The 57,671-nt window shown below is 57.2% G+C and carries 53 protein-coding genes (2 of these 53 cut by a window edge); 22 read left to right on the top strand and 31 right to left on the bottom strand.

All coding sequences use genetic code 11. The features are described 5' to 3' along the window. From GFN93_RS06190 to GFN93_RS06155, 8 genes are all read left to right on the top strand, one after another. On the top strand, positions 1-682 hold the 3' portion of the coding sequence (locus tag GFN93_RS06190) for an efflux RND transporter periplasmic adaptor subunit (RefSeq protein WP_153499822.1). The gene continues 443 nt to the left of window position 1, outside the view; 682 of the gene's 1,125 nt are visible here — the last part of the coding sequence; its start codon lies beyond the left edge, outside the window; it ends in the stop codon at positions 680-682. An 11-nt stretch (positions 683-693) separates the two neighbouring features. Next, on the top strand, positions 694-3,729 hold the full coding sequence (locus tag GFN93_RS06185; protein ID WP_153499820.1) for an efflux RND transporter permease subunit: 3,036 nt from the start codon (positions 694-696) through the stop codon (positions 3,727-3,729). A 410-nt stretch (positions 3,730-4,139) separates the two neighbouring features. Then, a complete protein-coding gene (locus tag GFN93_RS06180; protein WP_035233488.1) occupies positions 4,140-4,472 on the top strand; it encodes a hypothetical protein in 333 nt (110 codons plus the stop codon). 73 nt (positions 4,473-4,545) lie between these two features. Next, a complete protein-coding gene (gene radC, locus GFN93_RS06175; RefSeq protein WP_035233489.1) occupies positions 4,546-5,040 on the top strand; it encodes a RadC family protein in 495 nt (164 codons plus the stop codon). A 41-nt stretch (positions 5,041-5,081) separates the two neighbouring features. After that, on the top strand, positions 5,082-6,050 hold the full coding sequence (locus GFN93_RS06170; RefSeq protein ID WP_063519344.1) for a DUF932 domain-containing protein: 969 nt from the start codon (positions 5,082-5,084) through the stop codon (positions 6,048-6,050). Positions 6,051-6,110: 60 nt separating this feature from the next. After that, positions 6,111-6,536, top strand: coding sequence for a hypothetical protein (locus GFN93_RS06165; RefSeq protein WP_063519345.1), 426 nt, complete (start codon positions 6,111-6,113; stop codon positions 6,534-6,536). Between the two features lie 91 nt (positions 6,537-6,627). Further along, on the top strand, positions 6,628-7,635 hold the full coding sequence (locus GFN93_RS06160; RefSeq protein ID WP_153499818.1) for a YqaJ viral recombinase family nuclease: 1,008 nt from the start codon (positions 6,628-6,630) through the stop codon (positions 7,633-7,635). A 74-nt stretch (positions 7,636-7,709) separates the two neighbouring features. Then, positions 7,710-8,579 carry a recombination directionality factor gene (locus GFN93_RS06155; protein ID WP_153499816.1) on the top strand — a complete coding sequence of 290 codons (870 nt, stop codon included), beginning with the start codon at positions 7,710-7,712 and terminating at the stop codon, positions 8,577-8,579. A 24-nt stretch (positions 8,580-8,603) separates the two neighbouring features. On the opposite strand, the gene GFN93_RS06150 is transcribed toward GFN93_RS06155, so the two are convergent. Continuing rightward, positions 8,604-8,837 carry a helix-turn-helix domain-containing protein gene (locus tag GFN93_RS06150; protein ID WP_328594317.1) on the bottom strand — a complete coding sequence of 78 codons (234 nt, stop codon included), beginning with the start codon at positions 8,835-8,837 and terminating at the stop codon, positions 8,604-8,606. 285 nt (positions 8,838-9,122) lie between these two features. On the opposite strand from GFN93_RS06150, the gene GFN93_RS06145 reads away from it, so the two are divergent. Both GFN93_RS06145 and GFN93_RS06140 read left to right on the top strand, forming a co-directional pair. Continuing rightward, a complete protein-coding gene (locus GFN93_RS06145) occupies positions 9,123-10,220 on the top strand; it encodes a hypothetical protein (protein ID WP_153499813.1) in 1,098 nt (365 codons plus the stop codon). A gap of 30 nt (positions 10,221-10,250) precedes the next feature. Beyond that, positions 10,251-11,063 (top strand): DUF6694 family lipoprotein, encoded by an 813-nt coding sequence (locus GFN93_RS06140; RefSeq protein WP_153499811.1) that lies wholly within the window; start codon positions 10,251-10,253, stop codon positions 11,061-11,063. Between the two features lie 204 nt (positions 11,064-11,267). Here GFN93_RS06140 and GFN93_RS06135 read toward each other — a convergent pair whose 3' ends face one another. From GFN93_RS06135 to dsr1, 3 genes are all read right to left on the bottom strand, one after another. Then, a complete protein-coding gene (locus tag GFN93_RS06135) occupies positions 11,268-11,687 on the bottom strand; it encodes a hypothetical protein (protein WP_153499809.1) in 420 nt (139 codons plus the stop codon). A 90-nt stretch (positions 11,688-11,777) separates the two neighbouring features. Continuing rightward, positions 11,778-12,224 carry a hypothetical protein gene (locus GFN93_RS06130; RefSeq protein WP_153499807.1) on the bottom strand — a complete coding sequence of 149 codons (447 nt, stop codon included), beginning with the start codon at positions 12,222-12,224 and terminating at the stop codon, positions 11,778-11,780. A 125-nt stretch (positions 12,225-12,349) separates the two neighbouring features. Further along, entirely contained in the window at positions 12,350-16,183 is a 3,834-nt protein-coding gene (gene dsr1 / locus GFN93_RS06125; RefSeq protein ID WP_153499805.1) for an anti-phage defense-associated sirtuin Dsr1, read from the bottom strand. A 243-nt stretch (positions 16,184-16,426) separates the two neighbouring features. Between dsr1 and GFN93_RS17620 the strand changes: the two genes are divergently transcribed. Beyond that, positions 16,427-16,618: a DinB/UmuC family translesion DNA polymerase gene (locus GFN93_RS17620; protein WP_153501856.1), complete on the top strand. Its 192-nt coding sequence runs from the start codon at positions 16,427-16,429 to the stop codon at positions 16,616-16,618. 51 nt (positions 16,619-16,669) lie between these two features. Further along, positions 16,670-16,795, top strand: coding sequence for a DUF4113 domain-containing protein (locus GFN93_RS17615; protein ID WP_161319238.1), 126 nt, complete (start codon positions 16,670-16,672; stop codon positions 16,793-16,795). A 57-nt stretch (positions 16,796-16,852) separates the two neighbouring features. Here GFN93_RS17615 and GFN93_RS06110 read toward each other — a convergent pair whose 3' ends face one another. The 4 genes from GFN93_RS06110 to GFN93_RS06095 form a co-directional block, all read right to left on the bottom strand. Then, positions 16,853-17,989: an inovirus-type Gp2 protein gene (locus tag GFN93_RS06110; protein ID WP_161319237.1), complete on the bottom strand. Its 1,137-nt coding sequence runs from the start codon at positions 17,987-17,989 to the stop codon at positions 16,853-16,855. A gap of 363 nt (positions 17,990-18,352) precedes the next feature. After that, positions 18,353-19,465: an ATP-binding protein gene (locus GFN93_RS06105; protein WP_153499801.1), complete on the bottom strand. Its 1,113-nt coding sequence runs from the start codon at positions 19,463-19,465 to the stop codon at positions 18,353-18,355. Then, entirely contained in the window at positions 19,459-20,574 is a 1,116-nt protein-coding gene (locus GFN93_RS06100) for a hypothetical protein (RefSeq protein WP_153499799.1), read from the bottom strand. Before GFN93_RS06100 ends, GFN93_RS06105 begins: the two co-directional genes overlap by 7 nt. Continuing rightward, positions 20,564-20,836 (bottom strand): helix-turn-helix transcriptional regulator, encoded by a 273-nt coding sequence (locus GFN93_RS06095; RefSeq protein ID WP_194285753.1) that lies wholly within the window; start codon positions 20,834-20,836, stop codon positions 20,564-20,566. Before GFN93_RS06095 ends, GFN93_RS06100 begins: the two co-directional genes overlap by 11 nt. Before the next feature lie 983 nt (positions 20,837-21,819). On the opposite strand from GFN93_RS06095, the gene GFN93_RS06090 reads away from it, so the two are divergent. Beyond that, entirely contained in the window at positions 21,820-22,059 is a 240-nt protein-coding gene (locus tag GFN93_RS06090; protein ID WP_235901694.1) for a hypothetical protein, read from the top strand. 9 nt (positions 22,060-22,068) lie between these two features. On the opposite strand, the gene GFN93_RS06085 is transcribed toward GFN93_RS06090, so the two are convergent. The 15 genes from GFN93_RS06085 to GFN93_RS06015 all read right to left on the bottom strand — a co-directional run bounded on the left by GFN93_RS06085 (position 22,069) and on the right by GFN93_RS06015 (position 40,003). Continuing rightward, entirely contained in the window at positions 22,069-22,752 is a 684-nt protein-coding gene (locus tag GFN93_RS06085) for a hypothetical protein (RefSeq protein WP_153499796.1), read from the bottom strand. Between the two features lie 58 nt (positions 22,753-22,810). Further along, a complete protein-coding gene (locus tag GFN93_RS06080; protein WP_153499794.1) occupies positions 22,811-24,388 on the bottom strand; it encodes an alkaline phosphatase in 1,578 nt (525 codons plus the stop codon). Between the two features lie 11 nt (positions 24,389-24,399). Continuing rightward, on the bottom strand, positions 24,400-25,962 hold the full coding sequence (locus GFN93_RS06075; RefSeq protein ID WP_194285752.1) for an alkaline phosphatase: 1,563 nt from the start codon (positions 25,960-25,962) through the stop codon (positions 24,400-24,402). Positions 25,963-26,143: 181 nt separating this feature from the next. After that, positions 26,144-27,436, bottom strand: coding sequence for an adenylosuccinate synthase (locus GFN93_RS06070; RefSeq protein ID WP_153499793.1), 1,293 nt, complete (start codon positions 27,434-27,436; stop codon positions 26,144-26,146). Positions 27,437-27,581: 145 nt separating this feature from the next. Beyond that, positions 27,582-28,754: an ATP phosphoribosyltransferase regulatory subunit gene (locus GFN93_RS06065; RefSeq protein ID WP_153499791.1), complete on the bottom strand. Its 1,173-nt coding sequence runs from the start codon at positions 28,752-28,754 to the stop codon at positions 27,582-27,584. Positions 28,755-28,824: 70 nt separating this feature from the next. Further along, positions 28,825-29,010 (bottom strand): DUF2065 domain-containing protein, encoded by a 186-nt coding sequence (locus tag GFN93_RS06060; protein ID WP_153499790.1) that lies wholly within the window; start codon positions 29,008-29,010, stop codon positions 28,825-28,827. 269 nt (positions 29,011-29,279) lie between these two features. Beyond that, entirely contained in the window at positions 29,280-30,338 is a 1,059-nt protein-coding gene (hflC, locus tag GFN93_RS06055; RefSeq protein WP_153499788.1) for a protease modulator HflC, read from the bottom strand. Continuing rightward, positions 30,338-31,504, bottom strand: a complete 1,167-nt coding sequence (hflK, locus tag GFN93_RS06050) for an FtsH protease activity modulator HflK (protein WP_153499787.1) — start codon at positions 31,502-31,504, stop codon at positions 30,338-30,340. Before hflK ends, hflC begins: the two co-directional genes overlap by 1 nt. 46 nt (positions 31,505-31,550) lie before the next feature. Continuing rightward, positions 31,551-32,930 carry a ribosome rescue GTPase HflX gene (gene hflX / locus GFN93_RS06045; protein WP_153499785.1) on the bottom strand — a complete coding sequence of 460 codons (1,380 nt, stop codon included), beginning with the start codon at positions 32,928-32,930 and terminating at the stop codon, positions 31,551-31,553. Positions 32,931-33,189: 259 nt separating this feature from the next. Further along, positions 33,190-33,471: an RNA chaperone Hfq gene (gene hfq, locus GFN93_RS06040; protein ID WP_153499783.1), complete on the bottom strand. Its 282-nt coding sequence runs from the start codon at positions 33,469-33,471 to the stop codon at positions 33,190-33,192. Between the two features lie 243 nt (positions 33,472-33,714). Then, the gene (gene miaA / locus GFN93_RS06035) at positions 33,715-34,737 is read right to left on the bottom strand and encodes a tRNA (adenosine(37)-N6)-dimethylallyltransferase MiaA (protein ID WP_153499782.1); all 1,023 of its coding nucleotides are present in this window, start codon (positions 34,735-34,737) and stop codon (positions 33,715-33,717) included. Beyond that, complete coding sequence (gene mutL, locus GFN93_RS06030; RefSeq protein WP_153499780.1) at positions 34,738-36,570, bottom strand: DNA mismatch repair endonuclease MutL; 1,833 nt, start codon at positions 36,568-36,570, stop codon at positions 34,738-34,740. An 87-nt stretch (positions 36,571-36,657) separates the two neighbouring features. Continuing rightward, positions 36,658-38,001, bottom strand: a complete 1,344-nt coding sequence (locus GFN93_RS06025; protein WP_407921799.1) for an N-acetylmuramoyl-L-alanine amidase — start codon at positions 37,999-38,001, stop codon at positions 36,658-36,660. A gap of 31 nt (positions 38,002-38,032) precedes the next feature. Continuing rightward, positions 38,033-38,497, bottom strand: coding sequence for a tRNA (adenosine(37)-N6)-threonylcarbamoyltransferase complex ATPase subunit type 1 TsaE (gene tsaE / locus GFN93_RS06020; protein ID WP_153499777.1), 465 nt, complete (start codon positions 38,495-38,497; stop codon positions 38,033-38,035). Beyond that, complete coding sequence (locus GFN93_RS06015; RefSeq protein ID WP_153499775.1) at positions 38,498-40,003, bottom strand: NAD(P)H-hydrate dehydratase; 1,506 nt, start codon at positions 40,001-40,003, stop codon at positions 38,498-38,500. 98 nt (positions 40,004-40,101) lie between these two features. Between GFN93_RS06015 and queG the strand changes: the two genes are divergently transcribed. After that, positions 40,102-41,148: a tRNA epoxyqueuosine(34) reductase QueG gene (gene queG / locus GFN93_RS06010; RefSeq protein WP_153499773.1), complete on the top strand. Its 1,047-nt coding sequence runs from the start codon at positions 40,102-40,104 to the stop codon at positions 41,146-41,148. 89 nt (positions 41,149-41,237) lie between these two features. Here queG and orn read toward each other — a convergent pair whose 3' ends face one another. Beyond that, positions 41,238-41,783, bottom strand: a complete 546-nt coding sequence (gene orn, locus GFN93_RS06005; protein WP_153499771.1) for an oligoribonuclease — start codon at positions 41,781-41,783, stop codon at positions 41,238-41,240. An 83-nt stretch (positions 41,784-41,866) separates the two neighbouring features. Here orn and rsgA point away from each other — a divergent pair, with 83 nt between their 5' ends. The 4 genes from rsgA (at position 41,867) to GFN93_RS05985 (ending at position 46,036) form a co-directional block, all read left to right on the top strand. Further along, entirely contained in the window at positions 41,867-42,898 is a 1,032-nt protein-coding gene (gene rsgA / locus GFN93_RS06000; protein WP_153501852.1) for a small ribosomal subunit biogenesis GTPase RsgA, read from the top strand. A gap of 112 nt (positions 42,899-43,010) precedes the next feature. Beyond that, positions 43,011-43,829, top strand: coding sequence for a sulfurtransferase (locus GFN93_RS05995; protein WP_153499769.1), 819 nt, complete (start codon positions 43,011-43,013; stop codon positions 43,827-43,829). Positions 43,830-43,873: 44 nt separating this feature from the next. Further along, entirely contained in the window at positions 43,874-44,734 is an 861-nt protein-coding gene (gene asd / locus GFN93_RS05990; protein WP_235901693.1) for an archaetidylserine decarboxylase, read from the top strand. A 129-nt stretch (positions 44,735-44,863) separates the two neighbouring features. Next, positions 44,864-46,036, top strand: coding sequence for an alpha/beta fold hydrolase (locus GFN93_RS05985; protein WP_235901691.1), 1,173 nt, complete (start codon positions 44,864-44,866; stop codon positions 46,034-46,036). Positions 46,037-46,275: 239 nt separating this feature from the next. Here the strand turns inward: GFN93_RS05985 and GFN93_RS05980 are convergent, their stop codons facing one another. From GFN93_RS05980 to bioB, 7 genes are all read right to left on the bottom strand, one after another. Next, a complete protein-coding gene (locus GFN93_RS05980) occupies positions 46,276-48,357 on the bottom strand; it encodes a metallophosphoesterase (protein ID WP_153499766.1) in 2,082 nt (693 codons plus the stop codon). Then, positions 48,354-50,093, bottom strand: coding sequence for an alkaline phosphatase D family protein (locus GFN93_RS05975; RefSeq protein ID WP_153499764.1), 1,740 nt, complete (start codon positions 50,091-50,093; stop codon positions 48,354-48,356). Before GFN93_RS05975 ends, GFN93_RS05980 begins: the two co-directional genes overlap by 4 nt. Before the next feature lie 190 nt (positions 50,094-50,283). Further along, positions 50,284-50,943 carry a dethiobiotin synthase gene (gene bioD, locus GFN93_RS05970; RefSeq protein WP_153499762.1) on the bottom strand — a complete coding sequence of 220 codons (660 nt, stop codon included), beginning with the start codon at positions 50,941-50,943 and terminating at the stop codon, positions 50,284-50,286. 237 nt (positions 50,944-51,180) lie between these two features. Continuing rightward, positions 51,181-52,002, bottom strand: a complete 822-nt coding sequence (gene bioC / locus GFN93_RS05965; protein ID WP_235901689.1) for a malonyl-ACP O-methyltransferase BioC — start codon at positions 52,000-52,002, stop codon at positions 51,181-51,183. Further along, the gene (gene bioH / locus GFN93_RS05960; RefSeq protein WP_153499758.1) at positions 51,968-52,780 is read right to left on the bottom strand and encodes a pimeloyl-ACP methyl ester esterase BioH; all 813 of its coding nucleotides are present in this window, start codon (positions 52,778-52,780) and stop codon (positions 51,968-51,970) included. The genes bioC and bioH overlap by 35 nt, the downstream gene beginning before the upstream one ends. Before the next feature lie 102 nt (positions 52,781-52,882). Then, entirely contained in the window at positions 52,883-54,049 is a 1,167-nt protein-coding gene (bioF, locus tag GFN93_RS05955; RefSeq protein ID WP_153499756.1) for an 8-amino-7-oxononanoate synthase, read from the bottom strand. A gap of 5 nt (positions 54,050-54,054) precedes the next feature. Next, positions 54,055-55,203, bottom strand: coding sequence for a biotin synthase BioB (gene bioB / locus GFN93_RS05950; RefSeq protein ID WP_153499754.1), 1,149 nt, complete (start codon positions 55,201-55,203; stop codon positions 54,055-54,057). Positions 55,204-55,244: 41 nt separating this feature from the next. Here bioB and GFN93_RS05945 point away from each other — a divergent pair, with 41 nt between their 5' ends. From GFN93_RS05945 to GFN93_RS05930, 4 genes are all read left to right on the top strand, one after another. Then, entirely contained in the window at positions 55,245-55,964 is a 720-nt protein-coding gene (locus GFN93_RS05945; protein WP_153499752.1) for a ComF family protein, read from the top strand. A 103-nt stretch (positions 55,965-56,067) separates the two neighbouring features. Continuing rightward, on the top strand, positions 56,068-56,598 hold the full coding sequence (locus GFN93_RS05940; RefSeq protein WP_153499750.1) for a hypothetical protein: 531 nt from the start codon (positions 56,068-56,070) through the stop codon (positions 56,596-56,598). Between the two features lie 26 nt (positions 56,599-56,624). After that, positions 56,625-57,299, top strand: coding sequence for a 2-phosphosulfolactate phosphatase (locus GFN93_RS05935; protein ID WP_153499748.1), 675 nt, complete (start codon positions 56,625-56,627; stop codon positions 57,297-57,299). Between the two features lie 245 nt (positions 57,300-57,544). Next, positions 57,545-57,671 carry the 5' portion of a BLUF domain-containing protein gene (locus tag GFN93_RS05930; RefSeq protein ID WP_153499746.1) on the top strand. It continues 308 nt past the right edge of the window, so only the first 127 of its 435 coding nucleotides appear in the window; the start codon lies at positions 57,545-57,547; its stop codon lies beyond the right edge, outside the window.

Genomic DNA, 57,671 nt, shown 5'->3' with positions numbered 1-57,671 from the left:
GCCGCAAGCAAACTTCGATCAGGCCGAAACCGCACACAAACTGCGCAAAGTTGCTCTTGTTACAGCACAACGAAACCTTGCCTACACACGCATCCTCGCGCCGTTCGATGCACTGGTAACACGACGACTGGTCGATCCGTTCACCAACGTACCCGCTGGCGCACAAATCGTGCGAGTACAAAACGTGGAGGAATTCCGTGTGCACATCAACGTCCCGGAAAACTTGATGGCGACTCTTGAATCACCGGGACGACTGATGGCCGAGGCAATTTTCGGTAACGACTCGGAGCATCCGTTGCCGCTCAAATATCACGAACATGAAACCGAGCCGAATTCCGTAGCACAATCCTATCGCGTCACCTTCAGCTTGGCGCGCCAGCACGGAAAGACAATTCTACCGGGCATGACCGTCACGGTGCGTGTAAGTGAAGCCAGCAACCGCCCGGATGCCATGATTGACATTCCCCAGTCCGCACTTGACAGCGATGCCGAAGGCAATTTTCGTGTGTGGGTTTACCAACCGAAAAAATCTGTAGTGACTGCACAGCCGGTCAAGGTACATGGCGTCACCAAGCAGGGCCACGCTCTGGTCGCCGGTCTCTCAGGTAACGAACAGGTTGTTAGTGCTGGCGTGCAGCTATTGCACGATAACATGCCCGTCACCCCATTCAACGGATTCTGAGAGGGCGCCTCATGGATATCGCACGCGCCTCCATCAAGCGCCCTGTCAACAGTTGGCTGATTATACTTGCATGCCTGCTCGGCGGCTTGTGGGGAATGAACAATATTGGCCGCCTCGAAGACCCTGCCTTCACCATCAAGATGGCGCTGGTGGTCACGCCCTACCCTGGCGCCACCGCAGTAGAAGTAGAAAAGGAAATCACCGAGCCGCTGGAATCCGCCATCCAGCAATTACCACAGCTGAAACGACTGACCTCGCGCTCGCGCCCCGGTGAGTCTATTATCAAGGTCGAGATAAAGAACCAGTATGACGGCGACACAATGCCGCAAGTTTGGGATGAACTGCGACGCAAGGTCGGTGACGCACAAAGCTTCCTGCCAATTGGGGCTTTAAATTCCACTGTCCATGATGACTATGGCGATGTGTTCGGAATTTTCTTTGCGGTCGTCGCACCAGACCTAACTGATTCCGAGGTACGCGAGCTCTCGCGCTTCCTACGCCGCGAGTTATTGAATGTGCCAAATGTGTCGAAAGTCACCACCGCAGGCGAGCCGTCAGAAGTCATTTATGTGGATATCTCCCAAGAAAGCCTGGTCAGCCTCGGCATTCCGCTGGAAGTAGTGCTCAACGCTCTACAATCGGAAAACCGCATGCAATCCGGCGGTTCTTTTAAAATCGATGGACGCCGCATTCGCATTAGCGGCGAACCCGGTTTTGATTCAGTCGCAGCCATTGAGGCGTTACGCATCGGTCGACCCGGTTCCACGGAGCAATTCAGCCTGAGCGATGTGGCGTCCGTATACCGCGCTACCGACGATATCCCCAGGGAACTTATCAATTATGATGGCGAAAGGGCGTTCACCCTCGCTATCGCCGGCCTGCAAAATGCCAACATTGTCGAGGTAGGGCACGCGGTCAACGAGCACCTTGATAAAATTCGCCACCATATTCCGTTAGGTGTGCATATTAAGCCGATTTACCAGCAGCACCTTGTGGTTGACAAAGCGATTGATGACTTCCTTGCCAGTCTTGCATTGTCAGTGGCTATTGTAATCTGTGTCCTTTGTCTGGCCATGGGCTGGCGCGTCGGAGTTGCCGTCGGCAGCACCCTTTTACTTACCGTGCTTGGCACAGTGTTTTTTATGGCAATTTTTGCCATCGAAATGGAGCGCATTTCTCTCGGCGCCTTGATTATCGCCATGGGGATGCTAGTTGATAATGCCATCGTCATTGCCGAAGGTATGCTAATCGGTATCCAGCGCGGCAAAAGTGCCGAGAATGCCGCAAGCGAAGCCTGTCGTCGCACCCAAATCCCGCTGCTTGGCGCCACTGTTATCGGCATCATGGCATTTTCCGGGATCGGCCTGTCGCAAGACGTGACCGGCGAATTCCTGTTCTCGCTGTTCGCAGTTATTTCCATTTCACTGTTGTTAAGTTGGCTGCTGGCGATCACTGTTACGCCACTTATGGGCCACTATTTGTTTGATGGCCACCAGTATGAAGAAGGCGAAGATCCCTACGCGCATGCAAGCTACGGCAAGTACCGCATGATCCTTCTGCTTGCACTAAAAAACCGAGGCATCACCGTTACCGCACTAGTTATGATTACCGTAATTTCGATAGTCGGCTTCGGTTTTGTTCGACATGCTTTCTTCCCGCCATCGAACATGCCAATGTTCTACCTTAATGTGTGGCTACGTCAGGGTGCCGATATACAAGAAACCGCGCGGCAGATAAGCGAAATAGAAAGTCTGATTCTCGCTCACGATGAAGTAGAAGCAGTCACCACCTTTGTTGGCCAGGGCGCCAGCCGCTTCATGCTGACTTATGAACCGGAGCTACCAAATCCATCCTATGGTCAGCTGATCGTGCGCGTAACTAATCGTCAGTTGATTAACGGCCTGATTGATGAATTAAGAGTAGTTCTAGCAAACCAATATCCGTCCCTCGAGGTGTACCCACAAACGATGATGTTCGGCCCTGGTGGCGGGGCCAAGATTGAGGCACGCTTTAAGGGCAACGATCCTGCTGTGCTTCGTCAACTTGGTGAGCAAGCACAACAAATTTTCCAAGAGAGTAATGTTGTGCAAGATATCAGAATCGATTGGCGTACGCGGGAGGTTGTCGTGGTACCGCATTTCGATGAAGAACGAGCACGTATCGCCGGCGTTGGCCGTGCAGAAGTGAAAACGTCATCACTATTTGCCACTACCGGTATCCAAGCCGGCACCTACCGCGAATATGACTCGCAAATACCAATTGTGGTACGTCCTCCCAGCGAGGAACGTGGCAGCGTCAGCAAACTCGGCAACCGTGTTATGTGGAGCAGCGCCGAACAGACCTACGTTCCTGTTAGCCAGGTGCTAAGCGGACTAGAAATTGCCACCGAAGAATCCCTTATTCATCGGCGCAACCGTATACGCGCGCTCAAAGTTCAGGCCGAACCGATTGGCGACCTGACTGCCGACCAAGCATTGCGACAATTACATAACGCGGTGGAAACGCTACCGCTGCCAAAAGGTTATGCTCTGGAATGGGGCGGCGAATATGAGAAAGCCAGCGAAGCGCAAGCGTCCCTGGCGAAACAGGTACCGCTGGGGATCCTTGTGATGCTGGTAATTTCAGTATTATTGTTCGGAAAGGTCCGTCAGCCGCTGATAATCTGGCTGATCGTACCAATGTCGATCTGTGGCGTGAGCATCGGCCTGTTACTAACTGGTCAGCCATTCACTTTCATGGCAATGCTCGGCTTCCTCAGCCTTTCCGGAATGCTGATGAAAAATGCCATCGTGTTAATTGACGAAGTCGACGCACAGGTCAAGGACGGTAAGCTAATGAGAGATGCACTAGTCGATGGCAGCGTCAGCCGCCTGCGCCCCGTGATCCTCGCGGCCTTCACCACCATTCTCGGCATGATACCTCTGATGTGGGACGCCTTCTTTTCGAGCATGGCGATTACTATCATGGGGGGGCTTGCCTTCGCCACTCTGCTTACCATGGTGGCAATACCTGTGCTTTATTCACTTTTCTTCCGCGTGCGGTTCTAGGCGGGCTCTTGAAAACTCCGCACACTAACATAGCTTAGCATGAGCCCTCGCACTCTTCTTGGATTATATGATCCAGCCGATAGTGCATGCATCTATCCAAACAACATTTATCACAACTTCTCTTGCGACATAGAGCGCACTTCCATTTGGGCGAACATTACCCCCAACTGAATAGCGAATTTTGCTATTCATATTCTCGTCTTTCACGATCGCAATTCAACACATGTGATTTACAAAAGTCTACGGACTACAGGCAGCACAAAGAGACATAAAACTCTGACAACCTATCAAAGCGCCTCTATCTCCTTGGCTTTCACATAAACAGCTCTAATCTAATTATTTTCAAACACATATCACCTCCATGAAGCCGGGAAGGAATGTCCTTCCTGACCCCATCTCATGGAGGTTTCATGATCATTCAATGTCCGTCCTGCCGCTCCATCCGAATCGTCGCCCTGCAAAATGGCCGCAAGGTTGGCGGGACTGTTGGCACGGCTGCCGGCGCTGCCAGTGGGTTTGCCATGGCGACCAGTGGTGCTCGGGTTGGCGCTACTGTCGGCTTGGCGTTTGGCCCTGCCGGGTCCGCCATCGGCGGTATCGCAGGTGCCGTGCTCGGCGGTCTAGCTGGTGGCGTTGCCGGAGGTGAAGCCGGTGCCGCGCTGGGAGCCAAGCTCGACGAGACCTATCTCGACAACCTGGAATGCCTGGACTGCGGACACAGCTTCCGCCTCGATTCTGAGTAACCCCCTCTTCCCTTTGCCCACCACTCCGAAGCCCGCCTTGTGCGGGCTTCTTTATGCCCCTTTGGAGGCCTGAATGGATATTCCCACTTTCGTAAAGAACGAGCAGGGCCTGTACCACGTACAGGGCTGCGTTAAACCCGAGGAGATCGTCAGTACGGCGGCCACCATCCTGCTGGATGAGCTTACCGACCGGGAGGCCCTGACCGCGCCTACCGATGTCGCCCAGTTCCTGCAACTGGCTCTGGCACAGGAGAAAAACGAAGTCTTCTCGGCCATCTTCCTCAACAACAAGCACAAGGTGCTCAGTTTCGAGACCTTGTTCAACGGCACCATTGATAGCTCCGCTGTTTACCCCCGCGTGGTAGTGCAACGCGCTCTGGACTGCAATGCCGCAGCCATCATCTTCGCCCATAACCACCCTTCCGGTTGCAGTGAGCCCTCCACTGCCGACCGGCAAATCACCAAACGCCTCAAGGACGCCCTCGCACTGATCGATGTGCGGGTGTTGGACCACTTTGTGGTGTCCCGTTCCAGCTACGTGAGCCTCGCCGAGCGCGGCTGGCTCTAACCCTGCCCTTTGGGCATTCCCTCTTTAACAGGAGATTCACCATGGCACATCTTGTCGAAAACATGGCCTATGTAGGCCGTACCCCCTGGCACGGGCTGGGCAACCAGCTGGCCAGCCAACAGCCGCTGGAAGTCTGGATGCGCGAAGCGGGCATGGATTGGGAGATCCGTGAGACCCCGGTGCGCTTTATCAGCAGCGAAGCCGGCGCGCTCGGCCAGATCTCATCGTTCCCGGATCAGAAGGTGCTGTTCCGTTCTGACAATCAAGAGCCCCTGTCGGTAGTGAGCAACCGCTTTAAGGTGGTTCAGCCCCGTGAGGTGCTGGAGTTCTACCGGGATCTCACCGAGCAATCCGGCTTCGAGCTGGAGACCGCTGGCGTATTGAAAGGGGGCCGCAAGCTTTGGGCGCTTGCGCGTACCGGGCAGTCCGGCACGTTGGCTGGGAATGACCAAACCAACGGCTATGTGCTGCTGGCCACGGCTTGTGACGGCACCCTGGCTACCACGGCGCAGTTCACCAGTATCCGGGTCGTCTGCAATAACACCCTTGCGGTGGCACTGAATGGCAATACCCATGCGGTGAAGGTACGCCACAACACCACCTTTGATCCGCAGTCGGTGAAGAAGCAGCTAGGCATCTCTGTCTCTGCCTGGGATGACTTCATGTATCGCCTGAAGGCCCTCAGCGAGCGCCGCATTACCCGCAAGACCGCCAAGAAGGTCATGCAGACCATCTTCACCGACACCGGCTATCAGCCACCGGGCATGCCGGTGAAGGCCAACGAACAGGCCATGAAGAAAGCCATGGCTCTGTATGAGGGTGCCGGTCGCGGGTCGGATCTGACGTCCGCCAAGAACACAGCCTACGGCCTGCTCAATGCGGTCACCGAGTTCGTGGACCATGAGCGACGAGCCCGCAGCACCGACAACCGGCTGGACTCGGCCTGGTTCGGCAAGGGTGCCCAGATCAAGCAACGTGCTCTGGAGCAAACTTCCCTGCTGGTCGCCTGATACCGGTCGGATCTTTTCTTCCCCTCTCTATTCCCGCATTAAAAAAACCTGGAGAACACCATGGATCTGAAATGGCTCTACCGCCTGTTGGCGGTATGGGACTGCCGCCCTATGCCTGCTGAATTGGCAGCGGTGTGGGGCGCGTTCCTGCATGAAGGCTTGATGTGCCACCCCGGCGATCCGGGGCGCAGTCGCCGCATCCTGGAGACCTGGGACAGTGGCTGCATCGAGCTGATCATCGCCTCCTGTGAATACCTGGACCCACTGTGGCAAACCGTCTCCCACATCTGGTTCGAACCCCGTGGACGCCCCGGCATCTTCGAGTACGAAGTGGTCAGCGAGCTGGGCGAATGGCTGGGTGAGCAACTGCTTACTACCGGCCACCTCCCCAGCGACAAGCAAGCCGAACGCTATATCGAAGCGCTGGTGAATGACTTCTTCGAGATAGGTGATGAGCCACCCTCGTCGTCAGGCCGCGCCGCATGATGCCATTTAGGCATCACTCACTCTCCATCCCCTTCCCTTACTTCTAGCCCCGGCCATTGTGCCGGGGCTTTTCTTTGTCAGGAGAACACTCATGGCACAACCGAAAAGCACAACTCCTACCCAGCGCCCGGCACTGCGCCTTGTCTCTACCAAGCAGATGAGCCGGGAGGACTGGCTGAAGATCCGCAAGCAGGGCATTGGCGCCAGTGATGCGGCTGCCGCCGTCGGCATCAGCCCGTACCAGTCACCGCTGGAGCTGTGGATGATCAAGACCGGGCGCGATGGTCTGTTACCCGCGCCTGATCCCGATGACATCCAATCGCCGCTCTACTGGGGCACCCTGCTGGAGCCCAAGGTGGCCGAGGCTTACGCCAAGATCACCGGCAACAAGGTTCGGCGGGTGAATTCCGTTCTGCAGCACCCGGATGAAGACAAGCCCTGGATGCTCGCCAATCTGGATTACGCCGTGGTGGGTAACGATGACGTACAGATCCTCGAGTGCAAGACCACCGGCCAGTACGGCGCCAAGCTCTGGGCCGATGGGGTTCCCGAGTACATCCAATGCCAAGTGCAGCATCAGCTAGCGGTCACCGGAAAGCAGGCTGCCGATGTGGCCGTGTTGATCTGCGGACAGGAGTTGCAGATTCATCGCATCGAACGGGATGAGGCGTTGATCGCTCACCTGTACGAGCTGGAGCGGGAGTTCTGGCAGCTGGTGGAGGCGGATACGCCACCGGACCCGGATGGCTCCGACTCTGCCGGGAACGCCCTTCAAGCCCTCTACCCCCAAGACAAAGGGGAAACCGTGGATCTCACGGATAACCCGGCCATGGCAGGCGACTTCAATGAATTGCTGGATCTGCGGGACACCTTGGGCCGATTGAACGACCGGGAATCCACCCTCAAGCAACGCATCCAGCAGACCATGGGGTTGGCCAGCAAGGCCACCTTCACCGAGGGCTCTGTGACCTGGAAGCGCAGCAAGGACTCCACCAGCCTGGACACGAAAGCCCTGCTTCAGGATCAGCCTGACCTGCTCAAGCAGTACCCCAAGCACAAGGCCGGGAGCCGTCGCTTCCTGGTTCGCCCCAACGCCTAACTCTCATGACTCACGGCATAACAGCCGGGCCAGGCCCGGCTGCGTCTATGCCTGTTATCTATCAGGAGAATCCCATGATCAAAGGACTCGCCATTACCCCACCCGTGATCGGTCGCATCAGCATCGGTCGCGTGGTGGAGAAGAACGGCAAGCGTCTGCCCGAGAAAGACGATCAGTTCACCATCACCACCCAGATCCAGACCAAGGAAGGCTGGCTGCCCCACCCGCTGGATGAGGCCCTGCGCCAGGACACCAAGGGCAACAAACTCCGCAGCATCCCGATCACCGTGCCCTTCAATGACCCTGATCTGAACTTGCGAGCGGAGTACACCTTCTTTGACCGCAAGAGCGGCAGGCCGCTGTGTGCAGGCAATGGGGAGACATGCCGGCGGCATACCGAGAATGGACTGGAATCACTGCCCTGCCCCTCACCGGATCTGTGCGACTACGGCAGCCACGGGCTGTGCAAGCCCTATGGCCGTCTCTATGTCCGCATCGGGAATGACGATGAGCTGGGCTGTTTCGTGTTCCGGACCACCGGCTACAACAGCATCCGCACCCTGGCAGCCCGGCTACGCTACTTCCATGCCATCAGTGGCGGCAACCTGGCTACCCTGCCACTGGAGCTCAAGCTGCGCGGCAAGAGCACCGCCCAGAGCCACCGGGCACCGATCTACTACGTGGACCTAACCTTACGGGCAGAGAAATCCATGATGGAGGCCGTCACCCATGCCAAGGAAGAGGGGAAGGCTCGCAAGGATGCGGGGATCAATCAAACCGAGCTGGACAGAGTCGCTCAGGCTGGGCTGATGAATGCTTGGTTCGAGTATGGGGAGGATGAGGGTCTTCAAGTAGTCGAGGAATTCAGCTCAGACAAAAGAGATCCCCCCTCTTCTAAAACTGTAGACCCTACCAACCTTAGAGCCAAATTAGCCAATCAATAACATGGGATGTAGGCATCGTGCATTCTATCGAGCAGCTTGGTAAATCCGCTCAGCAGCGAGCCACAAGTCCGACGGCATGCAGTTTAGGGCTTTGGCAAGTTTCCAGACAGAAGCTGTGGAAGCATTTGATTCACCGCGCTCTACGCCAGACACGAAGGAACGAGCCAATGTAGAGGCATCGGCCAATTCTTCCTGACTCAAATCTAACTCTGTACGGCGAAGTTTTACCGCCCGTCCAAACGCCACCTGAATATCCACTCGCATGCACCTCCGATATACATCGGAGAGAGTGGCCATTCGGGGGTTGACCATCCACGCACCATACAAGACACTTTGACCTTTATACAGGTTATATTGATTCAATCAGCATCATTATGACCAATACAAGCCAGATAACCTCAAATCGGAAACCCACCTGGGAAGACCGATATTGAGAGTCCCGGCTGATCTGACGACATAAAAACAAGACTAAAGAGAGCACCCTGCCTCACCAAAGGCCAACAGGGCCGATTTTCCAATATTCACACCAACAAGGAGATACCGATGGGCACTTTATGCCTTCGCGTAGTTGCAGGCCTTTATACGGCCATATCACTATCCGGCTGCCTTCAGGGCAACGACATTGAAATCGTCAAAGAGGGGCGCTTTGACGATTATCCCGAGTTCAAGATAGGCGAAACCTTCGATCACCGCTCTCTCTGTGAAAGCACTTCCTGGGACCTCGTCAAGGATGACCGAGGGAGGGACTTGGTGGAGTACCGCTGCGAGATCAATGGCATCCATGCCTACTACACGGAAAAGCTAGCCCAGCAGGCAGACCAGTGCGAGGCCGCCTTGACAACTACGTACCTGGACTCGCATTTACGACGCTTTACCGCCCAAAGAGAGAAAGAGCTGGAGAAAGCCGAAAGGCTGAAGATCTTGCTGGAAGACGATAGCTATGATGCGTCCGTTCGCGCCGAACACGAACCTCAGATGGCTAAGATCAAGGCCACTTTGGATGTGGTCCGCACCAAAACCATCGACCAAATGATTCCTCTGATCGATAGGCTGTACTTCCCTGTCCGAGGCAGTGATGTACTGAACTACATCTCTGATATCGAGACGATTGCCGAGAACCGTAACGACACCTCAAAAACTGCCCAGCAGTATAACTACTACGCCCGCAAGAACTTCGACGAAGTCAAACCAGCAGTCATTGCCTCACTCGAAAAATCCTACAGTTATCACGAAAAGGAGATGAACGGCAGCATCAGGGCGCACCGCGCCAACTTTGAAGGCTCAATCCAAGCCGCTGAAGAAGAAGCTGCACGGCTTACCACACTGATAGAGGGCATAGCTCGAGATGAGGAAAAAGCCGACGAAACTGCGCAAGCAAATCTCGCCAAGATCAACCAGATTTTGAGCACCTTCAACGTCGCATCCGCCTATGAGTTCCTGCAATGGTCAGTCGCTGAAGACAACACATTTGTGCTGATAGGAGGAGGTCTCGCGCTACGCAAACCACAGGATGAAACCCACCAACGTGCTCCCTATCTGGATGCGCGCCTCAGGCAGGCCATTGGAGATGCGTACTCCAATAGCAGCGGCCTCTTCAATTACATCACTCAACGGACCCAAACCGGGCTTGATTGCCAATAGCCTGCACCCTTCAACCAAAAGGAAACGATCATGAAAGGACACCTTCTGATACTCATTGCTCTCACCGCCCTGCTAACCGGTTGTGGAGAGAAATTCGACGCCTCCACGGACAACCTGATCCGGGCATCCTACAACGGCATCCTCAAATCACTGGGTGGCGAAGAGAAAGAAGAGTTCGTGCGCCAGTACCAGCTCTATACCGCCCCCTATGAGCTCCCGATTGACCCGAATGATCCCGGTATAGATATTGCCCAGAACGATATCGAGTCGCTTCACGGACTGTCCTACGGCCAGGTGATCGACCGCGTGGCTAAGCATGAGGAGTTCCTCGAGACACTCCAGCGCGACAAGGATATCCAGACACTCACGGAACTACACAAGGTCTTCCTGGATAGCCGGGCTAACATCAAGCAATCCATGAAAGAGCTGCCTGTCACCCTTGCACCTTTGGGAGGCGACTATATGGGCGTCGTGGCCGTTAAAGTGGAGCTGGACAACAATGCTAGCTTCGCCATTGAGCAATTCGTTCTCAACGTCAGCATTACCCAACGCAGCACAGGAGAAGAGCTCTTTTCTGACACCAAGACCGCCGACCTGAGCACTGATCCACTTCAACCAGGCTATACCTATGCTACGTCCTTCGGGGACCAGCAAATCCAGGAGGCCTTCCTGAACAAGAACCTGTCTGTCCAAGGGTACATCTACGATGTAACGACTTCAGATGGTCGTCGCGTACTCAGCATCATGCAGGATGCCGACTATATCCAGTATGCCTCGTTGCAAAAGACATACCCGGAGGAGTTCATGGAGATTAAGGAAGAGCTGGGCGAGCCGGTTATCTAGTTTGAATTGTTCAAGGTGACGCCAATATCAATAATTCAAGCAAGTAATTCATCACAAGCATGCTAGGCCCATTCGGGCCTAACGTGCTTAGCCAGCCATTTAAAGTATCCTGACAATTTTATATTTAATAATCCGCAACCAGAGACCATAGCAGGAGACATTAAATAAAGTCGGCCACAGCTTAGTCACTGTCGGCTTATATAGCTACCCTACTGCAAGAAGGGAGCCCGCACCTATTGCTATTAATGTAAAGCCAACCAAACATGCCGAGACAGCAGTTATTCCAAAGCACCAAGCGACCACACGCAACCACCTAGGTGAATTAGCAACTCCCTCCTCGCCCTTAGTGGTTTTTCCTTCAAGTTCTGTTAGCGTAAGTGCTCCTGAAATTACCAAAAAAAATTTTAACAGGACAGCACTGGCCAAACTTAATGCGAGCAAAACCCAAGCAGAACGAATCACACTGGCCGCCCATGGGTCTAACAAAGGGGGATTAGAAGTGAGGAAAGCCCCAATTGTAATACTCATAATACCACCCGAAATAAGGATGACGGAGTGATTCATCGACTCTACGCGCGACATCCAATGGGCGGTGTATTCATTAAATATTTCCGAATTATTCATAGTTTCCTGATAGTCTTACAACTTAATGCTAGGAGCGACGAAAACTAGCTCGAATAACGTGCATGATTATGACCTGTTTGCCTCTGATTGCTATGTGCTAGCCAACCTCAATTCATTAATCGCCTCGTTCAAATTCCCCAAAATCTTATTGTATGTTTCTTCAGTAAGATTTGCTGTTCCATTAATCGATGCGTCAAGCCTTGACCTTATGGTTCTCATATTCACCATATAGTGGTGAAAAAAATTAACAGTCTCTTTTACTGAGTCAACACTTCCGAAGCAATCAATGTTGCTCGTCACAAGATCGTACAAAAAATCGCCAACAGCCACTTCAGAGTATTGTGTTTCGCTGAATTTGGCGTTCCCGTTATGTATCTCGACGTGCCCCTGAAGGTCTTCTTGTATTTTCTTTAGGTGCTCGCAGCAAAGAGCCGCAATACGCTTCCGTTTTATCGTCGTCTTCCAAAACGTGACTATCTCTCGAATTAACAGGGCCAGTGCTGCACCAATAAAGCCGACGAATAATTTTTCAGCCATAACATACACAACCATTTGTCAGATAACGCCCGTATTTGCGGCTGATCTGGAACGTAGCGAAAAACTAGTTCGTCGTCATGCCGTTTATTAGACCCAGATGGTTTAGCGTCTTTATGAGGTCGCCATCACATCCGGTGCCTCCGGTAGTACTCTTGTAGTCGCCGGTAATGGATATCCTGTCCAAACTGTGGCGCAGTTTCCACAATCTCGTCCAAGCACTGGCCCAATTCCCGGGGAGCCCACTGTTGATCGGAAATAACGGCATTTAGTAGAAGTAACGCCTCAGCAGGGAAGTGTCTGCACAAACCGGATTCGTGTAGCAAGTGTATGACATAGTCTGGGTGCTCAAGCGGTTGCAGCCAATCCTGCACTGCGACCAAGGCCGCTGGGAATTCACCTCTGGCGGCAATCACCACACGAGCCAAAGACTCGGCTATGCGCGGCGTGGCCAGGTCCCGGGACTTTGGCCATATCTGTTGCCAGAACGGCTGAGCACGGTTTTTCCAGTAGTCCTCAGCTTGATCGGCTGCGCCTGCTAATGCCTGGGAGAGCGCCTGCGCGGACACCTCCAGGCCCTCTTTGGGGAGAACACTAATCGCAGACCGGAACTCCTCCACGGTGTATGCCTCTGTCGGCCCTAATGCCGCATAAGTCAAAAAAGTCGCGAACTGCTGGCGATGCTCGCCCATATCAGCATAGTGGTTTACGCTATCTAGGAATTGCGACTTGAAGGCGGTTAGCAACGGCTGGTGCAAGCGCGGCGACCAGAGAAAACCCTCCCACGCGGCCTTTGCTTCGACGGGCTTGCTCCAACTAAACAACGGCAACAGGTGCTGCTCAGTCCAGAGGCGGTCCACTCGGAAAAATGCAACCAGACGCGAACACAGCAGCACCCGGCCGTGGCGAAAGCGATCCAATTGTTCATCACACAGAGCAGTAAAGATTGGCTTGAGCTCCTCAGGAAGCAGGTCGTTGTCCTTCGGGGTCTGCCTGAACCACAAGTTGATTAGAGCCTGGGTGACATGTCCGATGGGATGATTGATGGCAGAGCTGACAGGGTCATAGATCTCGACGCCACTACGGATGATGCGGGAACCTGAGTCAGTTTCCAACGGCAGTGCCAGCACGCGACGGCAAAGGTCCAGCAAGATATCCTCATGGCGGTTGATGGATTTAGATCCGACCTTCATCCACCAAGTCACTGCATGGTCAATCTCTTGCAGCATAGCGTCTGGCATGGCCTGCACTACCGGAGCAGCATATTGCCAAGAGCGCAACACCATACTGTCTTCCGCCCACGTCTGCAGCGCTTCACGCCATCGACCTGCGGGCCACACGTCATTTCGTGCCAAGTCGCATAGCGCAAAAAGACAGTGAAAAAAACGCGTACGACAAACGTCACTCCACGTATCTTCATATAAAGGGCGCCGCTCGGGAGGCGGCTTTGTGAGCCATTCTACTAATTCCCGCCTCTTGCGAGGCGCAATGTCGACGTCCCGGCTATTCTCATAATCCGGATCGCCAGTGCCACTCATCCAGTGTGAGAACTCGTCACTTTCGTTGATTGCCAATTGCCATTGCGGATAGGCATTGGCGATCTCCTCTAGGCGTGCCGCTGCAGATGCACCTAAAGGTAAACCAGAACTTTTCAGCTTGGCCAGATGAAGCCAAACAGAGCGACTCTCCAACTCCTTCCAGCAATCTACGTCCAAGTCAGCCCGATACATCTCGCGGGGCGGCCCCGCCAAGATGGCAACCTCCAAGCGCGCCTGAACGGCCCCGGTCAAATGTCGTCCCTGCAGAACGAAGAGCCTGTATACCTCACGCCCCAAATCTGTGGTCCACAACCACCACGCGTCGTCGGCCAAGAGCCAATCCACCCACTGCTCAGGCGGAATGCAATCGTCGTGGCTCGCGGCAAAAAGGGCAAGGCGCTTGAAGGTTGGGTACGGTAAGTCAAACCAAGCTTGAGCGACTCGAGTGGAGCGCGCGAAGTCGGTTGCGTGAACTGCCAGCCATGCATCGCGCAGTAACTCGATCAGGGTCACCCAGTCTCGGAAACCCCGGTTCTGCCAGTGGGGCGTGATTGACGGTAGGTCCCAGTGTGAACGATCGCTACGGTCATCGGCCTCGCCCAATTCACGTAAAATGTCCAGAGCATCGCGCAACAGTTGATGGAAATCATCGATCAAATGCGGCAGCGCAGATTTCCATGGCTCATCGGCAAGGCTCCGCAGGGTCGTATGCACATGATGAGCAGCCAACTCGAGCTCCCAATCCACCAACTGCCTGATTCGCATGGGCACGTCAGTGCTATTAGAATCATCGCCGCTCCAGCGAAACGGCTTCTTTAGTCTCACCTTGGGCGCGAGTAAATCGCGCAACTCAAGGCGGAGTGTTGCTGTCATTCCTTCACGTTTAAGACGGCCCTGCCAGCGATACAGGTCCGACGCATGCCCAAGAGATTTCACTCGGCCACCAAGCAGCAGCCGCCACAAGGTACGCATTTGCAGACCGGGGATGGCCCTAGGGGAATGCAAGCGAATTTCATCGAGCTCGGAAGTCTTGCTATCCCGCTCCAGCGCGGCAAAGCGATCCAGTTCGTGCTCAATCAACCACTGCAAACGGTCGTGCAACTGCCCTCCGCGTTCAGCAATCCAGATAATTAATCTGGGGTCATCCAGATGGCGCACCAGCCAGCGGGCGAGGTGAAACATACAATCATCCCATTGGCTGCTAACGAAACCTCCAGAGACGAGCAGCATTGTAGGTGCGCGGTCATAGGGCGCAGGCCGTCGAACGAGACTGAAGCGCAGCTTGGTGTCCTCCTCATCCCGGGGCGGTACGCCGAAGCGTGCCAGATCACTGTGCCCAAAGCGCTCATGCACGAAGGGCTCCAACAGCCAGTCCAGTGAAGGGGCGGGATTGATATCTGCAAATCTCTTGGCCGGCAAACCTGTTTTGTCCGATAAAGCCCACACCATTCGTCCGACGAAATCGTCCTGCTGCGTGCTGTCTTGTGGCTGGGCCATCGAATGTTTAACGACGATGGCCTCTTTGCCCTGTACCCCGTCTCGGTAGGTGTCTGCCCAAGCGTGGAGGGTTTGGTGCAGTGCAGAATGGTCATGGCTGCCAGCCGGTACTGTGTAGAGGATAGGAGCAACACCCTTGGCCTCCCACTCAATGGTCTTACGGTGCTCTTGCCCCGGCTCGCAATCACCCAGGGCCCAGGCCTGCAGTGTCACCTCACCTAGCATCCGATCAGCTGCCAGTGCATCCATCATGTAGCGGAGCACTGGGTCGTTGATGCTGTAACCTACGAAGCAGACAACGTAGTTGCGGAACAACTCGCTCACGAAGCGGGCCGCCCAGCGTTCCGTTAAGTATGCCAAACCAAAATCACCACTGGTGACGACTAGACGGTTCAGTGCAGTGTCGTCCATCTTTTCGGGCAGCAGGCCATGCAGATAGACCAGCCCATTCCAGCGGCTATTCTTCGGAATTGGGAGCATCGGGGCGGAATAGGTCTGGAACGCTTGGCCCATACGTTTGGCCGCTACATGAAAGATGCGATCAAAGTTGGTGGTGACCAACCGCAGGGCACCCTCGCGGCTGCGAGCCAAGCGCAACAGCGCAGCTTGCGTATCGGTAGCACCCTTGCGGCGGAGTTTCGGTTTCAGCGCCTCTGCCAGCTTACTTCGCACAGCTAGGCGCTGCCCCGGGAGGCGACGCTCCAGTAGATCAAGTGTTGCGTCGAACTGGCCATGCTCGAAGGCATCTTCCTCAATTTCTGAAAATACCGCCCCATTCAGTCGATAGATTTCCTCCACCAAACCCTTGAATCCTGGCAGGCCAGCGGGATAAGAAATGCCCGCACCACAAAAAAATACCACACGCCCATCCTCATGAGCCTGCAAGAGCTCATCCGGAATATCGGGGCCACTGGTTATGAACTGCATTCCATCTATTTCCTATCCAATATCCATATGCACGCGCGACTTTGAGTGAAGGCCCAGCCGCTACGCAAAAACCGTCGCCGTGCCTGCGATTGTTGGCTTCAGTAACTCTGACTTTCAGGCAAAGACCTTTCTGAGTAAGAACGGCTTTCTGCTCTACCCCCCAATATACGGTGTATTGCATAGGTTATGGACATCTTTGGCCGAATCCTAAGCATCAACTTGCGAAAGGCAGTCTTTGATTAACTGTACACCTCGCCATTTGAGCCGAACTTTCACTCAGCCAGCGACCGGGTCCAGCTTCCCTACCCTACCGACGATACACGGGAGATTGTGAAATTGGCCAGAGCGACAGCCGCTCGACTCTATCAACCGGGCCATGCCTTCCTAAAAGCCGGAGTCGGGCTCGTGAACATCTGCGACCGCATTCATCATTAGTTCGACATACTGCACCCAAGCCAGACTGAGAAGGCTGTCCGACTCATTACCGTGATAGACAGTATCAACCGTGCTCAGGGTAAAGGTAGCGTATTCCTCGCCTCCCAAGAGATCTCAGCTCCGTGGTACATGAGGCAACAGTTCAGGTCACCGGAGTCCACAACGCAATGGGCATAGTTACTCGTAGCTCACTGTCACACGCCACCCTTCTCTTGATTGCACTCACACTGTAGGTCAACGACCTTCTCTGGCCGCTGTTCGGTCTCTCCATTGCTTCAGTGCCTTGTAGCGGGGCCCTCGCACAATGCGCAATTGATTGACGCTCTTTTGTCCGGTTAGCCGAAGGGACTGTTCTTTTTTTGCGAAGTAACGGATGAGAGCTCTCATATTGGCTTCCTGAATTGCATCGCCCTTACGAAATTCTCCAATCGCCAAATGTCGCTCAGGGACCTGCAATCGTTTCGACAGCGTCGTTCTAACCTCACCTACATTCACATTAAATCCAGCCCCTTCACCTTTAGTAACCACGTCACACCAATAGCTCTTCAAGTAGGTGCCAAGCAAAACATCCATGCGGACCTTACTACCGTCATATATAAAGTATCCATGCCAGTGATAGCCCTTTTTTGCCCCGTATTCAATCTTGAACACCGCCAACACCAGAGCAGAAAACTGGCGCTTGTTATGCCGCATGTTTCTGATGAAGCGGTCTAGATCGTTTGATATGCACTCTGGGGTTTTATTCCTACGCACAGACTGTTTGTAGCTGCCATCAACACGCACCAAGCGAGCTTTTCGACAAATGCTCAACGCCTCATTCACTGCCCCGGTGATGCTGTCTACTCTGCGCTGCTCCCTGACCACCTGCTGTCTACGAAACTGAAGGATCTCAGTTGCCGATAGCCGCCGTTTCAGTTCATGAAGATACTCGAGATAGTGATCATGTACCGTTTTACCGCCAACGCAATCATGCAACCGACGCCCCGTCAAGACGCGAACCGCCTCTTCCCTATTGAGGTCCAGGACAACCTGAACATCCGGGTCCACCTTGTACCCCCAGAAATCATCCTCAGTGAGATTGATGCAGGATTCGATGGCTGGTGTCTTCTTATTGGGGATTCTGCGGATAAGCCCCTGGCTAGTCTCCTGCCGTCGGCTTATGACCAGTCGCCGCTGGGGCACGATTTCATCTAAAAGCGTCGTGACGTCCGCAAGCGCACGTGCAGCCTCTGACTGATCAGTGATGTAGACATTTTGGGGGTTATCTCTCGGATTGAAGACATCCAGTCCACAGTCCAGCATTTCATGGAACTGCTCCAGCCGTTCCTCTTGAGCTTCTACTGACGGCATCATGCCGTGCCCCTGTTTCATCGTCATTGCTCCAGTATTAACCTTATTCTTTGATGGCTTTTTATGAGCAACGAACCAACCAGAATGGAAATCTGAATATTAATAAAACCAAAGAATAAACATGTTCCCGTTTATGATTTACAAGAAAACCACTCCTGAACCCCGAGGTTATTGATTTTCGCCGCTCATATAATGGGCAAAACATGTACGTTATTAAGCAAGCCCTACTAATACTGATACTGCCATCAGTATTAGTAGGAGTTTTATTAACATGAGAAATTTCGCAGCCCTGACTATACGCTGACCACGACATCACCCTGCCCCCAATGGCTCCTGAGGATTGACCGAGGGCGCTACCCGCTTTTAAGCAAGGAACCCCACCTATTACAGATGGTAGAAGTTTGCTTTGTATACATTATGGCCAGACTGATAGAACCCGGACCAACGGCCTGTTCCGCAGTTTAGCGCGCCCTTACAGAGGCCCAACTTCTGCTCCACCTTCCTGGCATCCTTGGCACTTCTGGTAGGCAGCGCAAAGTGGGTGTCAACGTTGGCGACCACTTCCTCACTCAGTTCATCAAGCGTTTGAGCGGCCAGCAGCAGGCCAACACCGAACTTCCGGCTCTCTTTCGCAATGGTCTTTATGATGCAGTCATCCGCTTTCTGGCGTATCACCGATCCAGCCTCATCAAGGACGAGATACACCCGGAATGGCGATCCGGCATCAAACGGTGATTCTTTCACTGGCCCCATAGCCGCAATTTCAGCATAGATCATATTCACCAAGGTTCGAGCCACCCAGCCCCTCATTGAAGCGGGGATTCCCTGCATATGAAGACGCGCACCATTCTGTAAAAGATCATCAACCCTCAAGGGCGATTCATGCTCGAAAATAGCGCATGCAGCCAATACATCAACACGGTTTATCAAGCCATCAAAAATCTGCCTTTCCCTGCTGCTTTCGGCCTCGTCTTTCTTCTCAAGAAGAAGATCTCTCAAATCAGAAGGCCGAATACTCTTTGCAGCCGCAGCGGGGGAATCGGAAGCGCTTTCCGTAATCCCCAGGCGCCGCCACAACTCCATGATCGCTGATCGCAGAACGTTGATTTGACCATCTCCAAGCTTTCGCCTCCCCGTCGCTTCAATGGCTCTGACCGCGTTTTCCAGGCACCCTCTCAGACCAAAGACCTCCAATGCCAAGGGCGTTGGCTCCAGAAATCTGATCGAACATTCACCGGAAGCTCCATCTCCAAGATGCAGCGTCCTGATCCCTGATATAGCCAAGTCATCATGAAAATCGAAAATCACTACCGGCACCTTCGAACAGAACAGGTATGATGCGATAAATTTGGCTACGGTCGACTTCCCCATGCCAGATGATCCGGTGATCTCGGCATGCCCGTTGGCACATAGTCCTGGAAAAAATCCCAACCCACGACCGGACAAAGCATCAATGCCGATATTAATAGGCGGAACCTGAATGGGCCGAATCACCATTTCTCACCCCCACTCTCGACAACGTATGGCACAATCTTAGCCAAGCTCCGAATTTGCTCCCCTTTAAATATCCTGATCTGCCGATGCTTTTTCCCGTTACCGTTTGCACGTAGTTTCTGACTGAAGTCAGAGAAGCGCGTAACAGCGGCTTCCAGGAGCTGCTGCCGGGCATGATCGCCCTGAACATCAACAGGAGAAGCAACCTCTGCTAGGTTCAGCCCTGACCACTTCGATAAAATGGTCGCAAATGGCTTGTCGGTTGCGCACAGGAAGCCACCTTCCCCATCCGTCACATTATCTCGCCAGTAGCGGCCAAGGTTACCCGCCTGCTCCCTGGTTCCAGGTTTAAGCAACAGCATCCCACTGATATGGAATCCCTTGTTGTCGCTCAACTCCATAGAAAAGATAGCCACCAGAAAGCAGCGGGATGCAGAGTGATGCCGAATCCCATTTGCAAACTTTTTATAAGCAGCGTCGGTATCGGCTAATGTCTTCCGCATCCTGCACTCCGGCTTCCATGACAGATCGATCAAGGCAATTTCGACCTCATCGTACAGGCAATAACACAGCCTGATCGCCTTGATCATGGAGTGCCGCCGCCGCCTGGCATTGCCCACTTCGTTATAGCATCGCTTGCGATGAGCCTTGCTGGTGATAATCCTTCGGAAACGGGCAACGCATTCAATTAGGATGTCGGCGACTTCTTTTTTAAGGGCATGCCAGCCCTGAAGAGTATCTACCAGTGCAGAAATTCTGGGATCCCGCAGAAGTTCCAACCATGCGTCCATGTCTGGCGGGAGGTCATACCGCTCTGCCATCAAGGGATTGATCTTTAAACACTTGATCACAAAATCGTAATCCCGGCCACGTCTGATGCGCTTACCCCCATTCGCGGATTGACGCTCTACCGCGATTTTAATTTCACGCCCGTCATGAATCATCTCTGTCAGCCCATTGATGAGACGGTAAGCGCGCAAAATTTCGCTCGGCCCATCTAGGCAAACAGCGCTCTCCTCCGGGCTGTCCCACATGTCTACTGAGGTAAGCAGCTTTTCTGCAGAACGAGCTGTCTGTCTCTGAAACGGTGGGGAGGCATGATTAATCAGCATGATCACCTCCCATAATACCGGCCAAATAATCTGCCACGTCTTGCGCCCGCCAGCGGGTGCAGTTTCCGCCCAGTCTTATCGGCCGAGGAAATTCGGGAATGAAGTGCTTCCCCTTGCAATCAACCCACGCCCACAGCGTGCTCACTCCGATCCCTAATTCCTCAGCCAACTCTTTGGCTGACAGCATAGTTAGCCCAGTTAGCGGCTTTGGTGCTTCACCTGCGCAAACAGATGGCTGCGCAGCAATCAATCGAGTATCCATATACCCTCCTCCAGTGCCACGCAAAGAAACACCATTCCCCAGGCAAAGTAATGCCATAGGGATTGTGTCTACGCTCAGCGCAGCAACAAAACACAGGTCGACCTACAAGGTCGCCAAACCAAAATTGTTTCGTGTTTGATCGGACGTTCACGGCTCGCGTGAAACCGATACTAGGGGGGGCGACTTATTGCTGATGGATACCACGGCCATTCAGACTGCGCTGTTGAAGTGACATTAAATGTCTGTAGTGTTCTACCTACACTGAAGGAACTTGGTGAAGGGGGTCTTGGCTGTCCGTGGCGATGCCAAGCCAAGAAAAATTAATACATTGCCAACCAATACGTCAAGCCCCAAGAACAAATCCAAAAAAACTTTTCTGAATTCCATGTACGTTTTATGCAGAACCAGCGGTTTTTGTGAGAATTATTTTTTTTGCCAAGGGTTCGTGGACGTGTAGCCACAGTAAAATGTCTGCTCATCTCCCTTCACAAGAAGGCCAGCGGGCGACTAAACGGAAAGCCGATATCACGTGATTGCTAGAACGGTCATACATGTAGTCATCTGATCGGCTAGGTGATACCTTCCTGCTCCCCCGCCGCCTCAAAGAGCCTGACTCCCAACATACCCCCTGAGTCGCATATTCTACGCTCTCCCCCTCACCTCTCGGATCGAGCAGGTGGCACAAGGAGGCAAGAATGGTATGATCCACACCCTTCGCTGGACCTAAGCTGAGTTGAGAACAGCGGAACAAGATTTTTAGGTGAATGACAACACCTCCGTTCGTCAGAATTTTTTTTAAATTTGTTTGTTGGTACATGTGTTGGTATGAACAAAAACCGAACTGGCGTTTTCACATGGAAATCAACCAGTTGCACCCCATATTTGAGTCCTCTCCTCGCACCAATTTCGAAAGGGCTCCCAGACGGGGGCCCTTTTTCGTTTCAGGCCTACCGTCACCCGTCATTCGACACTGAGAGGTAGCTATGACCATGACTCCCCTTCGCCATCTGCTCGTTGCCAGCCTGCTGTGCACCGGCCTGTTCCTGTCGCCTGTCTCCGCCTTTGCTGCTGAAGACAGCGCGGCCAGCGAGATCCACCCGGCCATTGCCCAGGCGGATGCCCAACGGGAAAAAGAGGCACGCCGCAAACGTTACCTCCTGCTGTTCCCCGCTGCGGTCATTGCCATCACTGCCGGCCTGGTAATCATCACCCGCCGTCGCTGACAGCGACAATTAATGGGCGTGGTGATCCGCGCCCGGCAGGGGCGAACCATCGGCGTGATAGAAACCGCTGGCTCCATGCTCCACAAAACCCAGCGAGATCATCCGGCGCAGAAAGGGATCGGATTCATTGTCGCCCACATCGGCAAAGTCCGTGCTCTGCCATTGAGACCACAGTCCGAAGGTATCCGCCCGGGCAACCCGCTGTAGTGACACCAACTGCCAGACCGCGCCAGCGTCCGCCATACGCGCAGGCAATTGCACCTCGTCGAGCCACAACACCTTGCCCCCATCGCTCCCTTGGTACTCCTGGGCCGGACACCCCTGCACCATGCTCGACGAACCACCGACCATACGATAATCCCGGCTTTGCGGATCAGGCCACCCCATCACACCGCGCCACTGCGCCTCCTTGCCCAACGCCCGCAAATCACCGGCCGGATACCAGATAGTGCGCTGATACTGGGGAAACACCCGCAACAGCGACGCAGCCTGATCCCGGTGGGTCCAGACACTGATCACCTCTCCACGCCGCCAGGCCACCTGATCAGCACCACGATAAAAGTCCACGCTGTAACGCTGCGAACCGGCGTGGATGTCATAGCGCGCATGCACCACATCACCTTCACCTTTAATACAATCCGCAGACGCCACCGATGTCAGCGCGCCCAATAACAAACACATCCACAGTTTCATTTCTTTCCCCATAAAAACAGGGAGGCCACAGGCCTCCCTCTTCTCACTAGTCCAACTTTTACTCATGCAGCAGTCCGGCAGACCGCGCCATCACATGAAAAATCAGGCTTTGTTCGTTGGTTCCAGTGAGCAGGTGCGCACCGGGACCACGCGCCCAGACACCCACATCTTCACCCGCATGGGTTTCCGAACCCATGGGGATCAGTGCCTCCTGGTGGTAACCCGCCGATTCGGTATCCACGGCAGAGATATCCTTGCGACCCGCATCCACCGGCACGCCATAGCGCGCATCGGCATCGTGCACATCGCCAAGATCCGCAAAGCCCGCACCATTGGTGTAACCCAGAGTGGTGTACGGCAGGTTATCACCGGCCAGGCTTGGCGTTGCTTCCGGCTCACCGCTACCATCATTGGTGATCACCTTGCCCAGAATCGGATTGCCGCGAGTGGGATAACCGGCAATGGTGAACACATGACTGTGGTCTGCAGTCACTATAATCAGCGTGTCTTCCGCACTGGTCTTGTCCATGGCCGCCTGCACCGCATTAGCCAGTTCCACCGCATCAGTCAGCGCGTTGTAAGCGCTACCGGCATGGTGACCATGATCAACACGGCCGGATTCCACCATCAGGAAGAAGCCATCTTCATCGCGGGACAGCATGTCGATACTCTTTGCGGTCATCTCGCTTAGCGACGGCTCATCTTTGCTATTGGCTTTGCGGTCAGCGTCGTAGCTCATATGGCTGCTGCTGAACAGCCCCAGTACCGGGCCGGCCGTGGCCGCATTCAGGGCAGCAAACTCAGCCCCGGTCTGCACATAGCTACCGCCCGCATGTGCCGCCAGCCATTCCGCCGTCAGATCACGGCCATCGGTTCGCTTGCCGCCATCGGTATTCGGCAGGAAGTGGCGACGACCACCACCCAGCACCACGTCGATGCCATCACCCACATCAAAAGACACCAGCTGATCAGCGATATCCTTGCAGCCATTCTCCTTCGCTTCCGCTGTCAGGTTGTCATCGGATTCCCAGTTCCGCTCCGGGCTCTTGGCATAAGTAGCCGCCGGCGTTGCATGGGTAATCCTCGCGGTAGAGATGATCCCGGTAGCCTTACCCTGGTTTTCCGCAAGCTCGAGCGCCGTCACCAACTCAGCACCCTGACTGGAAGCACAGTCAGCACGGTTCGTGCTTTCTGCGATCCCGATGACGCCCGCCTTGGTTTTTACACCGCTCATCATGGCCGTCATGGTGCCTGCCGAGTCCGGGGTCTGCTGGTTGGTATTGTAGGTTTTCACCAGACCGCTGAATGGCATGGTTTCAAAACTCAGACGGTGCTCCTCACCATCCTTGCCTTCCATCTGACCGGCAAGAATGCGCGCCGCCGTTACCGTAGAAATCCCCATGCCGTCACCCACAAACAGGATGACATTCTTTGCTGCACCCACTTCATTATTCACTGTGACCTTGCTGGCCGCGTTCACGGTCTGCGCGCCTTCCCGGAACCAGGACGACGACAGTTGTTGAGGGTTGAAACGCAACACCTCCTCTTGCGCCGATTTGTCGTTTTTATTGCTTCCACCACAGGCCGCAAGCAGGGCTGCAGACGCGACCGCAATCGCCAATGTATTCAGTTTCATTTTCTTTCTCCTTACTTCCCGGGTGAGACGACGGCAGCGCGGGCCATGATATGGAACAGGGCGTTCTGTTCGATGGTGCCTTGCACCAACCAGGCCCCAGCCCCCACCGCATGCAGGGAAATATCCTCTCCGGCATGAGTCTCAGATCCCATCGGCACCAACGCCTCCTGGTGATACCCCGGTGCTTCAACATCGATACCGGAAATATCCTTGCGCCCGGCATCTGCCGCACTCGCGTAACGGGCATCCGCATCGGTTTCATCACCGAGGTCCGCAAAGCCAAGACCATTGGTATAGCCAAGAGTGGTATACGGCATGCCGTCGCCAGCTTGAGCTGCCCCCTCTTCCGGGGCACCACTACCATCATTGGTAACCACCCGACCCAGAATCGGATTCCCCTTGGTAGGGTAACCAGCAATGGTGAACACATGACTGTGGTCCGCAGTCACCAGGATCAGGGTTTCGTCCAGGTTCACCGCATCCACCGCCGCCTGAACTGCGTCGGAAAACGCCACGGCATCATGCAAGGCGTTGTAAGCGTTACCGGCGTGGTGCGCGTGATCGATGCGGCCCGACTCCACCATCAGGAAGAAGCCCTTGTCATTTTTCTCCAGCACCTGAATGGCGGACTCGGTCATCTCGGCAATGGTGGGCTCGTCGCTGCCAGAGGCTGCGCGGTCAGCGTCATAACTCATGTGTGAGGAAGTGAACAAACCCATCAGCTTGTCCGTCGAGGTCAAATCCTGTGCTGCCAGCTCCGTACCGTTCTGCAGATAGGCCACCTGCACATCAGCGCCTTCGTAACGCTGCTGCCACTCTACCGTCAGGTCGCGGCCATCCTGGCGCTTACCGCCTTCTTCACTGGGCAGGAAATGACGACGACCACCACCAAGGATCACATCAATGCCATCGCCATAGCCGTAAGAAACCAGCTGATCGGCGATATCCTTGCAACCGTTCTCCCTGGCCTCTTCGGTCAGACCATCATCTGACTCCCAGTTACGCTCCGGCACCCGCGCATAGGTTGCCGCCGGGGTCGCATGGGTCACTCGAGCGGTACTGATGATGCCGGTGGAGCGGCCAGTAATTTCCATCAGGTCCAGAAAGGTATTCAGCTCATTACCCTTGGAGGAAGCGCAATCGGCACGCAGGCCTTTGCTGCTGATATTGATCATGCCGGCCTTGTTCTTCACGCCACTCATCATGGCCGTCATGGTGCCGGCGGAGTCCGGGGTCTGCTGGTTGGTGTTATAGGTTTTCACCAAAGCACTGTAGGGGAACGCTTCAAAGGACAGCAGATTTTCCTCACCGTCTTCGCCAGCCATCTGCCCCTGCAGAATACGGGCGGCCGTCAGGGTGGAAATGCCCATGCCATCCCCCACAAACAGGATGACATTCTTGGCGCGATTCGATTCGCGCATAAGCTCCACTTTTTCGGCCATTCTGGTTTCGCCGTCCGCAAACCAGTCACTGGAAGACTGATACGCCGGCAAAGCCACACTCCCTGCATTGGCAGCCGCCATAACGCCTGCCGCCAGCCCGGTGAGAGCCAGTTTGAAAACACGCTGAGACATGATTTATCCCCAATAGATGTTCTGCTTTGAGGGCACCATCTAATAGGGAGTTTGTTGCACTATGACTTCAGAAAAACGGCAATGCCGTGATTTGTGACGTCAGTTCAGGAAGCGGGCTGAGGCCGCAGAGGAGACAAACACTCGCGCAATAAAAAAGGCGGCTTGCGCCGCCTTTTATTGATCAAGCGAACGGGTGCCGCTTGATGATGGTTTCCACCCGATCCGGGCCGGTAGAAATGATGTCGATCGGTGCGCCGGTCACTTCCTCGATACGCTTGAGGTAGGCCTGGGCGTTGGCAGGAAGATCCTCAACGGCTTTCACGCCCAGAGTGGATTCGCTCCAGCCCGGCAGAGTTTCATACACCGGCCTCACTTCTTCATAGCTGTCCGCATCCCATGCACACGCCAGAGAGTTCCCCTCCGCATCCTGGTAGCCAATGCAGATATTCACTTCTTCCAGACCATCCAGCACGTCCAACTTGGTCAGGCACAGGCCAGAGATGGAGTTGATCTGGATGGAGCGCTTGAGTGCCACCGCATCGAACCAGCCACAACGACGGGCACGGCCAGTGGTGGAACCGAACTCATGACCTTTCTCGGCCAGGTAGCGACCATTCTCGTCGAACAGCTCGGTGGGGAACGGGCCACTGCCCACGCGAGTGGTGTAAGCCTTGGTGATACCCAGCACGTAATCAAGATAAAGGGGGCCAACACCGGTGCCAGTAGCCGTGCCACCTGCGGTAGTGTTGGAGCTGGTTACATAGGGATAGGTGCCGTGATCGATATCCAGCAACGTACCCTGGGCCCCCTCGAACATGATGTTCTCGCCGCGCTCCCGGGCTTCGTGCAGTACTGCGGTCACATCGGTCACCATCCCGCGCACTTCTTCACCCAGCTTGAGGGTTTCATCCAGCGTCTGCTGGAAATCTACAGGCTCGGCGTTGTAGTACTGGCGCAGCACAAAGTTGTGGTAATCCATCACCTCGCCGAGCTTGGCAGCGAAACGCTCGCGGTGGTAGATGTCACCCAGACGCAGACCTCGGCGAGCCACCTTGTCCTCGTAGGCCGGACCAATACCACGACCGGTTGTGCCAATCTTCTTGCTGCCACGGGCCGCCTCACGCGCCTGATCCAGCGCCACGTGCACCGGCAGGATCAGCGGACAGGAGGCAGACAGACGCAGACGCTCGCGCACCGGCACGCCATTCTCTTCCAGGCCAGCAATCTCTTTCAGCAACGCGTCCAGAGCCAGCACCACACCATTACCGATCAGGCACTGCACGTCTTCGCGCAGAATACCGGAGGGAATCAGGTGGAGGACGGTTTTCTTGCCGTCGATCACCAAGGTATGCCCGGCGTTATGGCCGCCCTGAAAGCGGGCCACCAGAGAGGCCTGGTCGGTGAGCAGATCCACGATCTTGCCCTTGCCTTCATCACCCCACTGGGTGCCGAGAATGACTACGTTCTTACCCATGATTGCTAGCTGCCATGTTGAATTAACGCTGCACGCATCACGCTTCCCGTGACACGCTTTACCGTAACGCGGCACAGGCATTCGCCTGCACCGCCACAATCACAACGACGAACACGGACGCTCGCCCGTTTCCGCCCTGCAAATGTTATAGATCCTTGATCACCCAGCCGTCGTCGGCCTGGATCAGTTTCCGCTGACACCCGAGCACTTGAGGATCGTTATCCGCGCCCGCCAGGGCCAGCACCACTCGCTCACCTTGCTCACGCAGGGCGGCGACAGCGGCGGCGAAGTTGGCATCACGCAACGAGCCTTCCGCCAGAATGCCGCTGGCTTTATCCGCCTTTACATGGGCGGCCAGCATTTTCAGATCGGCACTGAAACCCGTAGCGGGCCGAGCCCGACCGAACACTTCACCGATATGGTCATAACGACCACCCTTGGCAAGAGGCTCACTCTCACCGGGAAGGTAAGCGGCAAAAACGCAGCCGGTATGGTAGTGATAACCGCGCAATTCGCCCAGATCCAGATGCAGATTGACGCCGTTGCCGGCCAGCACCGCGACCAGCTCACTCAGCTCGGCCAGGGCATCCATCGCAGCCGGAAACTCCCCAAGCAGGGCTCGCGCCTGATCCAGCACGGATGCATCGCCCGCCAGCCAAGGCAGCGCCAGCAAGGCATCCCCCGCCTTGCCCGGCAAATTACGCGCCTGCACAAAGGTCTCCAGCTCGACGCGGCCCTTGCGTACGTAAATGTCTTCCAACTGGTACTGCTCAGCCTCACTGAGGTCGCAAGCTTCCAGCAACCCCCGGAACAGCCCCACATGCCCCAGATCAAGAACAATGGACTGATCCACGCCGGCTAGCCGGAGGGTTTCCAGCAACAGGGAAATCACTTCAAGATCGCTGTCTGCACCCGCATGGCCAAATAACTCGACGCCAATCTGGTATGGAAGACGGGTACCACCGGCCACGGCCGGGCGAGTCCGCAGTGCACTGGAGCAATAGCACAGCCGGGTCGGCGCATTCTGGCGCAGGCTGTGGGCATCCATGCGTGCCACCTGGGGAGTGATATCTGCACGCACCCCCATGAGGCGGCCGGTCAGTTGATCGGTAATCTTGAACGTTTCGCGTTCCAGGTCGCGTCCTGCACCATTGAGCAGGGACTCGAGGAACTCGATCAGTGGCGGGAACACCAGTTCGTAGCCCCACTGCTGATACAGATCCAGTGTACGGCGGCGCAGTTGTTCAATTGCGCGGGCGCGGCCGGGCAGAACCTCTTCCACCCCATCGGGCAGCAGCCACTGTGCTTCCTGATTCATTTCTTCACCATGTTCGGGGTGTTGAAAACGCCGTCTCCAGCCTTTCCAGACCGCCTTGAAGCCAAGCCAGTTACAGGCCTGCCAACAGGCCGGCGCCCAACACCATCAGCACCAGCCCAAGAATTCTCAGTGTCCGCCCAGGCATCCGGGCCACCTGCAACGCCGCCGCACGGGCACGCTCGGGAGCCAGGAAGAGTGGAATGCCCTCTATGACCAACACCAGGCATAACGCCTTGATCAACAAGCTAAAATCCATCATTCCTGCCAGACAACAGCCACAAAAAAACCGGGAGCGGTGCCCCCGGTTGCGGCATTCTACCACGGGTTCCCGGCGTCTGACAGTTTCAACATGACCGCCTGCATTTCCGGCAAAACCACCCTTTCATAGGCGCACTCTCACCGCTACCCGCACGAGGCTTCCACTACTTCGCGGAGAGCCTTTGCATGCCCGCCTGTCTGCTGCGGTCGCGAAGCAACCCCAAAAAAAAGCCCCGCAGATGCGGGGCTTTTTTTGGCCTCGGACAATTACTGTCCTTTGGCTCCCTTCATATAGCGGAAGAAATCGCTGTCCGGCTCCAGAATCAGCACATCTTCCGGGTCCTTGAAGCTTTCCTTGTAGGCCTGAAGGCTGCGATAGAACCGGAAGAATTCCTTGTCCTGGTTATAAGCACCAGCGTAGATGGATGCGGCCAGCGCATCCCCTTCACCACGGATCGCCTGGGACTTGCGATAGGCATCCGCCAGAATCTCGGTACGCTGGCGATCGGCTCCGGCGCGGATCTTCTCGGCTTCCTCCCGGCCCTGAGAGCGATGTGCCGCCGCATCACGCTGACGTTCCGCACGCATACGATCAAATACGCGACCACGGACCTGGTCTGGCCAGTCCACCTGCTTGACGCGGATATCGACGACTTCGATGCCAAGGTCTTCCATGGTGGACTTGTTCACTTCCTCACGGACCTGATCCATCAGCGCTTCACGCTGATCGGAGGCTGCAGAACCGGCAGCTTGTGAGTCCGTTTCGTCCCCCTTTCCCGCCTTGGTCAGGATCGACTCATCCAGCTGATCCGTGGGCACCTCGGTGGTTTCACCTGTTGCCGGATCCCGAATGATCGCCTTGCCGTCTTCAACGGCTTCCACGTCACTTTCACCGGCAACGACCTGGAACACGGTGCGAGAAGCAAACTCATTTCTCAGTGCCTCGTTGACACGCGGATCGAGCAGCTGACGGGCGCGGTCTTCCATGATCTGCGGGTTGGAGGAACCGCCGCCCACACTCACAATGTAGCGCTGGACATTGTTGATCCGCCACACCACGAACGCATCCACGTTGAGCAATTTCTTCTCGGCAGTCAGGAAGGCCTGGGTGGGCACGTCATACACCAGCGCACGGCTGTCTACCTTGACCACCTCTGACACAAACGGCCATTTGAAATAAATACCCGGCGCCATGTCGGCCAGCTTGATACGACTGAATTCCTTGAGTACGGCTTTTTCGGTCTGCTTCACAATATAGAAGGAGTCCAACGCCAATAGCGCCGCTACGCCTGCCGCCAGAAGCGCGAACCATCCACGATTATTCATTAGCGCAACCCCTGGTTCTGTGTGCTGTACAGGCTGCGGCTGCCACTGCGGCCACTGCCCCCGTCATCTGCCCCGGCGCTGGCTGGCGCATTACGCTGGGCACCGCCCTGGGCGCTGCTGTCAGAACCCTTGGCAGCGTTGTTCTTCATCAACTGCTCAAGAGGCAGGTAGATCAGACTGTTGCCGTTATCCACATCGACCAGCACCTTGCTGGTGGCGCCGTAGACCTGGGTCATGGCTTCAATATAGAGACGCTCACGGGTCACATCCGGTGCCTTGCGGTATTCGGTCAGCAGATCGTTGAAGCGATCCGCATCACCACTGGCACGATCCACTGCCTGCTGCTTGTAAGCTTCCGCTTCTTCGGTTACGCGGCGCGCTTCACCTCGCGCCTGCGGAATCACCGCATTGCGATAGGCTTCGGCTTCGTTACGGAAGCGGTCTTCATCTTCCTTGGCCTTGGATACATCGTCGAAGGCGTCACGCACCGCGTTAGGGGCTTCCGTCTTGTCCAGCACGACCTGGCGCAGCACAAGGCCAGTGTCGTAACGATTCAGGTAATCCGCCAGACGCTCACGAACCTGCAACGGGATGGCTTCCCGGTTGTCCTTGAGTACATCATCCATGGAGGACGCACCCACAACATGACGCAACGCTGAGCTGGTCGCGTGCTCCAGGATGGCTTCAGGCTGCGCCACCTTGAGAAGGAACGGGCGCGGATCCAGAACCTGGTACTGCACCTGCAGGGTCACGCTGACAATGTTGGTGTCTTTGGTCAGCATCTCTTCGGTGATTTCGAAGCGACGATTCTGCCCCACATCCACCTTTTCATACTGTTCGAAAATCGGCGCACGCCAGTTAAGGCCCGGCTCGACAATACGATCGAATTTACCGAAGCGAAGCACTACTGCACGCTCGCGCTGATCAACCTGGAACCAGCCCACAAAGCCGTATACCAGAGCCGCCACCACAATGGCGATAACAACCACCGGCCAGGGAGAGCCTCCACCAGAGTTGCCGCCCTTACCGCCGCCCTTGCTGCCAAAGACGTTGTTGATCTTGTCCTTGAGGTTTTTCAGGGCCTCATCAAGATCCGGGGGACCTTGATCGCCGCCACCACCCCAAGGGTCTTTCGGCTTGTTACCGCCGGGTTCATTCCACGCCATGTAGCTCTCCAATCCGTTCGGGCTTCGTGCCCTCCGGCATGTTAAGTTAGCCCGCCTTCGGCGAGCGTTCTGAATTGTAGGAAGGGCTGCCATCCCCTGCAACCGAACCCGCCCCATCCGGGGCCGGCACCACCAGTTCATCTTCTCGGAGCCCCTGTTCACGCAACAGACGCTCGAAATGCACGCGATTCACGTTGATTCGCAGCAGCATGCTGCCATCCACGGCGGCCTGCTCATCCAGCACCTCGCCAGCCTCATGCAGGCGAGCCCTTAACCGACCCGCATGGGCAGGCAATCGCACCCAACAATCGACCCACCCTGCCGCCAGACGTTCCGCAATGGCCTCAAACAGCAGGTCAAAGCCGTCACCGGTCTGGGCGGAAATCCACACGCGCCAGGGCTGACCATGCTCATCACGATCAATGCGGGGCGATTCTTCGAGGTTGTCTACCTTGTTGTAGACATGCAGCACCGGCAATTTGTCACCACCGATTTCTTCCAGCACCTCGTTGACCGCCTCCACGTTGCTGTCTCGCTCTTCCGCACTGCAGTCTGTCACATGCAGCAGCAAGGTGGCGTTAACGGTTTCTTCCAGTGTGGCCCGGAATGCCTGCACCAGACGGTGCGGCAAGTGGCGAATAAAACCTACGGTATCCGCCAGGATGGCCGGACCGACGCCAGGCACCTTGACCTTGCGCAGGGTTGGGTCGAGGGTCGCGAACAACTGGTCCGCCACATAGACGTCGCCGGTGGTGATGGCATTGAACAGGGTGGACTTGCCGGCATTGGTATAACCCACCAGCGAGATCAGCGGTGTTTCAGAACGCTGCCGTGCCCGGCGCCCCTGGGCGCGCTGCTTGCGTACTTTTTCGAGACGGGACTCAATGGCGCGAATCCGATCGCGCAGAAGACGCCGGTCCGTTTCCAGCTGGGTTTCGCCCGGGCCGCGCAGACCGATGCCCCCTTTCTGACGCTCAAGGTGAGTCCAGCCACGCACCAGTCGCGTGGAAAGATGACGCAGCTGGGCCAGTTCCACCTGCAGGCGCCCCTCATGGGTACGGGCACGCTGGGCAAAGATATCCAGAATCAGGCCGGTTCGATCCAGTACTCGACACTTCACCGCACGCTCCAGGTTTCGCTCCTGGGCCGGGCTCAGCGCATGGTTAAACAGCACCACGTCGGCTTCGTTGTCCTTTACCAGCTGGGCCAGTTCGTCGGTCTTGCCGGTACCGATAAAGAGCGCAGGATCAGGGCGATCGCGCTTGCCGGTCAACTCGACCACGGGTTCCACACCACTGGAGGTCACCAGATGATGAAATTCATCCAGGTCTTCACGCCCCATGGCATCCGGCAAGTCCAGATGGACCAGAATGGCCTTCTCACCGGCGCCAGTGCGCGATTGTTCTGTGCGATCAAATAAGTCCATAGAGACCTGATATGGGGATGGATATGCAGATTGTAAACCAGCAAGGCCAAAAAGGCAGGGAATAGAGAGTGCCGAGGCCCGATAAATGGGCGCTCTTGGGCAAACGACGGGCCTGGAGCCACTCCCGATGAACTTCGGATAAGCTACCACTGCCATCGTTAACGCGCCATCGATTGTACGAGCCGTGTTGCGGCCATGAAGCAGACCCACAAAAAAAGCCACCCGAAGGTGGCTTTCATTGAGGCAAAGGTGCAACGGCTTACTGGTTGCCGTAGCCCTCACCTGCCGGCGCAGTGCCACCGGTTCCCGCAGCCATGGCCGGGTTACCACCGGCGCGGGGGTTACGGGCAGGCACTACGGTGGAAATCGCGTGCTTGTATACCATCTGGCTGACAGCGTTCTTCAGCAGAACAACATATTGGTCGAAGGATTCGATCTGACCCTGCAGCTTGATGCCGTTAACCAGAAAGATCGAAACCGGAATCCGTTCCTTACGCAGAGCGTTCAGGAAAGGGTCTTGTAAAGAATGCCCCTTAGACATGGCAAGTCTCCTTGAAATTACAGTAAAAAGTGGTGCCCAGCACTTCGGGCAATCAGCGCGGTTTGCGACAATGAAACCGTCCCGAACGGCCACTGCCTGCCTGATCCGCAATCAGGCATCTTTTCGTCAACAACCCGGCCCCATTGGTTCCGGGTGACGACTATATGGGAGGGGGATAATGATTTCACAAGCCCCCCAGCCCTAATTCCCAAGCATTATAGAATAAAAATGCGGCAGACGGCTTTAACTAAACACAGATTTACAGATCTTCGCAAGCTGGCCGTAAAGCGCATTGCGCTGCTGCTCATTATTACTGTCGAACCATTCCAGATTGGGCCATTTTCTTAGCCAGGTGTACTGTCTTTTGGCCAGCTGGCGGGTTGCGATCACCCCCCTCTGGACCATTTCTTGTTCGTCGTACTCGCCGTTCAGGTAATCCCACACCTGCCGATACCCCACCGCTTTAATGGCTGGGAGGTCACGGTGCACGCCCGGCATCGCAGCCAGCGCCTTCACTTCACATACCAGTCCGGCAGCCAACATAGCGTCAAAACGACGGGCAATCATGGCATGAAGCCAGCTGCGATCCTCTGGCGCCAGCGCCGCACTGTAAACCGGCCAGGGCAATCCACTGAACCGGCTTAAACCATCGCTGCCCAATGTGACAGCGGTATGATGCTCTGCATGAAACGCTGACAGGGGGCGCCCTGTGATGCGATACACCTCCAGGGCACGCTGCAATCGCTGCCGATCAGTGGGTTTTAGCCTTGCTGCCGTAACCGGATCCACCGCTTGCAGTACAGCATGCACCGCCGGCCAACCCTCACGGGCCGCCAGCGCAGCGATATCCTCGCGAACCGCTTCATCCGCCTCAGGTAATGACGCCAGTCCTTCCACCAGCGCCTTGAAATAAAGAATGGTTCCCCCCACGAGCAGAGGCAGTTTGCCATTATCGTGGACAGCGCGAATCTCCCGAATGGCATCAGCGCGAAAATCTGCCGCCGAATAGGGTTCGGTCAAATCCCTAAACCCCAGCAGCCGATGCGGCGCCAGCGCCAGCTCCTCCGGGGTCGGCCTGGCCGCACCGATATCCAGCTGCCGGTACACCAGAGCCGAATCCACATTGATGATTTCTACTGGCAGGTTTTTTGCCGCCTCGATGGCCAGGGCAGTCTTTCCCGAACAGGTTGGCCCCATCAGCAGGATGACCGGCAAGGCAGCGGGGGGTTCGTGTCCGGCGTCAGGCGTCCGGCGTCCGGCCTCCATTCACTGCCCCCGCATGAACAGGCGATCCAGATCCTTGAGACTCATCTGGGTCCAGGTCGGCCTACCATGGTTGCACTGCCCTGAGCGTTCGGTGGCCTCCATGTCGCGTAGCAGGGCATTCATTTCCGGGATGGTCAGACGACGATTGGCTCGCACACTGCCGTGACAGGCCATGGTCGACAGCAGCTCATCCAGCTTTTGTTCAATTCGCTCGCTACTCCCTTGCGCCAGCAAGTCCGACAGCACATCACGCACCATCGCCTCACTGTCGCTGTTGCGCAGCATGGCCGGCACCTCGCGCACCACCAGCGTCTCCGGCCCTGCCCGCTCGACCACAAAACCCAGACGGGAAAACACCTCGGGCTGCTCTTCAGCAAAGTCCGCTTCCCGCGAGGAAACGGCCAATGACACGGGCACCAGCAACGGCTGGCTGCGCACCTTGTCATCGGACCAGCTTTGCTTGAGGCGCTCGTAGGTGATTCGCTCATGGGCGGCGTGCATGTCCACCACGACCATGCCGTGCTGGTTTTCCGCGAGAATAAAAATGCCGTGCAGCTGGGCCACGGCATACCCCAGAGGCGGCACCGTTTCATCGTCACTGGCCGGAGGCATCACGGCTGAAGGGGCATCCTCAACCTGACGCTGCACCAGCGCGCCGTAGGCATCGGCCTGACGCATACCCTGGCCGTAGCCAAAGCCGCTGCCATAGGAGGCGGGTGGCGTGTACGGACGACCTGACGGCGCAGACAGGGACATGCTGCCCTGGCTCGGCTCACTCAACGGCATGGACAGATCGTCTTCCACCACCGCCGGGGCCTGCTCCTGCCCTGGTCGCACCTCGGCAATAGCACGATGCAGCGAACTGTACAGGAAGCCATGCACCATACGTTGCTCACGGAAGCGCACTTCGTGTTTGGTGGGATGCACGTTCACATCCACCATGGCCGGGTCCAGTTCCAGGAACAGCACATAGGCCGGATGGCGGCCATGATAGAGCACATCGGCGTAGGCCTGACGCACCGCGTGATTCACCACCTTGTCGCGGATAACCCGGCCATTCACGTAGAAATATTGCAGGTCCGCCTGGGAGCGGGAAAACGTGGGCAGGCCCATCCAGCCATGCAGGCGAATGCCGTCGCGTTCCACATCCACCGGGATAGCCTGCTCAATGAACCCCTTGCCGCACAACTTGGCGACCCGCGCCGCTCGCAGGGTATCGTCCAGCCCCGCCGGTAACTGATGAATCACTTTCTGGTTATGGGTCAAGCGAAAGGCGGTATTGAATTCACTCAGGGCAATGCGGCGAAACACTTCCTCAAGGTGATTGAATTCCGTCTTCTCTGTGCGCAGAAAGCGCCGCCGGGCCGGGGTATTGAAGAACAGGTCGCGCATGGTCACGGTAGTGCCACGGGGATGGCCCGCCGGTGTGACCGTGGGCGCCATATCGCGCCCCTCCACCTGAACCTGCCAGCCTTCCGCTTCACCTTCCACATTGCTCGCCAGGGTCAGCCGCGATACCGAACTGATCGCCGCCAGCGCTTCGCCGCGAAAGCCCAGCGTGCCGATGGCCTCAAGATCGTCCAGCCCGCGAATCTTGCTGGTGGCATGACGGGACAACGCCAGAGGCAGATCCTCCCGCTCGATACCGTGCCCATTATCCCGCACCCGCAGCAGCTTCACCCCGCCTTGCTCCACATCCACGTTGATGGATTCGGAGCCAGCATCGAGGGCGTTCTCCAGCAGTTCCTTGAGCACGGACGCGGGGCGCTCCACCACCTCACCGGCAGCGATCTGGTTAGCAAGACGGGAATCCAGCAGCTGAATCTTGGACAAAACAAATCCTTGATGAAGTCATTCATCGCTGGCCCTGTAAAACGGTTGAGGGACCAGCGTGAAACGTGATGCGTGAAAGAGGCGCCTTCAGGAGCGAGGAATTTTCAGCACCTGACCCACCATGATGCGATCGCCACGAATGTCGTTGGCAGAACGGATCGACTGCTCGGTGACGCTGTACTGGCGAGCAATTTCCGACAGTGTATCACCGGGCTGAATCCGATACTCCTCACCCTGCTCACGACGCTGGGCGGCGTACCAGCTATTTGGCGCGGGATGGGAGCGGAAGTAATCGTCGATGCCAGCCAATACCGCCCTGGCCAGTTTGGTCTGGTGCGCGGAAGAGCGCAGGTTACGCTCTTCCGTGGGATTGGAAATAAAGCCTGTCTCCACCAGGATGGACACCATTTCCGGCTCTTTTAGCACCGCAAAACCAGCCTGTTCCACTTTGTCACGGTTACCGTGCAACTTGGTGACCTTGCCCATTTCTCGCAGCACTTGCCGCCCCAGATACAAGCTTCCGGCCATGGAGCCATTCATCTGCAGATCCGCCAGCACGCTGAGGAGTGAGCTATCGTCCTCCTCCTCTTCATAGACCCCGGCAACACGGTCAGATTCGTTGGCAATCTTGGCAAGGAACCGCGCCTTGGCACTGGTTGCACCCCGGTTGGAAAGCGCAAACACCGAGGCCCCATGCGCACGGGAGTCGTTGAAGGCATCCGCATGGATGGAGATAAACACATCGGCCTGATGTTTCTGGCGAGCGATCTTGCGGCGCTCGGCCAGCGGCACATAGTAATCACCGTCCCGCACCATGACGGCCCGCATGCCAGCCTGGTCATTGATCAACTTCTCCAGCTTCTTGGCAATCTGCAGCACCACGGTTTTTTCCCAGGTGCCACTGGGGCCGCGCGCGCCGGGATCTTCTCCCCCATGACCGGCATCAATCGCCACGATCATCAGACGCTGCTGGTCCCGGGTGGTCTTCTTCACTTCGGGTGCCTTGGCCTGTTGTTGTGCTGGCGCGGCAGCCGTGGAGCTTGCGGTAGTGGCCGAGTCAGTCAGGGACTTGTCAAACAGATCCACCACCAGACGCCAGCCGTGGGGCTCGATGGGTTTCAGCAAGTTGGTGCGGGTACGCACCCCTTCGCGCATGTCGAAAACGACACGGGTCTTGTCAGCATGTTCGCCCACACGAATGTTGGCGATAGGGCTGCTGGCGTAATCCAGTGAATTGATGTCGAAGTCCAGCTTGGCATCCTGCAGATCCAGCACAATACGATCCGGGTTGGCCAGCTTGTCGAGTTTGTGATCCACCGGCGCGGGCAGATCGAACACGATGCGTGTGTGATCCGGCGCGCGGTGCAGACGCACCGAGTCGATATTTTCTTTTGCCACCAGCAAGGGACTGAATAGCCAGCCGGCCACCATCAGCAGCACCGGCAGGAGATGATTTTTATTGTCAGTGCGTCGTGTCATAGGCCCATTCCAGGGTCGCTTTTCTTCCGTGGCCGTCCACGGCCAGTGTAATGGTCAAATCCGGTTTCGGCACCACTCCGGCACCGCGTTCCGGCCACTCCAGCAGGCAAAGGTCGCCGGAGGAAAAATAATCCCGTATCCCGATCAGCTCCAGTTCTTCCGGATCCGCCAGACGATACAGGTCAAAGTGATAAATATTGACGCCAGCCAGCTCGTAGGGTTCCACAATAGTGTAAGTGGGACTCTTGACGGCGCCCTCGTGCCCCATACCGCGAAGGATACCGCGAACCAGCGTGGTTTTCCCGGCCCCAAGATCACCCTGCAAATAGACACAGGCGCCGTCTGCCGTTTCCTGAAGCAAACGGCGGGCCAGTTGCGCCCCCAGCGCCAGTGTGGCCGCTTCATCCGGCAGATCAACCTGTTCAACGGGCACAGGACTTTCCTTCATTCAGTTTCTCTCTACCTTCAAGCTCTCTATCTTCAAATTCAGTCTCAGCGCCTCCAGCAAATCTGTGGCCAGCAAGCCGAGCTCACCTTTATCACGGGCGCAGCTATCGGCTGCGCGGGCATGCAGCATGGCGCCAAACCGGGCTGCATCATACCCGCTTAGGCCCTGAGCGCGCAGGGCCGCGACGACACCGGTCAGCACATCGCCCATGCCGCCACTGGCCATACCCGGGTTGCCCTCAGTGATGAGAGCCCGACCGGCATCGCCCTGCACCAGGGTACCAAGCCCCTTCAGAAGCACCGTGCCGCCATAACGGGCGTGCAGACTTTCCAGGGTGGCAAAACGGTCATGCTGGATGGCGGCACTATCGGCCTTCAGCAACCGGGCAGCCTCCCCCGGATGCGGGGTCAGCACCCAATCGGCGGCGCCCACATTATCCATGTCGGCGAGCAGGTTGAGCGCGTCCGCATCCATCACCAGGGGCTTGCCACTGCTCATGGCCAACTCCAGCAGCCCTTTGCCCCAGTCATCCCTGCCCAGGCCCGGGCCGACAGCAATGACCGTAGCCGCTTCTATTAAAGACTGTGCCTGGGCCGGTTCGTTCACGCCGCGGGCCATGACCTCCGGTTGGCGTGCAATCATCATCACCACATGCTCGGGCCGCGTGATCAGGCTGACCTTGCCAGCCCCGCAGCGAGCGGCCGCCTGGGCTGACATGATCGGCGCACCGGCAAAGCCATGGTCACCGCCGATGACCAGCACATGACCGTAACGCCCCTTGTGGCCATCCAGACGCCGGGGCGGCAGGCTGGCCAACAGCGCCGTTGGGGTGGGAACAAGACAATCTGCGGGCACCTGCTGGTAGACATCCCGCGGCACCTGCAGATCGGCAAACTGCAACTCGCCGGTGTACACGGGCCCCTGCCCGGTCAGCAAACCACGCTTGAGACCAATAAAGGTACAGGTCAAATCCGCCCGCAGCACGGCCCCCAACGGCATGCCGGTGTCCGCGCTGAGTCCGGAGGGAATATCCAGTGCCAGCCGGGGCACGATCAGCGCATCCAGGGCCGTCAGCACACGGGCCGCCTCATCACTAAGCGACGCTGACAGACCGGTGCCGAACAGGCCGTCCACCAGCACATCGGCCTGCACCGGCAGCGCCTCCACAGACAGTGGCTGCATGGGAATGTGCAATGCCCGGCAGCGCTCCGCCATGGTCAAGGCATCCCCGGAGAGTGAGTCGGGGGATTTGAGAAAGTGAATGCGAGGCTGCAACCCGGCATCGTGGGCCAGCGCCGCCACCACATAGCCATCGCCGCCGTTGTTGCCACCGCCACACAGCACCGCAATGTGTCGCGCCTCCGGCCAGCGCTCACACAGGGCGTTGAAAGCAGCCTGACCGGCCCGCTGCATCAGCGCCGCTCCCGGTGTTCCTGCCGCAATGGCCAGCCGATCCAGCTCACGGGTTTGTGCAGCGGTATAAAGCGCGGTTGGCAGTGCTGTCATGTTACCCTTCGCCTCTGACGTAGCATGGCGCCGTTCAAAAATCTGCGCCGTGTGTATTTTCCGCATTATACCCACGGGACCGGGCCGTTCAGAAACCCATGGATCTGCATCAGCTGAAGGAAAGAATCCAGCAATGGGGCCGTGAACTCGGCTTCCAGCAGATTGGTATTGCCGACACCGACCTCTCTGCCGCAGAAGCTGACCTGAAAGCCTGGCTGGCGAAAGGCTATCAGGGGCAAATGGCATGGATGGCAGCCCACGGCAACAAGCGTTTCCGCCCTGAGGAGCTGGAGCCAGGCACCCTGCGGGTCATTTCCGCCCGCATGGACTACCTGCCACCGGACACGGCACCTGTGAAGATGCTGCAGGCGAAAGACAAGGCGTACGTCTCCCGCTATGCCCTGGGCCGTGACTACCACAAACTGATTCGCAAACGGCTGGCCACCCTGGCGGCAAGAATCCGCGCAGAAGTCGGCGACAGCGAGCTGGCCCGGGCCTTTGTGGACAGCGCACCGGTGATGGAAAAACCACTGGCCGCCAAGGCCGGGCTTGGCTGGCAGGGAAAGCACACACTCGTTCTGAATCGCGAGGCCGGCAGCTGGTTTTTTCTCGGCGAAATCTACACTGACATCCCCCTGCCGGTGGATCAGCCCGGTGAAGATCACTGCGGCAAGTGCAGGGCCTGTATCACGGTATGCCCCACCGATGCCATCGTCGCGCCCTACCAACTGGACGCTCGCCGCTGCATTTCCTACCTGACCATTGAGCACGACGGCAGCATCCCGAAAGACCTCCGTCCCGGTATCGGCAATCGTATCTTCGGCTGCGATGACTGCCAGCTGATGTGCCCCTGGAATCGTTTCGCCCAGCACACCGGCGAAACCGACTTCCACCCCCGCCATGGGCTGGGTGACAGTGATCTGGCGACGCTGTTTGGATGGAGTGAAGATGAGTTTCTTGAGCGAACCGCCGGTTCAGCCATTCGCCGGGCGGGCTATGCCAAGTGGCTAAGGAATATCGCAGTAGCGCTGGGCAATGCCCCCACGTCAGAAGACGTGATCCAGGCTCTCAATGAAAGGCGGGAATATCCGGACGAGACCGTGCGGGAACATGTGCAGTGGGCGCTGGAACAGCATAGAAAATAGTTACGAGTAACGAGTTTCGAAAGTCAAAACCCGATTGCTTCGATGTTTCAGGTTTTCGCCACTCGAAACTCGTCACTCGCAACTGCTATTCAGGCGTCAATAAAATGCTCACGGTAATACTGCAGCTCGGCGATGGATTCGCGAATGTCGTCCAACGCCAGGTGTTTGCCTTCCTTCTTGAACCCTTCCAGGATTTCCGGTTTCCAGCGCCGCGCCAGTTCCTTGAGCGTTGACACATCCAGATTGCGGTAGTGGAAATAGGCTTCCAGCTCCTGCATGTAGTTGGCCAGGAACCGGCGGTCCTGGCAGATGCTGTTGCCACACATGGGTGACATGCCCGGCTCCACGTACTCACGCAGGAAGTCGATGGTCTGGGCCTGGGCCTGCATCTCACTGATGCGGCTTTCCTGCACCCGCTTCACCAGCCCGGAATTGTTGTGATGCTCGGTGTTCCACTCGTCCATGGCGTCCAGCAGCTCATCACTCTGATGCACCGCCAGCACCGGCCCTTCCGCCAGCACATTGAGCTGGGAGTCCGTGACGATAGTGGCAATTTCAATGATGCGATCGTTTTCCGGGCTCAGGCCGGTCATTTCCAGATCGATCCAGATCAGATTGTTGCGCTTGTCGGTCATGGGCAGGCTCATCTCTTCGCTACGCGGGTGATGGAGGCCATGGTAGCATGGCCCAAACTCAATATCGGAATGAAACCCTCACCTTGGCCAAACGTAACCTCAATCGTCGTCAGCGCTGGCGTATCGAAAAGATCCAGGCGGAAAAGCGCGAGCGCGCCCAGAAACGTAATGAGCAGCTTGAAGAGCTGGTTGCCGACGATCTGGGCGACGAGCAGATCGGCATCATCACCGCGCACTTTGGCCAACAGGTGCAGGTGGAAAGCCCTGATGGCGAAAGCCGGCGCTGCCACTTCCGCGCCACGCTGGAACAACTGGTGGTGGGCGACCGGGTGATTTGGCAGCCCCCTAAAAGCGAAGGCCTCGGCGTGGTGGTGGCTATCGAGCCTCGCGAAACCGTGCTCAAGCGCCCGGATCCCTACGGCAACCTCAAGCCGGTGGCGGCCAACGTAGAGCAGATGCTGGTGGTATTTGCCCCCCTGCCCACCCCGTCCAGCACCCTGCTGGATCGCTACCTGGTGGCGGCAGAGCTCTCCGAAATCCCGGCAACACTGGTACTCAACAAGGCCGACCTGATCGACGAAGCGCTTCGCCCCTTTATTGATGACATGAAAGCCATGTATGAACAGCTGGGTTATCCGGTGATGGAGCTGAGCGCCCATGAACCTGAGGGGCTGGCCCCGCTGCATGACGCCCTGAAGGGAAAGATCAGCGTATTCGTCGGGCAATCCGGGGTCGGCAAGTCCTCACTGGTGAATGCAGTGCTGCCCGAGGCCGAACTGGATGTGGGTGATCTGTCCGCCAATTCCGGGCTGGGCCAGCACACCACGGTGACCGCCCGCCTGTTCCACCTGCCCACCGGCGGCGAGCTGATCGACTCACCCGGTATCCGTGAATTCGGCCTCTGGCACATCAGCGAGGACGAGCTGCTTCACGGCTACCGGGAGCTTTCCGAACTGGCAGGACACTGCAAATTCCGCAACTGCTCCCATCGCAACGAGCCCGGCTGCGCCTTCCTCGAAGCCGCCGAGAGCGGCGCCATCAGCGAAGAGCGACTGGACAACTTTTACCAGATCGCCGACACGCTGGATGAAGAAGGGCGAGAGAGGTACCAGTGAAAAGTGAACAGTTAACAGTTAACAGCGAATAAGGGACAATGTCCCCTGACGCTGATGGCGATGAATTGTTTTCGCTGTTCACTATTCACTGTTAACTGTTAACTGATCTCCCATGCTGCCTCTTCTGCTCGAACCCTCAGAACTCGCCAAGCACCTTGATGATGACAAGCTGCTGATCATCGATCTCGGCAAGCCGACCATCTATGTGCAGGCCCATGTGCCCGGCGCCATTCATCTGGATTTCAAGCGACTGCAGAGTGGCGCGCAGCCAGCGCCCGGCATGATCCCCAGTGACGACGCACTCAGCGATCTGTTTTCCAGCCTCGGGCTGACTCCAGACACCCACGTTGTCGCTTACGATGATGAAGGCGGCGGCTGGGCCGGACGCCTTCTGTGGACGCTGGACGCTATTGGTCACAAGCACTACAGCTACTTGAATGGTGGCATTCATGCCTGGCTCTCGGAAGGTTTGCCCACCAGCAGCGAGTCGCCAGAGCCAGTGCCCAGTGACTATGAGGTGGGTGAACATGACCCGCAGACCGAAGTGGATCTGGCGTATCTGCTCGCCCATTATCAGGATACCGACCTGGCACTGTGGGACTCCCGTTCCGAAGAGGAGTACGCAGGGGTGCGCGCCTTTGCCCAAAAGGCCGGACACATTCCCGGCGCCATCCACTACGAGTGGACTGAAGCCATGGATCGCAGTAACAACCTGCGTTTACGACCACTGGATGATATTCGTGCCGAACTGGAAGCCCGCGGGATTACTCCGGACAAGGAAGTGATCTGCCATTGCCAGACCCATCACCGTTCCAGCTTCTCCTGGCTGGTAGCCAAGATCCTTGGTTACCCACGGGTGCGTGGCTATGCCGGCTCCTGGGCTGAGTGGGGCAACCACCCGGATACTCCGGCAGAAAAGCCCAACCCCTGATCAACCGGCACATGGCCAACCGACAGCACAGCAAGGACAACACCTTGAACCTACGTGACAAGCTTTTTGTAACCCTGCAGTACCTGATTCCCCAACACGGACTTTCCCGCCTGGTGGGCATGCTGGCGCGCAGTGAAGTGCCCTGGATCAAGACCACCTTCATCAACCAGTTCATGAAGCGTTTTGATATCCGCCTGGACGAGGCAGAGATTCAGGATCCGGATCAGTTCCCCACCTTCAATGCCTTCTTTACCCGGGCCCTGAAAGCGGATGCCCGCCCGCTGGAAGCGGACGCGGTGAACGATATTGCCAGCCCGGCCGATGGTGCCGTCAGCCAGCTGGGCGCCATTCGCGCCAACCAGGTATTCCAGGCCAAGGGCCACGATTACTCCCTGTATGATCTGGTGGGCGGCGACAGTGCCCTGGCCAGTGAATTCACTAACGGCCAGTTCGCCACCATCTATCTGTCACCGCGGGACTACCATCGCGTGCATATGCCCTTCACCGGCACCCTGCGCGAAACCCGCTACGTGCCCGGCGACCTGTTCTCGGTCAATGAGGCCACGGCCAACGGCGTGCCCAACCTGTTTGCCCGAAACGAGCGGCTGGTGTGTATCTTCGACACCGACAACGGCCCCATGGCGGTGATTCTGGTGGGCGCCATGATCGTCGCTGGCATTGAAACCGTGTTCTCCGGTCAGGTTTGCCCCCTCCCCCGCGAGGTACAGACCACTGATTACCAGCGGACCCAGCCGATAACCCTGCAAAAAGGGGATGAGCTTGGCCGTTTCCTGCTCGGCTCCACCGTGGTGCTACTGTTCCCGGAAGGCAAGGCAGGCTTTGAGAGCGAGCTAAAGGCCGGTTCCGTTGTGCGCGTCAAAGGCAAGCTGGGCAGCTACGTTTAGGCCGACGTCGTTTACCCCGCCCCTACCCTTTCCCCCGCTTTTCGGCAATGACCGTCGCGAAAGCGGGTATCCCCGACGACATCAAGGTACGTCCGTACGGCAACTGTGAACCCGTTCAACTTGCTTACAATGGCCGACCGAATCATTACGCCGGTGTGTATGACCATGCTGACAGAAGCCCTGCAACAGAAGACTCGCCCCTGGCGCCATCGCCTGCAAAATGGCCGCGCCCGCCTGTTTGCCTCTGATGCATTGAGCCAGGCGGAACAGACGCCCTTCGACACGCTTTATGATGACGGGCTGGTCAAGCTGCGCTACTACCCGCCGCTGCAGGAAAAAGCCATCCCGCTCAGCGACGGCACCATCATGCCGGTGAGTCAGGCTGCACAGCGTACGCCGCTGGTGCTGGTCGCCCCCTTGGCAGTCAACATGCTGATCTATGACCTGTTCCCGCAGCGCAGCCTCGTGCGCTACCTGCGTGCCCGCGGGTTCGAACTCTACATGGTGGACTGGGGACGCCCCGGCAAGTACCACAACCATCTGGCCCTGAGCAGTTACTTCGCCGACTACCTGCCCAAGATGCTGGTACAGGTGCGCAAGCACAGTGGCCAGCAGCAGCTGAGCCTGCACGGATGGAGCTTTGGCGGACTGTTCAGCCTGTGCTACACCGCATTGGGCAAAGACCCGGATATCAAGAATCTGGTACTGGTCGGCACTCCCTGCGACTATCACCGCAACGGGGCCCTTGGCGCCCAGTACCGCCGCCTCAGCCGTCAGGCCAAATGGATCCGCAGCAATACCGGTCTGCGCATTCACGATGTCCCTGCCCGCTTCCTGCGCTCACCGGGCTGGATGAACAGCCTGGCCTTCAAACTCACCAACCCGGTGGGCAGTCTGCAGGGCTACATGAACCTGGTGAAGAACCTGCACGACCGCGAATTTGTCACCGCCCATGCAACCAATGGTGCTTTTCTCGATGACATGGTGGCCTACCCCGGCGGGGTGATTCAGGACATCGTTCGTTACCTGTGGACAGATAACGTGGTGGCCAAGGGCAACCTGCCCATGGAAAACAGTCAGGCCCACCTGAGCAATGTGACCGCCAATGTACTCAACGTCACCGGCGCCAACGATCCTATTGTCACCCGGGACTGCAGCCATGCCATGGACGCCCTGATCCGCAGCAAGGACAAGACCTTCATCACCATCGACGGTGGCCACATGGGCATTCTCGGCAGCACCACCGCTCAGAGCCAGAGCTGGGGCAGGATTGCGGAGTGGTTGATCGAAAGAGACGCCTGACCCCGTCGCCATCCTGCAACAACGCAGAATGGCGCTGCGAGTAAAGAAGACCGCCGGGCCGCCCCCATAATGTGGGGGCGGCCTTTTTATGGAACGCTCTCTCCCGCTCGCCCCCCATACAAGCACGGCTTCCTGCAAGTAAGTCGCTACGCACTCGCCATACGCACGCGGCAAATCAGAGCCAATACCCAAAAGGCCGCAGGGTTTCCCTTGCGGCCTTCCGTTCAGGCAGGCGCTGTTCAGAGCAGATCCAGCAATCCCACCAGCAAACCGGTAATGGGCGAGAGCAGATCCAGCAGCGGATCCAGTGGGTTGAGGACACGCTCATCAAGCTGCTCGGTCACTTCGCGCACGACGATCAGCAGGAGGGATGAAAGACCATCCCCAGGCAGAGTGGCAAAGTCTTCGGCGCCCGGGATCTGGTTCAGCCAGAGCACATCTTCGACCAGCTGCTCCAGCGTGGCCGCAACTGTACCGATCAGCTGCTCACCGGTGGCAGACGTATCCAGCAACACCAGCTGCTCCAGAGTATTGGCCAGCCCCAGGGTTACTGTGGATAGCACGGTGGTCAGGCCGGCAAGTACCGGCACGTCTTCAGGCACCTGCTCATCGATACCATCGACGATGTTGTCCAGGTTGCGGGCCAACTCCACCAGTGGCGCCGCAATAAAAGCGATGTCCGCAGTAGTATCGCCTTCCCCTGGCTCGAAGCCACCGTTGCCGAAACCGGCCGCAAAAGCATCAAAGGCGCCGCCCAACTGATTAAAGGGCTCAGGCAAACCACGGGTATCGATGGCCTGCAACTGCTCAGCACCCGCCAGCACCGCCTCGATGGACTGGTTCATCTCACTGCTATCACCGGACAGGATTGCAGCGGTGGCCGCGTCCAGCGCGTTGAACAGGATGTCGCTACCGGCCAACAACTGGTCGAACACCTGACGCTGCTCTTCCGGCAACCCGGCTCCGGCTTCGGTAAAGCCTGACACCAGGGTCTCACGCAGTTCCTTGAGGGGGCCCGTGAAGTTGGCATCAAAGCCTTCCGGCAACGGCAGCGGCAAGGCATAACCGCCAAGTGCCTGACCGGAAAAGTCATTGCCTGCCGTCATCATGGTCATCATCTGCTTTTCAAAGCAGTGGGTGAATGCTGGCTGTAATTCGCCATTGGCAATAACCCCCAACCCTTCGACTTGCGGATCCACGGTGTACGCTTCCACGCACAGTTTGGCCGGAGTCATGGTCGCAGGGTCTGCCTCAATGGCCTTCATCCAGAAGAATCCATAGGTGTCGCCCTGCTGATAGCGCGCCGCGTTCCGCTCGGTGTCTGCCAGAGAGCGGGTCTTGCCTGCCGCACCGCTGACCACAAACTCGGTACGGCCACAGGACGGCACCGCGTTCAACACTTGCAAGTCATGATCATGGCCGGCAAACAGAAAGTCCGCCTGGTCACACACGGCTTCTTCCATAAAGGCTTTCCAGCGCTCACCGGCCAGTACCGGCAGCAGCTCACTGGGGACACCATCATAGTTTCCTGCATTGCCATGGGAGCCATTGGACAGGTAGGGGTGGTGTGACATGGCAATCTTGAATACGGCATCAGAACTGCCAAGGGCATTCACGGCCCAGTTGCGCTGATCAATCCCGTAGGTGTGATAGGCATACGCCAGATCCGGATCGGCAAAACCGCCAGCGATGGGGTTGGAGTCCAGCGCAAAAAAGTCCACCAGCGGACGAGGGTTCGTGGTCGTCATGCCTGCGCTGTGCTGGTAGTACCGATCCGGCATGTTCCAGCGGCTGGAGAGTTTGCCGTCGAAGTAGGTGTAGTCAACCTGGAACTCCCCACGGGCATTCCCCGCACCATCCCCCCCCACGTAGGCGGTGTTGTCATGGTTGCCCAATACCATGTAGAACGGCAGCTGCACCGGCTCGAACGGCTTCTCGAATTTCTCTTCAAACTGGGGGTCATCCACGCTGGTCACACCAGACTCATAGATGTTGTCACCCAGGCCAACCACCAGGTCACAGCCGGGGAAAGCCATGTCGCCGACAAATTCATCCTTCTGCTGGCACACTTCCGCGATGGCATTACCCACGGCGTACTGCCCTTCAGAGCCGGAACCAGAATCACCAATCACAATAAAGCGCAGGGCAGCAGGAGGATTGCCAGCCCCACCATCACTGCCCCCATCACCCACATCCGGGATGTTCGGGGTCGCCGTATTGTCAGAAGGCGCGGCGGCCGTGGACGTGCTACCACTGTCGCCACCACAGGCAGCCAGCGTGATCGCCGCTACCAGCGGCAGAATTTTCCAGGGGGAGATCATGACAATACCTCTTTACCGGTCACGGCATTCAGGGGAAGGGGTGGATGATTAAAGGCGGTTCGCAGGGTGCGCGGGCGTGAGACCGGCCCATCCTCGATAATGCGGCTGTCGCCACTGTTCACCGCCACCACCTTGGTCTTGCTGTTATCGATCTGGCCACGCAGGTCATAGGACTCGATGCTCTGCACGTAATAGAACTCCGCCTGGGCCCGGGCGCGGGTCACATCCACCAGAATGAAGCCTCGTGATTTGGCTTCCACATAACGGATGTGCGGGTTGGCTACCGGAATCAGGATACCGGCCAGCTCGGCAGCCCCATCCGGGAAGCCCGGACTGGTCACCGCCGGGGTCACAAACTCCGCCGCCAACGGTTTATCGAATAGATCACCCAGTAACGTCGACGGATTGCGATAGATTTCACTCGCCCAGGAGGTATGAATGTCTCCGGTCAGGACCACCACATTGTCGATATGGTTGTCATCGATATGGTTGAGAATCTTCAGTCGATCCGCCGCATAGCCATCCCACTGATCCATATTGATAGCGGACAGGTTACTGCGCAGCTGCGCCTGATCTTCCGTGAGCGCAGGCAACTCTGCGATGTTGAGTTGCCCAAACATCACCTGCTGACCAATGAAGCGCCAATGAGCCGTGGACCGGGTCAGGGAGCCCAGCAGGAAATCCATTTGCTCAGCACTGATCAAGTGCCGGTCTTCACTATTGCGGGCAGGATCCAGCGGCACTGTCAGTTGCTCATCACGTCCCTCAAGACGGGTATCCAGCATGGTCAGGTCGATCAGGTCACCAAACTGGAATTGACGATAGATCACACTGAAGTTGCCGGGTTCGCGAGGCCGGATCGGCAGCCACTCAAAATATGCCTGCTGGGAAACCGCCTTGCGGGTTTGCCAGTCGCCCTCCGTCAGGGGTTGGTGATTCTCAGCCCCGTCGCGATAACTGTTGTCTGTGGATTCGTGGTCATCCCAAACCGCAATCATCGGGAACTGCTGGTGGACCGCTTGAAGGTCTTCATCCGTCTTGTACTGGGCATGGCGCGCACGGTAGTCGGCCAGTGAAACCATTTCCTGGGGAGGCAACGGATCCCGCTCGGGAAAATCCCCGTATTCACCCGGGCCGTATTCGTACAGGTAGTCCCCCAGGTGCACAACGAAATCCAGATCAGAGCGCTCCGCAACGGCCCGATAAACAGAGAAGAAGCCGAAGGGGTAGTTGGCGCAGGACACCACCGCAAAACGGGCGCGATCCATAAAGTCCGAGGAGGCAGGGAAGGTACGCGTGCGGCCGACAGGCGAGGTCTGATCTCCCACAGCGAACTGGTAGTAATACCAGCGATCTGCCTGAAGACCGTCTGCATCGATCTTGACGCAATAATCGCCAGCGGCACTGGCGGTAGTGGTGTAAACCGCCACGGGTTGCGACATGGCCTGATCGGCGGCCACCGTCAGCCGAACCGGGATGTCACCTTCTTGTTCCGGGGTGACCCGGGTCCAGAGAATCACCCGGTCTGACAGCGGGTCTCCAGAGGCAACGCCATGCACAAAACTCACTTTCGGTGCAGCGGTTTCTGGCTGCTCCTCGGGAAGGTTCGGCGTGGGTGTCGGTGTAGAAGAATTGTTCGTTGCTACGGATGAGCTGCTGCCACCACCACAGCCTGCCAATGCCAATGTACCTCCGGCACCCAGCGCCTGAATGACAACCCGTCGTTTGCTGTCCATGCATTCCCCCTGAATATTGAAAGCCGTTCACGTTGAACGGCCAGCCAAGATTAGGCAGGAAATTGCACCCGTACAGTGGAGCTTGAGTGGTGGGACTGTAGTGCTATGTTTCTTCCTGTAACCACCCAGTTAAAGGTGACAAGCGCATGAATTCATGGCGAAAAAAGGCACTCGAAAAATCGGTATCGGATCAGAGGATGGCAAATGCCCCTGGCAAATGCTGGCGCAATGTCAGCAGGTTTTCCTCCTGCGCATCCATCGTCCCAAAACAGTTCGCCCCTCCTCTGTTGGCCATGGTACCTGCGTAACGCAGGCCATCCTTCTGGATCGCCTCGGCGGTCAGCAAGGCATGGTTGATGCAGCCCAGCTTCATGCCCACCACTTGAATCACCGGCACATCCAGTTCCTTCGCCAGTGCAGAGAGCATTTCGCGATCATTCAGCGGCACTCGCCAGCCCCCCGCACCTTCGATCAAGATCAGGTCGGCAGGGTGGGCATTCAGCGCACCACGCACATACCCGGTGAGTCTCGCCAGCGTTACCACTTTGCCTTCCTGTTGCGCTGCAATATGGGGCGCAACCGGCGCTTTTAATGCCACCGGGTTCACCAGCTCATAGGGTAGCTTCACGGAACTGGCCGCCATCAGTTGCAGGGCATCATCGTTGCGCCACCCTTCAGCGGTTTCCTCGCACCCTGCCGCCACAGGCTTAAGCCCATAACAACTCAACCCCGCTTCCTGAGCCCGTTCCAGCAAGCGACAGCTGACCCAGGTCTTGCCGACTTCAGTGTCGGTGCCAGTGACGAAGAAGATGCCTTTCAGGGCGGGGAGTGGGGGTTTCTGGTTTTCCATTGGGTACCTTTGAATCTGCAGCTTCGTCGTTTTGCAGGGGCATGTTCGCCATTCGGTTGATTCCATACGCTCTGGAATCTCCACCTCGCCTGGGCTCGGATCGCCATGCAAGCATAGCTCCTACAGAGGCATCAGACTCTGCGGGTCGCCGAACTCGACGAGTTGGAAGGCTTTTCCATTAACCCCAAACCAGGAAACGTTTGGGATTTTCCTTTCCAATCAAGCGTAGCTCGTAGCTCAGTATTTTTCCGCTTCCACAAACAGTACATTCCACGTCAGTGGCAAGCCCTGATCGGTTCGCTGGCTCTCGTACTCGGCCACCATGGCCTGCCAGGCGTTCTTGCCCGTCAGGCCGGAGGCGCCACTCACATGGTCTGCCCCGGTGGCTTTGAGGCGGCGGGCAATGGCTTTGACCGATGGGTAATACTCCACCATCACCTGCTGCTGCAATTGCGCATCAGCGAAACCGGCCTTGAGCGCCGCGTCTTGCCAATCGCGAAGGGAGGGCAGTGCATTCACATGGGGACGGTGATTGACCGCCTGCCAGCTTTGTTGCAACTCCCGCAGCGAGCCACGCAGCGGGACCGCCAGCAACAGTCGCCCACCGGGCGCCAACACCCGGGCGATTTCGTCCAGCACCGCCTGCGGATCACACCACTGCAAGGCGAAGCAACTAAACACCAGGCCCTGACTGGCCTCTGCCAGTGGAAGCTGTTCCGCATCGGCACACAGAGGCTGGTAATGCGCACTAAGGCGACCACGCGCGGATGCTTCCGCCAACATGGCACGGGACAAATCCACAGCCTGCCAGTGCACTTCCGGCAGAGCCTGCTGCTGGGCGCGCGCAAAGGGAGCGGTGGCACAGCCAAGATCGAGCGCCGCCGGAACAGGCAAGGTATTGGGCAAGCGCTGCACCAGTGAACGACCGACAGCCAGCTGCAGGATCGCATGCTCGTCATAGCTGCGCGCCGCGCGACTGAAATGATCGCTGACCGCGCCCTTGTCCGGGGTCGGATTGCTCATGTCAGCCAACCAGTTGATGCTCGCGATAGAAGTCATAAACAGCCTGGGTAAAGGTCTCCGGCGCAGACAGGAAAGGCACATGGGCCACCTGCTCGATCAGGGCCGTGCGACCGGTGTTGATCAATGCTTCGCTGGCAGCCATGGCCGCAGCAGGAACAATATGATCATGCTCGCCAAACACCATCAGCACCGGCATGGGCAAGGCGGGCAACACCGCACGAAGATCCGCATCGCGAAGAATATCCAGGCCGCCACGTAATGCTTTCGGCGCGGGCAATCCGCAGAAGTAGAGAATCTCCTTGAGGCGCGCAGTATCGTCACGCATGGCCGCACTGCCCTTGCAGTTCAGGGCCAGGAAGCGCACCAGGGTGCCTTCATGGTCCTCATCAAACATTTCCGCAAATTTCTCGAGAATCTCCGGGTTCATGGCCGTGTCCCAACCATCGCCGGAGGTAAAACGCGGCGAGGTGGCGACCGTCACCACCGACAACACCCTTGCCGGCGCTTTCGCCGCCATGGCCATCGCCACCAGCCCCCCCAGCGACCAGCCCAGCACATGGGCAGTCTCGGGCATGATCGCCAGCACCTGATCGGCGAGAAAGTCCAGGGTGTAGTCCGCACCGGGCAGCGGACTCTGCCCCATGCCGGGCAAATCCACCACGGTCACCCGAAAGCGCTCCAGCAAGGCCGGCACGATGTCATCAAAGACGATGGCATGTAGCCCCCAACCGTGGATCAGAATGATGTCCTGCGCAGTGGCATCATCCACACCGGTCGCCTTGTAGGTGTTATGGAAGGGGATCAACTTGGGCATATCTATCCTGTCTCACACGACGCCTGACACCGCACGTCAGGCACTTAACAATTCAAAAACACTTTTGTTCGCCATGCACGCCATCGCGAAGCAAGTGAGGCTTCATGCATCAGGCAGGATCCGGACGCACTGTTCCAGCGCCGCCAGCAACGCATCCACATCCGCCTGCTCATGGGCAGCAGACAACGTCACCCGTAACCGCGCTTCGCCTTCCGGTACCGTAGGTGGGCGGATCGCGGTGATCAGGAAACCCTTTTCCCGCAAGGCTGAACTCAGCGCCATGGCGTCGGCATCACTGCCAATCAGTATCGGCTGGATCGGAGTTTGTGAGGCCATCAGGGTGTACCCCCGTTCGACGGCCCCGGCACGAAAACGGGCAATCAGCGCGGCCAGTTTCTCCCGGCGCCAGTTGTCCTGACGGGACTTCTCCAGACTGACCAGCGTGGCGGCCGCAACGGCCGCCGGCATGGCGGTGGTGTAAATAAAGGTGCGGGCAAACTGGATCAGCGTTTCAATCAATTCATGGCTACCCGCCACAAAGGCGCCAGCGGTCCCCAGCCCTTTACCCAGGGTGCCCATGAGTATCTGGGTGCGCTCGTTAACGCCTTGGGCAAACAGAGAGCCCCGCCCCTTGTCATCAAGCACGCCAATGCCATGGGCATCATCCACCATCAGCCAGGCATCATTGGCTTCGCAGGCCTCGGCATAGGCAGACAGAGGAGCTTCATCGCCATCCATGCTGAACACACCATCAGCCACCACCAGTTTGCGACGTGCCTCGCTACGTTGCAGCTGACGGGTCAACGCGTCGGCATCGTTGTGGGCAAAGCGACGAAAGCGGGCGCCACTCAACAGGCCGCCATCCAGCAGGGAGGCATGATTGAGCCGGTCTTCGAATACCGCGTCCCCCTTGCCAAGCAGTGCAGACATGACGCCCATATTGGCCATGTAACCGGTGGAAAATAACAGGGCACGTTGACGACCGGTGTGGGCCGCCAGAGCCTCTTCCAGGTCCTGATGTGGACGCTGATGCCCGCACACCAGATGGGAGGCTCCGCTACCCACGCCCCATTCCCTGGCCGCGTTCTGAAAAGCGGCAATGACCTCGGGGTCGTTGGCCAGCCCCAGGTAATCGTTACTGCAGAAGTTCAGGAATTGCTGCCCCTGCAAACACGCATGACGGCCACAGGGGCCGTCCATAACGAGGGGTTGGCGCAAACGATGCTGGCGGCGGCGAGCCGCCAGATCCGTGGCCAGGTCGAAGCCCATCAGCCTTAATGCTCGGTGGTTGCGGGTCGACCGGTGTCCTTGTCCAGCACATGCTTGGCAGCACGCTTGTCCATGGCGTTGTAAAACAGCCCGGCGTCTTCTGCCTGCTGCTCGGCCACCTGCGCCTTAATGGCTTCTTCATGGGCCTCATCGGACGCCTCATGGCGGGGATCCAGCGGATGGATGCCCAAGCGCTTGAACAACTGCTGGTCGTGATTGGCTTCAGGATTATCGGTGGTCAACAGACGCTCGCCATAGAAGATCGAATTGGCACCGGCCATGAAGCAAAGCGCCTGCGCTTCATCATTCATTTCCTGACGGCCGGCAGACAGCCGTACATAGGATTCCGGCATCAGAATCCGCGCCACAGCCACCGTGCGCACGAACTCGAACGGATCCAGGTCATCCACGTCAGCCAGCGGCGTGCCTTCGATCTTTACCAACATGTTAATCGGCACGGATTCCGGATGGTGGGGCAGGTTAGCCAGCTGCTGCAGCAAGCCCACGCGATCGTCCCGCTCTTCGCCCATGCCCACGATACCGCCACAGCACACTTTCATGCCGGCATCACGCACATTGGACAACGTGCTCAGCCGGTCATTGTAGGTGCGGGTGGTGATCACCTTGCCGTAGTACTCCGGGGAGGTATCCAGGTTGTGGTTGTAGTAATCGAGGCCCGCGTCCGCCAACGCTTCGGCCTGGCCCTTGTCGAGCATACCCAGGGTCATGCAGGTTTCCATGCCAAGCCCTTTCACCTGGCGGATCATGTCCAGCACGAACGGCATGTCGCGGTCACGGGGACTGCGCCAGGCGGCCCCCATACAGAAGCGCGAGGCCCCCTTGTCACGGGCCGCCCTGGCCTCTTCCACTACCCGCGCCACTTCCAGCAGCTTTTCCTTTTCCAGCTCGGTGTTGTAGTGACCGGACTGGGAGCAGTACTTGCAGTCTTCCGGGCAGGCCCCCGTCTTGATGGACAGCAAGGTACTCACCTGCACCGCATTGGGATCGAAAAAGGCCCGGTGTACCGTGGCAGCCTTGAACAGCAGATCGTTGAACGGAAGCGCAAACAGGGCTTCGATCTCACTACGTTTCCAGTCATGGCGTACAGCGATTTGAGACTGGGACTCTTGGGCGGTGCTGGCGGTGGCGGGCATGCTTGTCTCCTTGATTCGTGCCTAGAAGGCTAGGGAGCAGCATGCCACCTGTCAACCTCGCAGCAGCAACAAAAGTTTACTGCAGCACATTATTTAACCAGTCCGTGCCCTGCTTGCTTTGCGGTATCAGAGATGACCAGCCACTCTGCAGCCACTGCCTGACCCTTCTGCAGCCCCTCCCCAACAACCAATGTCGCTGCGGCCTGCCATTTAGCGCCGCCCCAGCCATCTCCGAGGCGCCCCCGCTGTGCGGCCGCTGCATCCGTCGCCCACCTGACTTCGCCTCCAGCACCGCGCTCTACCCCTATCAGTTCCCGCTGGACATGTTGATTCAGGGGTTCAAATATCACGGCAAACTCGTCAACGAACGGGCCTTGCAACAGCTTCTCTCTGACGCCCCGCTCCCATGGCCTGACAGTGACCTGATTTGCCCACTGCCCGTGCATTGGTTGCGCCGCTGGCGCAGGGGGTTTGACCAGAGTGAGCGACTGGCCCAGCTGCTCAGTCGCCACTGGCAGCGCCCGGTGGTACCGGCCCTGAAGCGCTGTCGCGCTACCCCGCATCAGCAAGGCCTGACACGTCACCAACGCCAGCGTAATCTGCGTAAGGCCTTCCGTTGCCAGTCGGATGTACGAGGCAAGCACCTGATTCTGGTCGATGACGTGATGACCACAGGCGCGACCGCCCGGGAAGCCAGCCGGGCCCTGCTTACAGCAGGCGCCGCCTCGGTCAGGGTATGGTGTCTGGCACGCGCGCTTTAATCCCTCAACCCCAGGATTAGCCAAACAGGCCATTGCACTCCGCTAATGGTGAAACCCCTACAGACTGTAGGCATAATGGCGGCTTGATCACGGAGGGATACCCATGAAAAAAATAATAACCACAATGGCAACACTGGCAGTGCTGAGCAGCACCGCCCAGGCAGAGGAACGCTACAGCGGCGTCACACTGATCCGCGGCACCGTGTTCTCGGTGGGTCGTGTCGATCCCACCGAAGATATCGACACCGGCTTTTTTGTCGATGCCAATTACACCAGTGTGGCCCTGAACGGAGGCGTCGCCAGCAAGAAATTTGGTGATTCCCCCTTGCGCCCCGACAGCCGGGACGACTTTTCCGAAGCAGATGGTGAACGAGTCAACAATGCCTATCTGGGGGTGGGTTTTAGCCGCTTGCTGCAAGTTCAGTATGGCTATGGCAACCATGGCGACCTGATCCGCTTTCGATCCGACTTCAATTTCCGTTCAGTAATGGATTTCCTTTCCGGTACAAAAACCCCGAAGGATCGATTGACGCTGGGTGACCGCATTACCTTCACCATCGCCGCTGAGCAGTATCAGGATGATGAGGAAGAGATTTTTGACAACGCGACCTGGGGCATTGGCCTGCTCTTCTGAAACTGGCCAGCCCCGCAAGGAAGACAATGGAAATTCATATTGCCCAGGGGCACAACCCGCCGCATAACATTCATGGCATCACTGTGGTGATTGACGTAATCCGCGCCTTCACCACCAGTCACCATGCGTTTCGCAAGGGGCTGCGTTGCATCTGGCCGGTGGCCAGTGCTGAGCAGGCCTTTGCGCTTCGCGACGAACACCTGCCCGACGCCTTGCTGGCCGGGGAAGTCGATGCGCTGCCCATCAAGGGTTTTGACTTCGGTAACTCCCCCTGGGAGATAGATCACGCCGAACTGGCTGGCAAGGAAATGATTCTGCGCACCACCAACGGGGTTGCAGCAACCCTGCGCGCCCGTGACAGCCGCGAAGTCCTGGTTGCCGGCCTGGTGAATGCCGAAGCGACTGCCAACTATCTGCGCAAGCAGAACCCGCCTACGGTGGTGCTGGTGGCATCCCACCCTACCGGCGATGAAGACGTCGCCTGCGCGGAATACATTCGCCACCTGCTCGGCGGCAACGGCATCACCTATGAGGCTGCCCGCGAGCGTACCCTCAACGCCAGTGCCGCCAGAAAGTTTTTCAATGGCAGCCACCCGCGCCTTCGCCCTGACGATATCCATGCCGCCGCCACAAACGCAGGCCCGGACGCCCTGGTTATGCGTGTCAGCTTCGAGCCTTTCCCCTGTATTACCGCGCACTAACAACCCAGGCCGCTTTCCTGCGGCCTCGGGCTCTCCGCGTTGAATCCAGCGAATCAACCTGTGCCACTCGCCATGAAGTGAGCACGCAGCACTGCCAGTTTCACTCGACCTTCACGGAAATTTACGGCTCTTTAATAGCAAAATAATATTACCCAACCTCATTTCTCGCTGATAATTTTTTACTAGTTGCATATCCATTATTTTTGCACTCGCTTTGCCATCACTGACTCATCGAGGGAACGATAATGATCTACCAACTTGTTTACACCAGCATTGCTTACCACGACATGCCACTGGAAGAGCGTCTGGACATCGTCAAAACATCAGCCCGAAATAATCAGCGACGGAACGTGACCGGTGTTTTGCTCTACC

The organism is Alcanivorax sediminis, from assembly GCF_009601165.1.
In the GTDB taxonomy this organism is placed as follows: Bacteria; Pseudomonadota; Gammaproteobacteria; order Pseudomonadales; family Alcanivoracaceae; genus Alcanivorax; species Alcanivorax sediminis.
This window is presented reverse-complemented; position numbering and strand designations above follow the sequence as displayed.

Coding starts and splice junctions, on each gene's coding strand:
- GFN93_RS06185 (WP_153499820.1), top strand. CDS start 694: ATGGATATCGCACGCGCCTCCATCAAGCGCCCTGTCAACAGTTGGCTG.
- GFN93_RS06180 (WP_035233488.1), top strand. CDS start 4,140: ATGATCATTCAATGTCCGTCCTGCCGCTCCATCCGAATCGTCGCCCTG.
- radC (WP_035233489.1), top strand. CDS start 4,546: ATGGATATTCCCACTTTCGTAAAGAACGAGCAGGGCCTGTACCACGTA.
- GFN93_RS06170 (WP_063519344.1), top strand. CDS start 5,082: ATGGCACATCTTGTCGAAAACATGGCCTATGTAGGCCGTACCCCCTGG.
- GFN93_RS06165 (WP_063519345.1), top strand. CDS start 6,111: ATGGATCTGAAATGGCTCTACCGCCTGTTGGCGGTATGGGACTGCCGC.
- GFN93_RS06160 (WP_153499818.1), top strand. CDS start 6,628: ATGGCACAACCGAAAAGCACAACTCCTACCCAGCGCCCGGCACTGCGC.
- GFN93_RS06155 (WP_153499816.1), top strand. CDS start 7,710: ATGATCAAAGGACTCGCCATTACCCCACCCGTGATCGGTCGCATCAGC.
- GFN93_RS06145 (WP_153499813.1), top strand. CDS start 9,123: ATGGGCACTTTATGCCTTCGCGTAGTTGCAGGCCTTTATACGGCCATA.
- GFN93_RS06140 (WP_153499811.1), top strand. CDS start 10,251: ATGAAAGGACACCTTCTGATACTCATTGCTCTCACCGCCCTGCTAACC.
- GFN93_RS06135 (WP_153499809.1), bottom strand. CDS start 11,687: ATGAATAATTCGGAAATATTTAATGAATACACCGCCCATTGGATGTCG.
- GFN93_RS06130 (WP_153499807.1), bottom strand. CDS start 12,224: ATGGCTGAAAAATTATTCGTCGGCTTTATTGGTGCAGCACTGGCCCTG.
- dsr1 (WP_153499805.1), bottom strand. CDS start 16,183: ATGCAGTTCATAACCAGTGGCCCCGATATTCCGGATGAGCTCTTGCAG.
- GFN93_RS06110 (WP_161319237.1), bottom strand. CDS start 17,989: ATGAAACAGGGGCACGGCATGATGCCGTCAGTAGAAGCTCAAGAGGAA.
- GFN93_RS06105 (WP_153499801.1), bottom strand. CDS start 19,465: ATGGTGATTCGGCCCATTCAGGTTCCGCCTATTAATATCGGCATTGAT.
- GFN93_RS06100 (WP_153499799.1), bottom strand. CDS start 20,574: ATGCTGATTAATCATGCCTCCCCACCGTTTCAGAGACAGACAGCTCGT.
- GFN93_RS06095 (WP_194285753.1), bottom strand. CDS start 20,836: ATGGATACTCGATTGATTGCTGCGCAGCCATCTGTTTGCGCAGGTGAA.
- GFN93_RS06090 (WP_235901694.1), top strand. CDS start 21,820: ATGACCATGACTCCCCTTCGCCATCTGCTCGTTGCCAGCCTGCTGTGC.
- GFN93_RS06085 (WP_153499796.1), bottom strand. CDS start 22,752: ATGAAACTGTGGATGTGTTTGTTATTGGGCGCGCTGACATCGGTGGCG.
- GFN93_RS06080 (WP_153499794.1), bottom strand. CDS start 24,388: ATGAAACTGAATACATTGGCGATTGCGGTCGCGTCTGCAGCCCTGCTT.
- GFN93_RS06075 (WP_194285752.1), bottom strand. CDS start 25,962: ATGTCTCAGCGTGTTTTCAAACTGGCTCTCACCGGGCTGGCGGCAGGC.
- GFN93_RS06070 (WP_153499793.1), bottom strand. CDS start 27,436: ATGGGTAAGAACGTAGTCATTCTCGGCACCCAGTGGGGTGATGAAGGC.
- GFN93_RS06065 (WP_153499791.1), bottom strand. CDS start 28,754: ATGAATCAGGAAGCACAGTGGCTGCTGCCCGATGGGGTGGAAGAGGTT.
- GFN93_RS06060 (WP_153499790.1), bottom strand. CDS start 29,010: ATGGATTTTAGCTTGTTGATCAAGGCGTTATGCCTGGTGTTGGTCATA.
- hflC (WP_153499788.1), bottom strand. CDS start 30,338: ATGAATAATCGTGGATGGTTCGCGCTTCTGGCGGCAGGCGTAGCGGCG.
- hflK (WP_153499787.1), bottom strand. CDS start 31,504: ATGGCGTGGAATGAACCCGGCGGTAACAAGCCGAAAGACCCTTGGGGT.
- hflX (WP_153499785.1), bottom strand. CDS start 32,930: ATGGACTTATTTGATCGCACAGAACAATCGCGCACTGGCGCCGGTGAG.
- hfq (WP_153499783.1), bottom strand. CDS start 33,471: ATGTCTAAGGGGCATTCTTTACAAGACCCTTTCCTGAACGCTCTGCGT.
- miaA (WP_153499782.1), bottom strand. CDS start 34,737: ATGGAGGCCGGACGCCGGACGCCTGACGCCGGACACGAACCCCCCGCT.
- GFN93_RS06025 (WP_407921799.1), bottom strand. CDS start 38,001: ATGGTGGCCGGCTGGCTATTCAGTCCCTTGCTGGTGGCAAAAGAAAAT.
- tsaE (WP_153499777.1), bottom strand. CDS start 38,497: ATGAAGGAAAGTCCTGTGCCCGTTGAACAGGTTGATCTGCCGGATGAA.
- GFN93_RS06015 (WP_153499775.1), bottom strand. CDS start 40,003: ATGACAGCACTGCCAACCGCGCTTTATACCGCTGCACAAACCCGTGAG.
- queG (WP_153499773.1), top strand. CDS start 40,102: ATGGATCTGCATCAGCTGAAGGAAAGAATCCAGCAATGGGGCCGTGAA.
- orn (WP_153499771.1), bottom strand. CDS start 41,783: ATGACCGACAAGCGCAACAATCTGATCTGGATCGATCTGGAAATGACC.
- GFN93_RS05995 (WP_153499769.1), top strand. CDS start 43,011: ATGCTGCCTCTTCTGCTCGAACCCTCAGAACTCGCCAAGCACCTTGAT.
- GFN93_RS05985 (WP_235901691.1), top strand. CDS start 44,864: ATGGCCGACCGAATCATTACGCCGGTGTGTATGACCATGCTGACAGAA.
- GFN93_RS05980 (WP_153499766.1), bottom strand. CDS start 48,357: ATGATCTCCCCCTGGAAAATTCTGCCGCTGGTAGCGGCGATCACGCTG.
- GFN93_RS05975 (WP_153499764.1), bottom strand. CDS start 50,093: ATGGACAGCAAACGACGGGTTGTCATTCAGGCGCTGGGTGCCGGAGGT.
- bioD (WP_153499762.1), bottom strand. CDS start 50,943: ATGGAAAACCAGAAACCCCCACTCCCCGCCCTGAAAGGCATCTTCTTC.
- bioC (WP_235901689.1), bottom strand. CDS start 52,002: ATGACTTCTATCGCGAGCATCAACTGGTTGGCTGACATGAGCAATCCG.
- bioH (WP_153499758.1), bottom strand. CDS start 52,780: ATGCCCAAGTTGATCCCCTTCCATAACACCTACAAGGCGACCGGTGTG.
- bioF (WP_153499756.1), bottom strand. CDS start 54,049: ATGGGCTTCGACCTGGCCACGGATCTGGCGGCTCGCCGCCGCCAGCAT.
- bioB (WP_153499754.1), bottom strand. CDS start 55,203: ATGCCCGCCACCGCCAGCACCGCCCAAGAGTCCCAGTCTCAAATCGCT.
- GFN93_RS05945 (WP_153499752.1), top strand. CDS start 55,245: ATGCCACCTGTCAACCTCGCAGCAGCAACAAAAGTTTACTGCAGCACA.
- GFN93_RS05940 (WP_153499750.1), top strand. CDS start 56,068: ATGAAAAAAATAATAACCACAATGGCAACACTGGCAGTGCTGAGCAGC.
- GFN93_RS05935 (WP_153499748.1), top strand. CDS start 56,625: ATGGAAATTCATATTGCCCAGGGGCACAACCCGCCGCATAACATTCAT.